The sequence below is a fragment of the Micromonospora xinjiangensis genome, from assembly GCF_056150165.1.
Genome location: NZ_JAXCFO010000012.1, coordinates 1 through 55390, shown reverse-complemented (window position 1 = coordinate 55390; position 55390 = coordinate 1). Strand labels below are relative to the sequence as shown.

The window sequence follows — 55390 nt, the reverse complement described above, 5'->3', positions numbered from 1 at the left end:
GTGTGGATCGCGATGACCCTCGCCCAGGACACCGAGGCGCTGCTGCTGGACGAGCCGACCACCTTCCTCGACCTGGCCCACCAGGTCGAGGTGCTGGACCTGCTGCACCGGCTGCGCGTCGAGCGCGGCCGGACCGTGGTGGCCGTGCTGCACGACCTCAACCAGGCCGCCCGGTACGCCGACCACCTGGTCGCCATGCGCTCCGGCGCCGTGGTCGCCGCCGGACCGCCGCGCGAGATCCTCACCGCCGACCTGGTGCGCGAGGTCTTCGGGCTCGACTGCGTCGTCGTGCCCTGCCCGGTGACCGGCGCGCCGCTCGTCGTGCCCGCGCTCACCAGCCCGACGCTGACCGCCGCGGCCCTCCGGGCCACCGACCCGGACGCTCCCGCCCCGGCCGCCGCTTCGTCCGGTGCCGGTTCCTCCGGCGCCACCTCGACCACCGGATCCTCCGGTTCCACCTCAGCCGCCGGCGCGAACGCTCTCGCCGGCTCCTCACCCTTGGAAGGAAACTGATGCGTCGTCTCGTCGCCGCCCTCGCCGCGGCCGTCGCCCTCGGCGTCGGACTCACCGCGTGCGGTGAGAGCGACCCGGTCGCCGGTACCACCGGCGGGGAGACCCGGGAGATCACCCACTCGATGGGCACCACGAAGGTGCCCGCGCACCCGCAGCGCGTCGTCGTGCTCGACACCGACAAGATCGACACCGCGCTCTCCCTCGGCGTCACCCCGGTCGGTGCCGTGACCGCGGGCGAGGCCCGGAGCTGGCCGACCTACTTCGGCGAGGACAAGCTCGCCGGCATCAAGGAGGTCGGGGTGATCAGCGAGCCCGACCTCGAAGCGATCACCGCGCTCAAGCCGGACCTGATCCTGGGCAGCAAGTTCCGCCAGGAGAAGTTCTACGACGAGCTCTCCGCCATCGCGCCGACGGTCTTCACCGAGAAGGTCGGCATCACCTGGAAGGAGAACTTCCTCCTCGACGGCAAGGCGCTCGGCAAGGAGCAGGAGGCCAAGGACCTGCTGGCCACGTACGAGACCCGGGCCAAGGACTTCGGCGCCAAGCTCGGCGACGCCGCGTCGCGGAAGATCTCCATCGTCCGGTTCCTCCCCGGGAACATCCGCGTCTACGGCCCCGACTCCTTCTCCGGCATCGTCCTCGGCGACACCGGGCTGGGCCGCCCGGAGCGGCAGCTGCTGGCGAACAAGGAGGACAAGCGCTTCGACCTGGTCAGCCCCGAGCGGATCAGCGAGGTCGACGGTGACGTCATCTTCGTGACCGCGTACGGCGAGAAGGCCGCCGCCGAGCAGGCCCAGGTCACCGCCGGCAACCTCTGGAAGAACCTGTCGGCGGTCAAGGCGAACAAGGCGTACGTGGTCTCCGACGAGGTCTGGATGACCGGCATCGGCGTCGGCGCGGCCAACAAGATCCTCGACGACCTGGAGAAGCACCTGGCCGCCTGACGCGCCCACCGGGCAGGCGTCGAGCATCCGCGCAAGATCGCGCTGAATCAGAGAAGTAGTGGCCTCCCCGCAGCGGGGAGGCCACTACTTCCGTGTTGTGGCGCGACTATCGGGTGGCGCCGGCAGGGCGGTGGGGTGACGACGCGGCCCGCACCTCCGCCACGAGACCGGCGAAGTCCTCCCGTAGCCGTCGCGCCATCAGATGCAGAACGGTCCACCCCGCGCCGAGTAGACGGTTGAGCCGGCGACGGTCGTGGTGGAGCCGCTCCGGGTCGGCGTGCCAGAGCCCGTCGTACTCGACCGCGACCTTGAACTCCGGCCGGGCCAGGTCCAGCCGGGCGACGAAGCTCCCCGCCTGGACGACGACGTACTGCGTCCGCGGCCGGGGCAGCCCGGCAAGTACCAGCCGGACGCGGGCCCGTGACTCCTGTGGCGACTCGGCACCCGGATCGGCCAGGTCGACAGCCCGCGGCAGCGACCGCCAGCCCCGCCGCCCGGCCCGGGCCAGCGCGTACTCGCGGAGCGCCGAGAGGTTCGTGAGACCGCGTGCGGCGAGGCCGTCGATGAGGACGACCGCCTCCACGAGCTCGAGCCAGCGCGCGATGTCCCAGCAGGTGCGCGACGGCGACGTGAGGGTGATCCCGTCCCGGACCACCACGTCCTCCGGGTCGACCTCACCGTGGTGCACCCTGCACGAGCAGGTCGATCGGTTGATCGAGCCGGAGCTCACCCACCCCGTACAGGGCCGCCGCGGAGCGGCCCGCGACCGGCGTGCCGGGTGGGGCCAACCATCGGCCGACCGCGCGGCACCGGGTGCGATGGGTGATCGTGAGCTGGGCGTCGGCGTAGACGTCCCGGAAGAGTGGTCGCCACGCGGAGGTGCGCAGGTCGTTGCGAGTGAGCAGCCCGCGAGCGGCGGCCGCGGAACCGCGAAAGATCCTTCCGCGCAGCTGCGGTGGGCGGCGAGGGGGCTTCGGCATGCCGTACAGGCTCGCGCACCGACGGCCCGGCGCGGCGCCCCTGTGGATAACCCGCGCCGGGATCGCGCTCGAAAACGGAAGTAGTGGCCTCCCGGCAACCGGGAGGCCACTACTTCCAGGATCGAGCACGATCTCGCTGGGATTGGGGGTGGGTCAGGCGGCGGTGGTCCAGAGGGCGCGGAAGGCGGCCGCCTCGCCGGCGAGCCACCGCTCGATCTGGTCGGGCTTGGCTCCCTCGGGCATGCGGTGCGCCTGGCCACGCCGGACGTCGACCAGGACCGGCTCGGCGTGCGGGAGGACGGCGTCCATGTGGCGGGCCATCAGGTGCAGCGTGGCGAGCACCGCCTCCTCGCTCGGCGGGGCCTCGTCGAAGTGCAGGCGGACCGCCTCGACGCGCCCGTCCGCGTGCCGTACGCCGAAGTGCGGGTTGATCTTGACGGGTAGGTCGCCGAGCATGGCGAGGGCGTCGCGGGTCTGGGCGAGGTCGATGGCGGCGGGCTCCCCGAGAGAGCGCAGCCAGGCGGTCGCGCCCGGCACCAGCGCCTGGTAGAGGGGGCGCCAGCGGGGCTTGACCTGGTCGGCGACCTGGTCGAGGTGGGTGCCGCCGGTGTGGAAGGCGATGTCGGCCTTGAGCGCCTTGACGAACTGGCCGTGCGGGTTGAAGCCGTGCCGGCTGGCCCGCTGCTTACGCAGGCCCCCGACGAAGGTGGCCTTCGTCGGGCCGGTGCGGTCGACGTAGCGGGTGAAGCCGAGGAGGGTCGCGTAGGGGGTGAGCGGGGCGGCGGAGGTGGGCGCGGTCACGAGCATCCTCCCAGGTCAGGAACTCGATTAGTACATACATTCTAATCGACTGGTCTGACATCGCCCAGCGCTGCGAGCACCCGACCCGGCACCGACCCGGCACCGACGCGGCGCCCGCTGGTTCGCCCGCGACCGCCGCGGACGGCCCCTCCTTCAACACGAGGGGCGCAGGTAGGTGCACCCAGGTTCGGCACCTGGCCGCACCGTGGCGAGGAGCCCGGACGGCATCGTCGGGGGCGTGAACGCGAACGATGTGACCACCACGGCGGCCCGCGACGCCCTGCCGGCACGCCCGACCATGTGACCCCGACCCGGCGGATTCCCCGGAGGGCCGCCGTGATCGGCCTGTTCTACGCGGTGACCATGGTCGGCGCGAGCCCGATCGGGATGGCGCGACCGCTGCTCCGGATCGATCCGGCCGTCATCGAGCTGGTGCAGTTCCCCCGGCGCGCTGGGTGTGCTCGCCGTGCCGCTGGTGTGGCGCCGTGGCTGGCGTCCGCCGTGGGCGGCAGGGCTGGCAGACCGCACCTGCGACGCCACGCACGGTGCCGGCCCGGGCCACCTTCCCTCCGGCAACCGTGCGGCCAACACGATCTGCCGGCCCCGAGCCACCACGCGGACACCGCGGACCCGGCGCCCGAACACCGGGCCCGCGGCCTGCCCACACACGACGAGCGACGACCCACCTCGATAGCAACCGCCTCGGCGGCGAACACGAAACAGCTGCTCACGGATTCGGGTCAGACCAGCACGCCGTCGGCGACGGGCGCGGTCACCGCCGTCAGATGAAGCGCCAGAGATGGTCGGTGGCGCCGTTGTCGTCCCAGAGCACGACCTGCGCTCCGGCGGCGGTGGAGGCGCCGGTGACGCCGAGGACGCGGCCGCCGACCGCGCACTGGATCCGGAAGTAGCCGTTGGCGCCGTAGCGAAGGAGCCAGCGGTGGTCCTCGGCGCCGTTGTCGGTCCACTGGACGACCCGCGCGCCGGTGCTGCCGGCGTCACCCTCGACGCCGAGGACCTTGCCACTGTTCGCGTTGCGCAGCCGCAGGTAGCCGCCGATGTCGACGACGGCGGTCCAGAGATGGTCGGCCGTGCCCGTGTCACCCCACTGGATGACCAGCCCGCCGTCCGCGGTCGACATGTCCTGTACGCCGAGCACGAGCCCGCTGGCCAGGTTCTGGATCCGGCGGGTCCCGTTGGGCACGAACCGCCACCTGTTGTCCGGGGTGCCGTTGTCCTGGTCCTGCACCGCCTGCGCACCCCAGGCGGTCGACCCGTCCAGGATGGCGAGCAGCTTGCCGGTGTGGACGTTGCGTACCTTGTGGGATCCGTCGCCGACGTCGATCACGCTCCACCGGTGGTCGGCGGTGCCCGTGTCGCCCCACTGCAGGATGCGGGCGTTGTCGGCGGTGGACATGTTCTCCACGCCGAGGACCTTGCCGCTGTTGACGTTGCGCAGCCGCAGCGCGTTGCCGTCGACGACGAGCTGCCAGTCGTGGTCGGCGGTTCCGGTGTCGCCCCACTGCAGTGCGAGCCCGCCGTCGGCCAGCGACATGTCGCGGATACCGAGGACGAGACCGGTGCCGGCGTTGACCAGGCGGAAGCTCGCGGGACTCTCGCCGCCGGGGCCGGTGCTCCAGTAGACGGTGTAGTTGTGCCCGTGCGCGTCGTAGAACGGCCCGAGGTCGACGGTGGTGCCGTTCGCGGTCGCGGTGAAGGCGAGCGCGCTGGAGCTGGTGCGCGTGATCGAGGTGGGGTCGAGGGACGGCAGGCCGCTCAGCGTGGCGTCGCCGTAGTTGCCGGAGAGGACGACCGGACCGTACGTGATGGCGGCGACATCGGGGTTGTCGTTAGCGGCCTCCAGCCTGACCTGCATCGGCAGGCGGACCGTGACGACGTCCCCCGGCGACCAGGACCGGGTGAGGCTGGCGTACGTCCCGGGCGTGGTGGCGACGTCCTGCACGGTGCCGTTGACCTGGATGCTGGCCTCGCTCGTCCAGGCCGGGATCCGGATGCGCATCGTCCAGGTGTCCCTGACGTTCCCGCGGACGGTGAGGGTGGTGGTGTCGCTGGCGGGAAACGAGGTGCTCTGTTGCACCACGATTCCGCGCTGGGACCAGACGAGCATCGACGGCAGGAACAGGTTCACCGTGAGGGTGCTGCCGTTGTGGAAGTAGATGGAGTCCATCAGCTTCGTGTTCGTCTCGATGCCCGTGCCCTGGCAGCACCAGAAGGAGTCGTAGTCGGTGCTCCAGGTGCCCCCACCCCACGCGGGCCCCACGCCACGGCGGCCGCCCGGGTTCAGCGGCGTGAAGTACGTGATGTGGCCGTGCTCGTCGGCCGGGTTCTGCTGGCCGATGAGGTGGTTGAGCAGTGCCCGCTCGTAGTAGTCGAAGTAGGCGGTCTGGTCCGGGTCCAGCAGCCAGAGTTCCCGCGTGAGCTTGAGCATGTTGTAGGTGTTGCACGCCTCGCAGGTGTCGCGTCGCAGGTATCCGGCGATGGCGTTCGGCGCCCGGAAGTGCTCGGCCTGGCTGTTGCCGCCGATCGCGTACGTGTGGCTGGTGACGGTGATGTTCCAGGCGTTGGTGGCGATGTCGCGGTAGCGGGTGGTGCCGGTGGCCTTGAACTCCCGGGCCGCGCCGATCCACTTTGGTACCTGGGTGTTGGCGTGCAGCCCGTTGAGCTGGTCCTGGTTGGCGGCGAGCGGGTTGAACACGGCGGCATGGTCGAAACGCTGGGCGGCGGTGAGCCAGCGCTCGTCGCCGGTCTGCTGGTAGAGGTCGGCCAGGACCGCGTTCATGCCGCCGAACTCGGTACCCAGCATGGCCTGCATCTGGGCGGTGGTGAGCCGGCTGGTGCGCCAGTCGACCCAGCCGGCGAGCGACAGAAGCACGTCGCGGGCCTGGGTGTTGCCGATGAGGAGCCAGACGTCGAGCAGACCCGCCAGGGTCTTGTGGATGCAGTAGTAGGGCACGTTGCCGTTGCGCAGCGTCCGCGCCTCCAGCGCGGTGAAGTCCGACTCGGGGAACCCGGAGAGATATCCCGGGTTGAAGCCGGCGTCGGCGTTGTTGGCCTGGCACTTCGCCAGTTCGGCCACCATGTGGTTGGCCTTGTCCCGGCAGGTGGTGTCGCCGAGCACCGCCCACGCCTGGGCCCAGGCGGTCAGGAAGTGCCCCTGCATGTGCGTACGGAAGGGGAACGTCGGGCTGTCCCAGCCGCCGGTCGGAGCGGCCGCGCCGGTGGGGAGGCCGTGGTTGGCACGGAAGTTGTACAGCAGCCGCTCCACGTCCACGAAGCGCAGGTAGTTCAGGGTGCGGGTCTGGTTGTCCAGCCAACGACTCGGAGTGAGACGGACCTGGCTGAGTTCGAACGGATATGCGGCAACCCCGATGTCCGGGCGGGCCGGCCGGACGGCGGCCCAGGCGGACGAGCCCCCGGCGAACGCGCCGGTGGCCGAGGCGGCGGCGGCGATACCGGCAGCCTGCAGCAGGCGGCGCCGACTGAGAGATCCGGATGACACGATGCCTCCTGGGTGGTCGTGGGCGGATGAAGGGTCCCGACGGGCCGGGGCCCCCGGGGGCCGACACCCGCTGCGACCGGATGGACGGCGCGCGGGAGTGGCCGATCGGGCGGAAGACGGTGGTCGATGTTAGCGATCACATATTCAGCTGTTCGCGTGCTCTCGCCGAACGCTCGCGCGGGAAGGGACAGCCTGGCAAAGCCGGGTGGCTGACGGCGGAGGCGAGTTTGTCACGGTCATGTTAGCGCTAACATTCACCGGTCAGATCATTGAAACACCATCGATACATCCATGTCAATCGAGGCTCCGGTGACCCCCGCCCGCCGGGCGCGACCGGTGCGGCGAACACCGCCCGCCGCGAGTCCCCGCCGTCCCCGTCGACCGGGGATCGGAAGATCCACTCTCCGTCCACTTCGGTGGCACACTGTCCGGATCGGACCGGTCACCCGGGACCACGAACAGAGGAGTGCCAGTTGACGATGTCCTCCACCCGCGGCCCAAGACGGACCGGTGCCTCCCGGCTGAACGCCCGATGGCCGAGAAGGGTGGGCGCGCTCGGCACGGCCGCCGTCCTGTCGGTCACGCTGGCCACCACCGCCACCGCCGCCCCCGATCCGGCGCCGCCGGCCGGCGACCGGACGGCCGGGCTGGCGATCGCGCGGGTCCACGTCGGCACCAACGCCGAACGCCAGAAGCTGATGGATCTCGGTCTGGACGTCATCGACTTCACCAGCACGCAGGCCGAGATACTGCTGCACGACGGAACCGACCGCGCGCGGCTCGCGTCGGGGGACTGGCAGGTGGCCGTCTCGGACGTGTCGGCGCAGCTCGCTGCGATGACGGCGGACCGGGCGGCCGAGGACCGGCGGGAGGACGCACGCCGGACGAATCCCGCGCTCGCCTCCAGCCTGCCGACCGGCCGGGTGTCGTACCGGACGCTGGACGAGGCCGAGAGCGAGATGCGGGAGCTCGCGCGCCGCTACCCGGACACGGTGAAGGTGTTCGAACTCTCCCGGAAGTCCCTGCTGGGGCGTCCGATCCTGGGCATGGAGATCACCAGCGACGTCCACACCTACTCCGGCAAGCCGGCCTTCCTGACGAGCGGCCTGCACCACGCCCGCGAGTGGCCCACGCTCGAGTTCACCATGGAGTTCGCGTGGGACGTCCTGCAGAGCTACGGCACGGACCCGCGGATCACCGAACTCGTCGACTCCTCCCGGCTGATCGTCGTACCGGCGGTGAACCCGGACGGCTACCAGATGTCCCGGGACCGCCTCCACGAGATGAAGCGCAAGAACTGCCGGGTCGCGGCCGGTGAGGTGCCGACCTGGGAGCAGTGCGCGGCCGCCGACGCCCGTCTGCTCGGCGTGGACCTGAACCGCAACTACGGGGCGTTCTGGGGCGGCCCGGGATCGAGCGCCTCGCCCACCGCCGAGAACCACCACGGCGCGGCGCCCTACTCCGAGCCGGAGATCGCCGCCATGACGGACCTGCTGAACAGCCACCAGGTCGTGGTCGCGGTGAACAACCACACGCCGGACGCGCGGCTGCTCCGTGCCCCGTCGTCACCGCTGGAGCCCGTACCGGCCGAGGTGGCCCTCTACGACGGCCTGGCGCGGCAACTCGGCGCGGCCCTCGGCGGCTGGCCGACGGGTCCCTGGCCGGACGTCTACTACGTCGCGAGCGGCGTGGCGGAGCAGCAGGGCCTGTACGCCAACGGGACCCTCGGCTTCACGCCGGAACTGACCCCGGGGCACAGCGGCCTCGAACGGTTCCACCCGCAGTACCCGTACGTCGTCGACCAGTACCGGGGGACCGGGTCCTACGCGGGGTCGAGCATCCGGGAGGCGCTCCTCATCGCGTGGGAGGCCGCCAACGACCGGCGTACGCACTCCGTCCTCACCGGGTCGGCGCCCCGTGGCATCGAACTGACCATCAGCAAGGAGGTCTCCGTGGACTCCTCGCCGGTGACGCGGGACGGCGAGACCGTGGTGCTTCCGTCCGACCTGCGGATCGAGAGCACCATGCGGGTGCCCGACAGCGGGCGGTTCGAGTGGCACGTCCTGCCGTCGGTGCGGCAGAGCCAGTCCAGTTCGACCCTGCTGCGGGAGAGCTGGGTGGTGTCGTGCCGGAACCCGGCCGGCAAGATCCACCATGCGGTGAGGGTCACGGTCGGCCGGGGCGAGACCAGGGCCGTCGACATGAGCAGGTGCCCGGCCGGGCCGAAGAAGCCGGTCGGCACTGGACGCTGACGCCGACGGCCGCGTCGACCGGCTGCCGCTGGCCGGGTGACGCCGGCGGCGGCACCGGGCCGCCGCGTGGCACGAACCACCGGGCCGGAGGTCAGAGCTGGCCGACCGCCGTGACGCGGACGACCGCCTCGCCCGCCTCGTCGGAGGCGGCCAGGTCGACCTCCGCGCTGATGCCCCAGTCGTGGTCGCCCTCCGGGTCGTCCAGGATCTGCCGTACCGTCCAGGTCGCGCGACCCTGCTCGATCATGAGCAGCGCCGGCCCCCGGGCGTCCGGTCCGACCCCGATCGAACCGTACGCCTCGAAGTACGGCTCCAGCGCGTCGGCCCAGGCGTCGGCGTCCCAGCCGCCGGCCGCGTCGAGCTCGCCGAGCAGGTCCCACCGGCGCAGCGCGGCCAGCTCCACCCGGCGGAACAGCGCGTTGCGTACCAGCACCCGGAACGCCCGCGTGTTGCGGGTGACCGCCGCCGGGCGGTCGTCCAGGGAGGCCGCCACCTCCTCGACGTCGGACGGGTTGCGCAGCCGCTCCCACTCGTCGATGAGGCTGGAGTCGACCTGGCGGACCAGCTCGCCGAGCCACTCGATGAGGTCGACCAGCTCCTCGGTCTTCGCGTCCTCGGGGACGGTCTGCCGCAGCGTCTTGTACGCGTCGGCGAGGTAGCGCAGCACCAGGCCCTCGGAGCGGGACAGCCCGTAGAACTGGACGTACTCGGGGAAGGTCATGGCCCGCTCGTACATGTCCCGCACCACGGACTTGGGGGAGAGCTGGTGGTCGGCCACCCAGGGGTGCCCCTGCCGGTACATCTCGTACGCCGACTCCAGCAGCTCCGCGAGGGGCTTGGGCCAGGTCACCTCGTCGAGCAGCTCCAGGCGGGCCTCGTACTCGATGCCCTCCGCCTTCATCGCGGCGACGGCCTCGCCGCGGGCCTTGAACTGCTGGGCGGAGAGCACCTGGCGCGGGTCGTCGAGGATCGACTCGACCACGGAGAGCACGTCGAGGGCGTACGAGGGGGACTCCCGGTCCAGCAGCTCGATGGTGGCCAGGGCCAGCGGGGACAGTGGCTGGTTGAGCGCGAAGTCGAGCTGGAGGTCGACGGTGAGCCGGACGCGGCGGCCGGTCTCGTCCGGCTCGGGCAGCTCCTCGACCACTCCGCCGGCCTTCAGCGCGCGGTAGATCGCGATCGCCCGCCGGATGTGCCGGCGCTGGGCGGCGCGGTCCTCGTGGTTGTCGGTGAGCAGGTGCCGCATGGCGGCGAAGGCGTCGCCGGGCCGGCCGATGACGTTGAGCAGCATGGAGTGGCTGACCTGGAAGCTGGAGGTCAGCGGCTCCGGCTCGGCCTCGACCAGCCGCTGGAACGTCGGCTCGCCCCAGCCGATCGACCCCTCCGGCGGCTTCTTCTTGACCACCTTGCGCCGCTTCTTCGGGTCGTCGCCGGCCTTCGCGAGGGCCTTCTCGTTCTCGATCACGTGCTCGGGCGCCTGCACCACGACCCGGCCCACGGTGTCGAACCCGGCCCGCCCGGCCCGCCCGGCGATCTGGTGGAACTCCCGGGCCTTGAGCAGGCGCGTACGCGTGCCGTCGTACTTCGACAGGCCGGTGAACAGCACGGTGCGGATCGGCACGTTGATGCCGACGCCGAGGGTGTCCGTGCCGCAGATGACCTTGAGCAGCCCGGCCTGGGCGAGGGTCTCCACGAGCCGGCGGTACTTGGGCAGCATGCCCGCGTGGTGCACGCCGATGCCGTGGCGCACGAGCCGGGACAGGGTCTTGCCGAAGCCGGAGGTGAACCGGAAGTTGCCGATCGCCTGCGCGATCATGTCCTTCTCGGCGCGGGTGCAGACGTTGACACTCATCAGCGCCTGCGCGCGCTCCAGGGCGGCGGCCTGGGTGAAGTGCACGACGTAGACCGGGGCCTGCTTGGTCTCCAGCAGCTCCTCGAGGGTCTCGTGCAGCGGCGTCATGGCGTACGAGAAGAGCAGGGGGACCGGCCGCTCGGCCGAGCGGACGACGGCGGTGGGCCGGCCGGTGCGCCGGGTCAGGTCGTCGACGAACCGGGTGGTGTCGCCGAGCGTGGCCGACATGAGCACGAACTGGGCCTGCGGCAGCTCGATGAGCGGCACCTGCCACGCCCAGCCCCGGTCCGGCTCGGCGTAGAAGTGGAACTCGTCCATGATCACCTGGCCGACGTCGGCGCGGGCGCCCTCGCGCAGCGCGAGGTTGGCCAGGATCTCGGCGGTGCAGCAGATGATCGGGGCGTCGGCGTTGACGCTGGCGTCACCGGTCAGCATGCCCACGTTCTCGGCGCCGAAGACCTCGCAGAGGGCGAAGAACTTCTCCGACACCAGGGCCTTGATCGGGGCCGTGTAGAACGTCGTCCGGTCGTCGGCCAGGGCCGCGAAGTGCGCCGCGATCGCGACCAGGCTCTTGCCCGAGCCGGTCGGGGTGTTCATGATCACGTTGGCGCCGGAGACGATCTCGATGACCGCCTCCTCCTGGTGCGGGTAGAGGTCGAGGCCGCGCTCCTTGGCCCAGCCGGCGAACGCGTCGTAGAGGGTGTCGAGGTCGGCGCTTGCGGGCAGCGCGGCGGTGAGCGTCATAGCCCGTCAATGGTGCCTGGATCATGGCGCGTCGCGCCAACCGGGGCGACGGAAGCCCATGATGAGGACAAAGGCCGTGCCGTCGGGGCGCAGCCCGGCCTCACCGACGGTGGTAGATCAGGTCGGCCACCGGTCGGCCGGCGAGCAGGGCCCGCCGCTCGAACTTGGTCACCGGACGGTGCGCCGGCCGGGGTGCGAAGCCGCCGTGCCGGTCAACCAGCTCCGGGTCCGCGTCGAGCGTCTCCCGCATCGCCTCGGCGTACTCGGCCCAGTCGGTGGCGCAGTGCAGCGTCCCGCCCGCCGCCAGCCGGCTGCGCAGCAGCGCGACGTGCGTGGGCTGGATGAGCCGCCGCTTGTGGTGCCGGGCCTTGGGCCACGGGTCCGGGAAGAAGACGTGCACCGCGTCGAGCGAGCCCTCCGGCAGCCGGCGGACCAGCTCCAGGGCGTCGCCCCGGGCCACCCGCACGTTGCGCAGGCCCTGCCGCTCCACGAGGTCGAGCAGGTTGGCGATGCCCGGCGTGTGCACCTCGACGGCCAGGTAGTTCCGCTCCGGGTCGGCGGCCGCCATCGCGGCGGTGGTGTCGCCCATGCCCGAGCCGATCTCCAGCACGGTCGGCGCCGCGCGGCCGAAGAGTTCGGCCGGGTCGACGGGCGCTCCCGGCCCGTCCGGAACGTCCAGGCCGTACGCCGTGAAGAGGCGGTCGAGCGCGTCGGTCTGGCGCCCGGTCATCCGCCCGCGCCGGGGATGGAAGGTGCGGACCGTCCGCGGGGCCGGACGCGGCGCGGCGGGGGAGGGGTCGTGGTCGGTGGAGGTCACAGCGACCCGAGCGTACGCGACGGTCGCGCCGAATCGGATGTGATGTACGACCGGCAATGAGAGGATCCATCTCGTACGGCAGGCCGGGCAGCCCCGCTGCCCGCCCGGCCCACGGCGTCGGGAGGAGGCAGCGCGCATGACCCGCGGTGAGTTCGTCCTGTCGGCCATGATCGCCGGTCTCCTGCTGGTCGTCGCCGCCGGCCGGGAGGCGGCCGTGGAGGGCCCGCCGGCGCAGGTCGCCCCGTCGCCCGCCGCGTTCGCGCAGGCGGCTCCCGAGCCGGCCGAGACGCCCGACTCCGATCCCGCCCCGGACCCGTCGGAGGTGATCGCGGCGCCCCAGCCGAGCGCGATCCTGCGGGTCTTCGTGGAGGTGAGCCCGAGCACCGTCCAGCCGGGCTACCTCGTCGGCATCAAGGCCAGTTGTCAGGACAATTCCGTCCCGGCCGTGGTGGCGTCGGACGCGTTCGGCCGGGTCCAGGTGCAGCCCCAGCGCGGGCTGCTCACGGCCGCGCCCATGGTGCGTGAGCGCACCCGGCCCGGCAACTACCGGGTCAAGCTGGAGTGCCCGGACGGCGAGACCGCCTCGACGATGCTCCAGGTGGTGAAGTCGGTGAAGCCCAGCCGCGGTCCCGCCACCGGCTTCGGCGGCACCGCCGGGGGCGGCTTCACGGGGAGCCTGCTGCTCCCCGGCGGGGTGGCGCTGACCGTCGTCGGCCTGATCCTCGCCCTGGTCGCGCTGCGGCGGCCCCGTACCGTCCGGCGGTGAGCAAGGTGACCACCACCCGCTCCACCCGATCCGCCCCCGCCGGGGGCGTCCGTCGGCCACCCGGTCGCAGCCCCTGGACGGTGCCGCTCGCCGTGGTGCTCGTGCTGGCGGGGGTCTTCGCCACCGGCGCGGGGCTGAGCCGGGCCGTGCCGCTGGACCTGGCCCCGAGCGCCGGGGAACGCGCGGCCCGCGACGAGCAGGGCGACGCCCTGCGGGCGAGCCGCCCGGTACGCCTCGAGCTGCCGACGATCAAGGTGTCCGCGCCCGTGGCGCCGGTGGGGCAGGCCCGCGACGGCTCCATCGACGTGCCGCCGTTGGAGCGGCACAACGAGACCGGCTGGTACGACCGCGGTCCCACCCCCGGCGAGCCGGGCCCGGCGGTGATCGTCGGGCACGTGGACACCAAGGAGGGTCCGTCGGTCTTCTACGACCTGGGCAAGTTGAAGCCGGGCGACGCCGTCGAGGTGACGCGCGCCGACCGGTCGGTGGTCGTGTTCCGGGTCGACTCGGTCGAGCGCTTTCCGAAGGACCGGCTGCCCGCCGAGCGGGTCTACGGCCACGAGGGCCCGCCCGGCCTGCGCCTGATCACGTGCGGCGGCGAGTTCGTCGGTGGTCGCACCGGCTACATCGACAACGTCATCGCGTTCGCCTCGTTCGTCACGGCCCGCCAACCCACCGCCTGACCCGCCGCGCCACCGGCGGGACGGGGTCAGGGGACCTGCTGGACCACCTCGAACTCCAGCAGGGTCGCACCGCTGGCGACCGGGCGCTGCTGCTGGCCGGCGTGCGCGGCCCGGGACGGGCCGGCGGCCCAAGCCTGGTAGGCCTCCTCGGACTCCCACTTCGTGTAGACGAAGTAGCGGCTCTCCCCGCCGACCGGGCGGAGCAGCTCGAAACCGAGGAAGCCGGGGGAGTTCTCCACGGCGCCGGCGCGGGCGGCGAAGCGCTTCTCCAGCTCCTCACCGGCGCCGGGCGGGACGTCGATAGCGTTGATCTTCACGACTGCCATGCCCCCACCCTAACCAGCTCAGAACGTCTCGACGGCGGGCACCAGATCCGCGTCGACGACGATCGGCGCGTGGTCGGACGGGCCCTTGCCCTTGCGGGCCTCCCGGTCCACGTAGGCCGAGCGGACGGCGCGGGCGAACGGAGCGGAGGCGTACACCAGGTCGATCCGCATCCCCTTGTTCTGGTGGAACATCCCCGCCCGGTAGTCCCAGTAGGTGAACGGGTGCGGCCCCTTCATGGGCGTGGGCACCACGTCGGTGAGCCCCAGGTCCCGCAGCGCGGCCAGCGCGGCCCGCTCGGCCGGGGTGACGTGGGTGGAGTGGGCGAACACCGCCGGGTCCCACACGTCGGCGTCGGTCGGGGCCACGTTGAAGTCCCCGCAGACGGCCAACGCCACCCCGCCGGTCAGCTCCACCTCCAGCGCGTCGCGCAGCGCGGCGAGCCACGCCAGCTTGTACGCGTAGTGCGGGTCGTCCGGCGTCCGCCCGTTCGGCACGTACACCGACCAGACCCGCAGCCCGCCGCAGGTGGCCGAGATGGCACGGGCCTCGGGCTCGGGGAAGCCCGGCTCGGCGGGGAAGCCGACGGTCACGTCCGTCAGGCCGACCCGGGAGAGCAGGGCCACGCCGTTCCACCGGCCGTCGCTGTGGCTGGCCACGGTGTAACCCAGCTCGCCCACCTCGGCGACCGGAAAGGCCCCGTCGGGGCACTTGGTCTCCTGGAGGCAGACCACGTCGGGCCCGGTGTCGGCGAGCCAGTCGAGCAGCCGGGGGAGCCGGGCCTTCACCGAGTTCACGTTCCAGGTCGCCAGGCGCATGCCCCCAGCCTGCCGTATCCGGGGCCCGCTCGCCGGGTCAGCTCCCCGGGGTGTCGTTCGGGCGGGTCTGCTCGGCCAGGAAGCGCTCCAGCTCGGCGGCGAGCTCCTCGGCCGTCGGCAGCGAACCCGTCTCCGGCGCGAGCAGGTTCTTCTCGCCCCGGCCCCGGGCGAACGCGTCGTACTGCTCCTCCAGCGCCTGCACCAGCGCCGCGGCATCCTCGGTCTGGGCGACCTGCCGGTCGATCTCGACCCGGACGACCTCCGCGGCCGAGCGCAGCCCGTCGTTGGGCAGCAGCAGCCCGGTCGCGCGCGACACCGAGGTGAGCAGCACCTCGGCGGCGGCCGGGTACTCGGTCTGCGCCACGTAGTGAGGGACGTGGGCGGCGAAGCCCACCGCGTCGCGGCCCATCTCGCCCAGGCGGTACTCCAGCAGGTGGCCGACGCTCCCCGGCACCTGCACCCGCTGCAGCCACGGCTCGTGGCCGGCGATCAGCTCGGGGCGGGTGGCGTGGGCGGTCACCCCGGTGGGCCGGGTGTGCGGCACGGCCATCGGGATCGAGTTGAGCCCCACGGTGAGCCGGACGTCGAGCCGGCCGGCGAGGCCGGCGACGGCGGCCACGAAACGCTCCCACTGCAGGTCCGGCTCCGGGCCGGTGAGCAGCAGGAACGGGGTCTCGTCGTCGTCGCGCAGGAGGTGCAGTTCGAGCTTCGGCGCGTCGTACGACTCCCAGTGGTCCTCGACGAAGGTCATCACGGGGCGCCGGGAGCGGTAGTCGAACAGCTGGTCCAGGTCGAAGGTCGCGATCGGGCGGGACTCCAGTGAGCTGAAGAGCTGCTCGCGGGCGAGTCGGCTGGCGTTGCCGGCGTCGACGAAGCCGGTGAGGGCCTGGATCAGGACCGGCTGACCGAGGTCGGGCAGATCGTCGGTGAGCTCGTAGAGCTCGTGTGGGTCGAGCACCGGTGCGGACCTCCCTGGTTGTGCCTACGAACGCCGCCGCGTGGCGCGGCGCCCGGTTTCGGCAACGTACCCGCCATCCTGCTGCATTCCTTCGCCGGGCGGTCCGTTCTCAAGAGGTGATCAGGATCGGGCGAACTGTCACATTCCGCCGGGTGGCGCCGACCGCGTCCCCGATCGGCGGGGGTTGCCGTGGGCCGGACGGACGAGTCTAGTGATCGGTGACCCCCTGCCCGTCCGCCGCCCGGCGGCGCCACGCCCGGGGGGAACGCCGCGCCGCGGGCACGGACGACCGAGGTCCTCGGTGCCACCCGTTCCCCGGGAGGTAGTCTCGCCGCCACAGTGGACGGTTGACGGCTGGGTCATCCCGGGTACATCGGTTGTCGGTTCCGGGTACACATGAGTGAGGGCTCACCGACAGGAGGACCGAGATGTCTCTGCTCCAGAGGATCAGCACGTTCCTACGCTCCCCGAAGGGCCAGCAGCTCGTCGCGCGCGGCCGGCGTGAACTCGCCAAGCCGGAGAACCAGCGGCGGCTCCGGGGGCTGGCGGCCAAGCTCAACAACCGTCGCTGACCCGCACCGGACCTCGCACCCCCGCCGCGCCGACCCCTCGGGAGACCCTGTGACCGATCCAGTGCCCGCCGACGGCCACCCGCCCGTCCCCGGGCCGCAGCCGCCCGCGCCCGGGCCGCAGCCGGCCGCCGCCGCGGCGGCGGCCGCCCAGGACGCTCCCGAGGCACCTCCGGCCACGCTCTGGGACCGGATGCGGGACGACCCGCAGTACGCCCCGGAGCACCTCGCGCTGGAGGCGGTGCGCCGGCTCGGCCCGGAGGCGGCGCAGTGGGCCGCCCGGGCCAGGGTCGAGCAGCCGGGCGCCTCCGCCGAGGTGCTGGCCGAGCAGGCGGTGCGCAGGTTCGTCAACCGGGCGCGGCTCTCCGGTGCGGTCTCCGGCGCGGCCGGGCTGCCCGGCGCGGTGATCGACGTCGGCGTGCTGGCCTGGACGCAGGCGCGGATGGTGCTGCACATCGCGGCCGCGTACGGCGTCGACCCGCTGCACACCGACCGGGCCACCGACCTGCTCGTCCTCCAGCGGGTCCACAAGGTGGCCGAGAGCGCCCGGCTGGCGCTGGGCGTGGCCGCCGGCCGGGAACGCGCGGGCGCGCTCTTCGGCACCGGTGGGCAGCGCCAGCTGGGCAAGGTGATGCTGCGGCTGGGGGTGCGGCTGGCCCAGATGGCCGGGGTCCGGGCCGCGAAGAGGGTCTTCGCCAAGCTCGTGCCCGGCGCCGCGATCATCCTCGGCACCTGGGCGAACTCCTCCGCGACCAAGGACCTCGCCGCGCGCTCGCAGGCGCTCTACCGCCAGCACGGCACCGCCGTCCCCACCCCGCGCCGCTCCTGACGCCACGGCGTCGGGCCCGGGCCGGGGCGCGGCACCGTCGTGACCGGCCGGGGGGCGGGCGGCGCGCGCCGCGCCGACGATCGCCGTGACGGCGGCGGACGCCGGTCGGGGGTGCGTGGTCAGTCGGCGAGGCCGGAGGCCCGCCAGGCCACCTCGGCCAGCCGCGCCTGGCCGGCCGCGTTCGGGTGGAACCAGTCCAGTGGGTTGACCAGGTCGAGGGTGAACCGCACCCGGTGCACCGCCCCGCCGTCGTAGCGGCAGCGGGACCCGTACGCCCGGCACGCCGCCGCGAGTTGGGCGTTGTAGGCGGTGATCCGGTCGCGGAAGGCCGCCCGCCGTGCGCGGTCGGCGGGAGCGGTCGAGGCCGCGTCGGCCAGCAGCGCCGGGCAGACCCCCCGGTTCCAGGCCCGGACCGCGCGGGCGTCGGTGTGCCCGACCTCCCAGAGCCGGTAGAGGTCGGGCACGCTCACCACGAGCACCCGTGCCCTCGGGCGGCCGGCGCGCAGGGTACGCAGCCCCCGGTCGACCTCCGCGCGGAACTGCCGCACGGGGGTCATCGCCTCGATCCCGCCCCGGCAGGCGTCGTTCGCGCCGACGAGCACCGTCACGTGGTCGACCCGGTCGCGTACCGCCGCGCGGGCCTGTTCCTCGAGAGCGGCCGCCCGCGCACCGGGCCGGGCGTGGTTGAAGGCCAGGCCGCGGATGTCCGGATCCTGGTCGAGCAGCCGGCGGTAGAGGCTGCGCACGCGCAGCCCGTCGCCGGTGGACCAGGAGTTGCGCTCGCAGGAGGTGAGCACCAGGCAGGAGCCGAAGCCGGTGCTGATCGAGTCGCCGAGTGCGGCGATGCCGCCCGACGCGCCGGGCTGCGGGGTGCCGCGGGTCGGGCGGGGGCCGGCCTCGCCTCCGCCCTCGCAGGCGAGCGCGACCAGGGCCAGGAGACAGGCGACGGTGGTGACCCAGCGTCGGGGCATGATCCTCCCCGTCCGACAGCACAGAGCGACAGCGCGGTCACTCTATGCGTGCGCGCTCGGGTCGGGTGGCTCCTGTCGGCTTTCCGGCAGACGCCTGCCGCCGTGGCCGCCCGTGTGCTAGCCGTCTGTGGGGGCCGGCGGGTCAGTCGGCCGGATGACGCGGCGCGAAGCCTTGACTTCGAGTGCGCCGGAAGTGGAACGCTCGGCCCGACACGTCGTACCGGCGAGGAAGGTGTGCTCGTGAGACTCGGCCTGCACTACTGGAGCTTCACCACCCCGTCGGAGCCGGAGCTGATCGCCCCCACGCTGGGCCGCACGGCGCGGATCGCCGAGGAGGCCGGCTTCGCCTCGTTCACCGTGATGGACCACTACTTCCAGATGGAAGCCGTCGCGCCGGCCGACGAGCCGATGCTGGAGGCCTACACGACGCTCGGCTTCGTCGCCGCCCAGACGCGGCGGATGACGCTCGGTGTGCTGGTCACCGGCGTGACGTACCGGTATCCAGGGCTGCTGGCGAAGATCGTCACCACCCTGGACGTGCTCTCCGGCGGTCGCGCCCGGCTCGGCATCGGCGCCTCGTGGTACGAGCGCGAGCAGCGCGGCCTGGGCGTGCCGGTGGTGCCCGTGGCCGAGCGGTTCGAGCGGCTCGAGGAGACCGTGCAGATCTGCCTGCAGATGTGGAGCCCGGACAACGGCCCCTACGAGGGCCGGCACTACCGGCTGGCCGAGACGCTCTGCGTGCCCGCCCCGATCAGCCGTCCCCGACCGCCCATCATGATCGGCGGCGGCGGTGAGAAGAAGACGCTCCGGCTGGCGGCCCGCTACGCCGACGCGTGCAACCTCTTCGGCACCAGCGTGGACGACGTGCGGCACAAGCTCGACGTGCTTCGGTCCCACTGCGCGGCGGAGGGGCGCGACTACGACGGCATCGAGAAGACCGTGGTGATGCGGCAGCACCCCCTCGTCGAGGAGGACGCGTTCGTCGCCGCCGTGCGGGAGTTCGCCGCGCTCGGGGTGACCGAGGTGCAGGTGACGCCGGACCGGCACCCGGTCGAGTTCGCCGAGCAGGTCGGCGAGCGCATCGTCCCGCAGCTCGCCGCGATCGGCTGAGCCGGTCCCCGCCTCGCGGAGCGGACGGCCCGCACGGCGAGCCCGGTTAACCGTGCCGATCCGGGGTAGGTCGGGGGAATGACGAGATCCCAGCCCCGGCGCGCCCGCGGCACGGTCGGGCACGCCTACAGCGCGCTGAACCTGCGGCTCGCGCTCGCGAGCTTCGGCTTGGTGATCATGGCGATCTTCGCGGTGCTGGCATTCCTGGCCGACATCGTGTGGCTGGGGGTGGTCTGTGCCGTTCTGGCGGTGGTCGCCGTGGTGGACCTGGTCATCATCCAGCGTCGCCGCGCCGCCCGCCGTCGTGAGGAGCCGGGCGTACGGCACTCACTGTTCGAGTGACAGGAGGACGAGATGTCCATCGCCACCACCAACCCCGCCACCGGACAGGTGCTCAAGACGTACGAGCCGATGTCGACCGAGCAGATCGACGCCGCCATCGAGCGGGCCGACCTGGCGTTCCGGCAGCTGCGCCGCACCACGGTCGAGCAGCGGGCCGGCTGGATGAACGCGGCCGCCGACGTGCTCGACGCCGAGCGCGACGAGATCGCCCGGATCATGACCACCGAGATGGGCAAGACGTACGCCTCCGCGAAGGCCGAGGTGACCAAGTGCGCCAAGGCCGCCCGCTTCTACGCCCTCCGCGCCGCCGAGTTCCTGGCCGACGAGCCGGCCGACGCGGCGGCGGTGAGCGCGTCGCGCGCCTTCGTCCGGTACCAGCCGATCGGCCCGGTCCTCGCCGTGATGCCGTGGAACTTCCCGCTGTGGCAGGTGATGCGCTTCGCCGCGCCGGCCCTGATGGCGGGCAACACCGGGCTGCTCAAGCACGCCTCGAACGTGCCGCAGACCGCCCTGCTGCTGGAGGACGTGTTCCGCCGGGCCGGCTTCCCCGAGGGCGCGTTCACCACCCTGCTGGTCGGCTCCGAGGCCGTCGACCACGTCCTGAGCGACCCCCGCGTCCGCGCCGCGACGCTCACCGGCAGCGAGGGCGCCGGCCGGTCGATCGCCCAGATCGCCGGCCGTGAGCTGAAGAAGACCGTGCTGGAGCTCGGCGGCAGCGACCCGTTCGTGGTGATGCCCTCCGCCGACCTGGACCGGGCCGCCGAGGTCGCCACCACGGCGCGCTGCCAGAACAACGGTCAGTCCTGCATCGCCGCGAAGCGGTTCATCGTGCACACCGACGTCTTCGACGCCTTCGCGGAGAGGTTCGCCGCGAACATGGCCGCGCTGCGGGTCGGCGACCCGATGGACGAGCAGACCGACGTCGGGCCGCTGGCCAGCGAACGCGGCCGCGACGAGGTGCACGAGCAGGTGCGGGACGCGGTCGACAACGGCGCGACGGTGCTCGTCGGCGGCGAACTGCCGGCCGGTGACGGCTGGTGGTACCCGCCCACCGTGGTCACCGGCCTCACCCCGGAGATGCGGATGTGGCGCGAGGAGGTGTTCGGCCCGGTCGCCGGCCTGTTCCGGGTGTCGTCGTACGACGAGGCGATCGAGGTGGCCAACGGCACCAGCTTCGGCCTCGGCTCGAACGCCTGGACCCGGGACCCGGACGAGCAGGCGCGCTTCGCCACCGACCTGGACGCCGGCAACGTCTTCATCAACGGGATGACCACGTCCTTCCCCGAGCTGCCGTTCGGCGGCGTGAAGAACTCCGGCTACGGCCGGGAGCTGTCCGCGATGGGCATGCGGGAGTTCTGCAACACCAAGACGGTCTGGGTCGGCGAGGGCGCCGGCTCGGTGGGCCCCGCCGGAGCCCACACCGAGTAGGAGGCGTGCATCAGCCGCCCCCGTCCTGGGTACGGAACGCGGCCATGACGGTGTTCGGCTTCCACGCGTCCCACGAGCAGATCCACCCCCGCGCCCTGCTGGACGCGGTGGTGCACGCCGAACGGGTCGGCTTCGACGCGGCCATGTGCTCGGACCACTTCTCGCCGTGGAGCGCCCGGCAGGGGCACTCCGGGTTCGCCTGGTCCTGGCTGGGCGCCGCGCTGCAGGCCACCACCCTGCCGTTCGGGGTGGTGAACGCCCCCGGCCAGCGCTACCACCCGGCGATCGTCGCCCAGGCCATCGGCACGCTCGCCGCCATGTACCCGGGCCGGTTCTGGGCCGCGCTCGGCACCGGCGAGGCCAGCAACGAGCACATCACCGGCGACGGCTGGCCGCGCAAGTCGGTACGAGCGGCGCGGCTGCGGGAGTGCGTGGACGTGATCCGGGCGCTCCTGGCCGGCGAGGAGGTCAGCCACGACGGTCTGGTACGGGTGGACCGGGCCCGGCTCTGGACCCGACCCGAGCAACCGCCCGCCCTCGTCGGGGCGGCGGTGAGCGTGCCCACCGCCCGCTGGTGCGCCGGGTGGGCGGACGGGCTGATCACCGTGAACGCGCCGGTGAAGCACCTGCGCCGGATGATCGACGCCTACCGCGGCGCCGGTGGCCGGGGGCCGCTGCACCTCCAGGTGCACGTGAGTTGGGCGCCCGACCAGGCGCAGGCGGAGGCGATCGCGTACGACCAGTGGCGCAGCAACGTCTTCGCCCCGCCGGTCTGCTGGGACCTGGAGACCGCGGAGCACTTCGACGCGGTCTCGGCCGACGTGCCGATGGAGCGGGTCACCCGGGTGGTCAACGTGTCGGCGGACCTGGGCCGGCACGTCGGCTGGCTGGAGGAGTACGTGGCGCTCGGCTTCGACCAGATCGCCCTGCACCACGTCGGGCAGGAGCAGCGGGCGTTCCTCGACACGTTCGGCGCCGAGGTGCTGCCGAAGCTGCGCGCCCAATGATCAGGCGCCCGCCGGTGGTTGCCTAGGCTCGTACCCCATGGAGGGACTCTTCGAGGTCGTCGTCTTCCTGGCGACCGCGACGCTCGGTGCGGCGCTGGCGCGCCGGCTCGGCCTGCTGGCCCCGATCGTGCTGGTGGTGGCGGGGCTCGTGCTCTCGTTCGTGCCCGGCTTCCCGCACGTGCACCTCGAACCGGAGCTGGTGCTGGTCGGGATCCTGCCGCCGCTGCTCTACGTCGCCGCGCTGGAGACCTCGGTGCCGGCGTTCCGGCACAACCTGCGCCCCATTCTGCTGCTCGCCGTGGGGCTCGTGCTCTTCACCGCCGTCGCGGTCGGGCTGGTCCTCTACCTGCTGCTGCCGATGGTGCCCTTCGCCGTGTGCCTCGCCCTCGGCGCGGTGCTGGCCCCGCCGGACGCGGTGGCCGCGACCGCGGTGGCGCGACGGATCGGCCTGCCCCGGCGGGTGGTCACCATCCTGGAGGGCGAGAGCCTGCTCAACGACGCCACCGCGCTGGTGCTGTTCCGCATCGCCACGCTGGCGGCCGTCGGCTCGGCGGTCGGGGTCGCCGAGGTGAGCCTCGAGGTGCTGCGCTCCGCCGGCGGCGGGGTGCTGGTGGGCGCGCTCGGTGCACTGCTCTTCGGCTTCCTGCACAAGCGGATCAGCGACCCGCTGCTGGACAACGCGCTCTCGTTGATCATTCCGTTCGCGGTGGTCTTCGTGGCCGAGGAGATCCACGCCTCCGGCGTGGTCGCGGTGGTGGTCACCGGGCTCGCGCTCGGCCACAAGCTGCCGCAGCTGATGTCGGCCGCGTCCCGCCTACAGGTGGCCGCGGTCTGGCGGCTGGTGCGGTTCCTCCTGGAGGGCCTGGTCTTCCTGCTCGTCGGGCTCCAGCTCCCGGACGTGCTGGAGGATCTCGACGAGCCGGTCGGCCGGGTCGTCGGGGTCACGGCGGCGGTGCTCGGCACCGTCTTCCTGGCCCGTTTCGTCTGGCTGTTCCCCGCCACGTACCTGACCCGGCTGGTGCCGCGGGTGCGCCGACGGGGCGGGGAGCGCAAGCCGGTGAAGTACCCGCTCGTCCTCGGCTGGGCGGGCATGCGGGGCGTGGTGACCCTGGCCGCCGCGCTCGCCCTGCCGCTCACCGTGGCCGACGGGGCAGAGTATCCCCGGGCGCTGTTCATCTGGTTGGCCTTCGCGGTGATCGTGTTCACCCTGATCGGTCAGGGCGCGACCCTGCCGATCGTGGCCCGGCGGCTGAAGCTGCCCCCGGACGACCCGGTCCAGGACGCGCTCTCCGCGGCGGGCGTCCAGCAGCGGGCCAGCCGGGCGGCGCGGGAACGTCTGGACGCGCTGGCCGACACCGCGCCCGCGCCGGTGGTGGAGCGGCTGCGCCGCGTGGTGGAGGAGCGCACCAACCTGGCCTGGGAACAGCTGGGCGGCACCGCGCGGGAGACCCCCTCGCAGGCGTACGGGCGGCTGCGGCAGGAGATGATCGACGCGGAGCGCGAGGTGTTCCGGGAGGCCCGGGACACCGGGCGGATCCCGGAGGAGGTGCTGGTGCGGGCCTATCGTGACCTGGACCTGGAGGAATCGTTGCTGCGGCGGGAGGGCGACGCGTGAGCTGCCAACACCTGACCGAGGCCGGCACGGCCGAGCCCCGGAACACGGACGAGTGCGAGTCCTGCGTGGCGATCGGCAACACCGACTGGGTGCACCTGCGCTCCTGCCTCACCTGCGGCCACGTGGGCTGCTGCGACTCCTCCCCGTACCGGCACGCCTCCGCCCACTTCGAGGAGACCGGGCACCCGGTGATGCGCTCGGTCCAGCCGGGTGAGGCCTGGCGCTGGTGCTACGTCGACGAGGAGATCGGCTGACCCGGGCCCCGGTCAGGTCAGGCGCCGGGCGAGGACCTGGCCGGGCCAGGGCCTGCGGCCCGGGCGCTCGACGACGAACGGGTCGGTGCGGGTGAAGCCCTGGCTCTCGTACCACCGCACCAGTGCGCCGTCGTCGCCCGCGTAGCAGTCGACCCGGAGCAGCCCGAGACCCCGCTCGCGGGCCAGCTCCGCGGCGTGCGCCAGCAGCCGCCCGCCGATCGCCCGCCCGGCGTACGCGCGGTCGCTGACGAGCAGGTTCACGAACAGCTCCGGCTCGGTGGCGGCCGGCACGTACGCGGTCGCGGCGCCGACCACCAGCGCACCCACCGGTCGGTCACCGAGCACCGCGAGCCAGAGCCCTCCACCGGTGGCCCAGGTCTCGGCCTGCGCGACCCGGCGGGGGTCGGTCGACGCCGGCTCGGTGCCCCACTGACCGGTGCGGCCGCGCGCCACGAGCCAGGCGGTCGCGTCGTCGAGCAGGCGCAGGATCGCGGGAACGTCGTCCGGCCCGCCGGGGCGGACGGTCAGGGGCTGCGAGTCGGTCACCACCGAGATGCTACGGCGACGGGCGCCGATGCCCGGCTCGGGTGCGCGGCAGGAGGCGTGCGCCGGCCGGTGCGCACAGGTGCGTCGACGGCGTCAGGGCACGCCGCCCGGTGCCACCCGCCCACCCCGGCGCGACCCGTGCCGCGCCGGGGCGGGGCGGCTCAGGACGACGCGCAGGGCAGGCCGTTCACGGTGACCAGGCCGGGCGGGGGGTTGGCGCCGCCGCCGGTGGTCGCCGTGAACCCGAAGGTCACCGTCGCGCCGGGGTTGATCCGCCGGTTGTGCGACTCGTTGCGCGCGGTCACCGTGGCGCCGGACTGGCTCACCTGCGCCAGCCACGCCTCCCGGACCGTCTGGTCCCCGGTGAACGCGAACCGCGCGGTCCAGCCGTTCAGCGGCGCGGCGCCGGTGTTGCGGATGGTCAGCTGGCTAGTGAAGCCACCCGGCCAGCTGCCGTGGACGGTGTACGTGGCGGCGCAGGCCGGTGCCGGCGTGGCGGCCGCGTCACCCTGGTCGGCCAGGAACGAGGCGACCCACGCCAGCGCCGAGTTCCAGTTGATCGCCACCTCGTTCGTCGAGTACGAGTTGATGTCGTCGACGTAGCAGAACATCGGTGCGCAGCCGGCGAGCAGCTGCGCCGCGAACGGGTCCTGGAGGGCGGCGTTGGGCCCGCCGGCCAGGGAGCCCGCGGGCGGGCGCGGCAGGGCCGGGTCGAGCTGGTGGCCGAAGATCCGGCTGTGCTGGTTCTGCGCCGCGTGCTCGCCCCAGCCGGTGACGTACGAGATGTTCAGCGCGTTGCGGCCGAGGAGGTAGTCCATCGACTGCACCGCGCCGTCCCGGTACCGGCCGTCGCCCGTCAGGTCGTACGCGGTGGCCAGCACCACCACGTTGTTGAGGACGTTGCTGTTGCCGCCCCAGAAGTAACTGGCCGCGTCGCCCGGCATCGGCAGCCCGTACGCCTGCCGCGCAAGCTCGGCCAGGTGCTCGTCGGCGGCCCCGGTGACCGAGGCGCGCACCCGGGCCAGTTCGGCGGAGGGCAGCGCGTTCGGCACGGTGGCGAGGTCGAGCCGGCCCAGCGCGGCGACGCTCTGCCAGCCGAAGCCGCGCGGCTCGAACACGTCGCCGTGGTGGTGCGGCGAGGCGGTCAGGTCGGCCAGGTAGGAGGACGCGCCGGTGGTCAGCCACAGCTCGACGGCCGCCCAGTAGAACTCGTCGGTGACGGACGTGTCGTCGTAGGCGCCGCCGCCGGTGCTGTCCGACGGGCTCGCGTAGCGGTCGGGGTGGGCCTTCGCCGCCGCGTACGCGGTGGTCGCCGCGGTGTGGCAGCGGGTGGCGAACGCCGCGTCATACGGGGCGTACAGCCGGGCGCACTGCGCCGCGACGGCGGCGAGGTTCAGGGTGGCGGCGGTGGACGGCGGGTGCAGCTCGCGGGGTTGCGGGTCGTCGTGGGGGGCGAGCGGCAACCCGGTCCAGTTCCGGTCGTGGATCTTGTGGTGGGCCATGCCGGCGAGCGGCCGACCGGCCGGCACCTGCATGCGCAGCAGGAACTCCAGTTCCCAGCGCGCCTCGTCGAGGATGTCCGGCACGCCGTTGCCGCGTTCGGGCAGCCGGAGCGTGCCGTCACCGAGCGCCGCGCCCCCGCCCGCGGTGGGGGCCGTCTTGGTGCGCTCGAACGCGTTCAGCAGCTGGTAGGTGGCGATGCCGCCGTTGACCACGTACTTGCCGTGGTCGCCCGCGTCGTACCAGCCGCCGCGCACGTCCAGCCGGTAGTCGCAGACTCCGTCCTGGCAGGGCACGTCGGTGTCCCCCTGGTTGGGCGCCACACCCAGGTGTCCGGCGGGGCGGGCGTACCCGGCGCCGAGCAGCTCGCCGTCGATGGCGATGCCGCTGCGCTGCGCGTAGAAGAACTGGAGCGAGTCGGCGCGCAGCCGGTCGTAGAGCGTGCCTGAGACGTCGAACGGGTGGCTGGTCTCTCCGTCGACGACCAGCCGCAGCCCGGTGCCAGGGGTGCGGTACGCGGTGAAGTCCAGGGTGTGCACGTGCTGCCCGGACGCCGGGTCCACGCCGCGCGCGGTGGTGTCGCCCTCGGCGAGCACAAGGCCGCCGGCGGAGCGCAGCTGCCAGGGCAGCGGCTCGGTGGCCTCGGTGACGAGGGTGGCCTTCTTCGGGCCGCCGGGCAGGTAGCCGACCTGGTTGACCCGGACCCGCGGCCCGGTGTCGGGCTCGTACGGCGCCGGCGGCTCGCCGCCGCGCAGCGAGACGTTGTCGAGGCAGACGGTCTGCGCGGCGGTAGCTCCACCGACCTGGAAGATCAGCTGGGCGGACGGGTTGTCGGCCGAGGCCGTGAAGGTCCGTTCGACCCGCTGGGCGGTGGCGCCGGCGGCGACGGTGACGCTCGCGTAACCGGTGTAGGGCGGGGCGCCGAGTTGCAGTACGGCCGTGACGGGGGTTCCGGGCGTGGCCGAGACGTCGAAGCCGAGCGTGTACTCGGCACCGGCGGTCAGGGGGACGCCGTCCTGGCCGATGCCGGCGTCCCAGGGGTTCGCCAGGCCGCCCGGCACGGTGGCGCAGAGCCGGCCGTCGGGTACGGAGAGCGGGCCGGTGCCGTAGGAGAACCAGGGGGAGACACCGGCGCTGAAGTCCCCGTTCCGGATCTGTTCGGGGGCGTCCGGCGGCGGGGCGGCGTGGGCGGGGACGGCACCCGCGCCGACGAGGGTGAGGGTGGTCGCCGCGGCGAGCAGCGCGCGACGGTGCGGGGATGGCGTCACGGGATGTCCTTCCGGGACGGTGGGGTGCGACGCGGAATTGGGAGCGCTCCCAACATTCGGGTTCGATGTTTCCAGTGCTCGCCGGGTGCTGTCAATCGATTCTGCTTGATGGAACGCGGGGTGCCTCGACAGTGAGATTCGCCGCGCCACGCGGCGTCGCGGTGGATCTCCTAGAGACAACAACGCCCTTCGCCTGGCAGGCTGCCTCCCATGACCCTGAAGCTGCGTTCCGTGGGAACGAGCGACCGTGGGCTGATCCGCAGCGGAAACCAGGACGCCCTGCACGCCGGCACGTGGCTGATCGCGGTGGCCGACGGCATGGGCGGCATGGCGGCCGGCGACCTCGCCAGCTCCATCGCCATCACGGCGATGGCGCCGCTGGACGTCGAGACGCCGGAGGACGCCCTCGTCGCCGCGTTGCAGAGTGGCATCGAGCGGGCCACGGTGGGGATCCGTCAGGCGGTCAGCGAGGATCCCGAGCGGCAGGGCATGGGTACCACCTTGACCGCCCTGCTCTTCGCCCGCACCGGTAGCTGCCTGGCGCTGGCCCACATCGGCGACTCCCGCGCCTACCTCTTCCGTGAGGGTGTGCTCAAGCAGATCACCCGGGACGACACGTTCGTCCAGATGCTGGTGGACCAGGGCGTGATCACCCCCGACCAGGCCAGCAGCCACCCGCGGCGGGCGGTGGTGACCCAGGCCTTGCAGGGCGACGAGGTCTCCCCGGCGTACGCGACGATGGTGCCCTGGGCCGGCGACCGGTGGCTGCTGTGCAGCGACGGCCTGTCCAACGTGGTCCGACCGGACACCCTGGCCGAGGTGCTGGCCGGCTACCCGGACCGGGCCGAGTGCGCCCGCAAGCTCATCGACCTGGCGTTGCGCGCCGGTGGGCCGGACAACGTCACCGTGGTCGTGGCCGACGTCGTCGAGGAGTGACCCGCCCGGGCGCCGCCGCGCCGGGGTGACCGGTCAGCGGCGACGCGGAGTGGTGTGCCGGGTCGGGGTGGCCGCGGTCGGGTCCTCCGGCCACGGGTGACGCGGGTAGCGGCCACGCAACTCGGCCCGCACCTGCGGGTAGCCCACCCGCCAGAAGGACGCGAGGTCGGCGGTGACCGCGACGGGGCGGCCGGCTGGCGAGAGCAGGTGCAGCAGCACCGGCACCCGGCCACCGGCGATCCGGGGCGCTTCCTGCCAGCCGAACGTCTCCTGCAGCTTGACGGGCAGCACGGGCGCCGCCGGGTCGGCGTAGTCGAGCCGGATCCGCGAGCCGCTCGGCACGGTGAGCCGCTCCGGCGCCAGCTCGTCCAGGCGGGCCGCGAGCGCCCAGGGCAGCAGCCGGCGCAGCGCCGCGGCGACGTCGACCCGGGCCAGGTCGGCCCGCCGCCGGGCCGTGGCCAGCTCCGGACCGAGCCAGACGGGAGCGGCCGCGAGCAGGGCGTCGTCGCCGACGTCCGGCCAGTCGTCGCCGAGCGCCCGCCGGCAGAACGCCAGCCGTTCGCGGAGCGCCCGGGCGGCCGGGGCCCACTCCAGCATGCCCAGCCCGGTGTGGCGCAGCCCGGTCAGCAGCGCCTCCGTCACCTCCCCCGGATCAGGGTGGGGGAGCGGGCGGTCGACCAGCTCCACGGCGCCGAGCCGCACCACCTCCCGGGCCACCACGTCACCGCCGGCCCAGCCGACCTCGCGGGCGGTGCGCAGCAGCGATCCCCCCGCCTCGCGTGCCGTCGCCTCGTCCAGCGCGGCCGCGAACCGGATCCGGGCGGTGGGCGCGCCGGGCGCCCGGTCCGCGACGGCCACCGCGAGCCACCGCGTGCCGGCCAGCGCCGACCCGGCCGCCAGCTCCGCGGCGGTGCCCCCGGTCATCAGGTACGACGATCCGCCCGGCCGGCGCACCCGGGCCAGCCGCTCGGGGTGGGCCAGCCCGACCAGGAGCCCGGCCGCGAGGTCGTCGGGGAGCGCGGCGGCACCCGTACGGCGGCCCGGCGCGTCCGTCGGCAGCAGGGCACGCAGGCGACGCGCCTCGGCACGCCACCGCGCGGTCGCGGCCGGGTCGGCGCCGGCGCGCAGCCGACGCCAGGCCGCGGTGAGGTCGTCGTGCCGGCCGGCGAGGGTGTCCTCGGCGAGCAGGGCCACCACCTCGGCCGCCCGGTCGGCCCCGACCCGGGCGGCGCCGTCGAGCAGTGCCCGGGCCAGTCGCGGATGGGCGCCCACCGCGCTGATCGCCCGCCCGCGCTCGGTGATCCGCCCGTCCGGGTCGAGCGCGCCGAGAGTGGTGAGCGTGTCGCGGGCGACCGTCATCGCGGCCGGCGGAGGTGGATCGGGCAGCGCCAGCCCGGCGGCGTCCGGCTGACCCCAGGCCGCCACGTCGAGGGCGAAACCGGTGAGGTCCGCCGTGGCGATCTCCGGCTCCGGCTGGGCGGGCAGCCGCTCGTGTGCCGCCTCCGACCAGCAGCGGTACACGTACCCGGGCGCCTCCCGGCCGGCTCGGCCGGCTCGCTGGGTGGCGGCGGCCCGGGACACCGGCACGGTCACCAGCGCGCCGAGACCACGCGACAGGTCCAACCGGGCCACCCGGCTCAGCCCGGCGTCCACCACCACCCGCACGCCGGGCACCGTGAGGCTGCTCTCCGCCACGGCGGTGGCCAGCACCACGCGGCGCGGCGCGCGGCCGTCGGTCCGCGCCGGTCGCGGGCGCAGCGCCGCGTCCTGGTCGGCGGCCCGCTGGCGGCCGTGCAGCGCGAGCACGGCGACGCTGTCCCGCAGGTCGGTCAGCCGCCCGGCGACCGCCGCGATCTCGCCGGCGCCGGGCAGGAAGACCAGCACGTCGCCGTCGTGTTCGCCCAGCGCCCGGCGGACGGTGGCGGCCACGTGGTCCAGCAGGGCGCGGTCGACCGGCCCGGCGCCCGGCGGGGGGACCGGTCGCGGTGGGGGCGCCCAGATCCGGCCGACCGGGTGCAGCGCGGCGTCCGCCCGGACGATCGGGGCGGGGTTGTCGGCGCCACCGAGGAGCGCGGCGAACCGGTCGGCCTCGGGTGTGGCCGACATCGCCAGCAGCCACAGGTCGGGGCGGAGGGCGTCGCGGGACTCGACCGCGAACGCGAGCGCGAGGTCGGCGTCCAGGTGACGTTCGTGGCACTCGTCGAGCAGCACCGCCCCGGTGCCGGGCAGGTCGGGGTCGCGCAGCAGGCGACGGACCAGCAGGCCGGTGGTGACGACCTCGACGCGGGTCTCCGGGCCGACCCGCCGGTCCCCGCGTACCGCGTATCCCACGCGCTCGCCGACCCGCTCGCCGAGCAGCTCCGCCATCCGCCGTGCGGCGGCCCGCGCGGCGACCCGGCGCGGCTGGGCGATCACCACCCGGCCGTCCACCTGGTCGGCGACCGCCAGCGGGGCGAGGGTGGTCTTGCCGGTGCCCGGCGGCGCCACGAGGACCCCGGTGCCGGCCGCGCGCAGCGCCGCGACCGTCGCCGGCAGCACCGCCCGTACCGGCAGGTCCAGGCGTACGTCGGAGAGCACGGCCCAGTCTCGCACCGGCGTCCGGAGCGGGCGGCGGTAGACCCCGGGGAGCCCCGGTCAGGGTGTCACGTGTGCGTGACGAGGTCGGGCGTGGACAAGCCGATGGCCGGGTCCGCGGGACCCGGCCATCGGCTCATCACCCCCTGGTGGATGTCCGTCGGCGCCCTCAGTAGGTGCCGTCGAGCTGCCCGCGCAGCTTCGTCAGTGCCCGCGCCAGCAGGCGGGAGACGTGCATCTGCGAGACGCCGATCTGCTCGGCGATCTGCGACTGGGTCAGGTTGCCGTAGAAGCGCAGAGTGAGGATCTTCTGCTCGCGCTCGTCGAGCGTGGCGAGCGCCGGGCCGAGGGCGACCCGCAGCTCGGCCAGCTCGAACTCGCCGTCCTCACCGCCGAGCATGTCGCCCAGCTCGGTGGCCCGGTCACCGTCGCCGGTCGGCGTGGAGAGCGAGACCGCGTTGTAGGCGCGGGCGCCCTCCAGGCCCTCGAGCACCTCCTCCTCAGTGATCTTGAGGTGGGCGGCGATGTCGGCGACCGTCGGCGACCGCCCCAGCGTCTGGAGCAGTGTGCTGTTGGCGTCGGAGATGGCGAGCCGCAGCTCCTGCAGCCGGCGCGGCACCCGGATGTCCCAGGTGCGGTCCCGGAAGTGGCGCTTCAGCTCGCCGATGATGGTGGGGATGGCGTAGCCGGCGAAGTCGACGCCGCGCGACGGGTCGAACTTGTCGATCGCCTTGATCAGGCCGACGGCGGCGGTCTGCGCCAGGTCGTCGGTCGGCTCGCCCCGGCCGCTGTAGCGGTGGGCGAGGTGGTTGGCGAGCGGCAGCCAGGCCTCGATCGCCTTGTCGCGCAGGGCGGGGCGCGACGGGTGGTCGGCGGGCAGCGCGGCCATCGCGTTGAGCAGGTCGGTGGCGCTGTCGGAGAGTGCCCGCGGGTCGAGCTTCACCGTGGTGGCGGGAATGGTGCTCGTCGTCTGTTCGCTGATCGCTGGCGCGGTCATGGGTGGTCCTCCCTGCACCTCGTCCGCGGATAAAAGACGTGACGCTTCGTCTAGCTTCGAATAGGCCGTTCGGGAGTCACACTAACCCGATAGTCCCGCGAAAATCTAGCCGAACGGCTGATGTACTTAAGTCGTGCATCGGAAGAAACCGGACGGGAGCGACCGAAAACCACCGGGGTGTGAGCCGACTAACCGCTCCGTCCGGCCCGCCTGGAGCCCCGGACATCCCGTCCATCCGGTCCACTCGGGCCGTCGACCCGGCCGACCGGTCAGGGGACGAAGCCCGACAGCGAGGCCATACGTCGCCATTCCGGCCTTGTCCCATGTACGGGACCGGTCGTACCGTCGAGTCGTCCGCCCACGGATGGAGGCGCCGTGCTCGACCCCGCTGCTCCCCAGCTCGTCGTGAACAGCCGAGCCCTCTACCTCAGCTGGGTCCCGGCGGATCCGGGCGCGGTCGCCGCGCTGGTGCCGGCCGGGCTCCGACCCCACACCGACCGGCAGGTCGTCCTCCACCAGTACGTGGTCGAGGACCAGACCCAGACCTCCGGGCTGGGCACACACGACCTGACCTCGCTCGCGGTGTCGCTCACCGGCGTGGACGCGCCCGGCGGCGCGCCGGGCGGCTGGTGCACGCACTTCGTGACGTCCACCGAGCGGGTGCTCGGCTACGCCGTGGCCCGGGGCGCCCCCGCGTTCCCCGGCCGGACGACCGTCGAGGTGGGTGGGGGCCGGCTCGTCGCCGAGACCGAGCTGGACGGGGTGCCCGTCATCCGGGCCCGGTGCCGGGTGGGGGAGACCGGCCACGAGGCCACCAGCGGTCACCACCGCTACCTCACGAGGCGGGACGGGAACCTGGTCAGCTCCGTCTACCCGTACGTGGCCGAGCCGGTGACGCCCTTCGAACTCGAGTCGGTCGAGTTCCTGGAGCCCGAGCACCCGATCTACGCGCTCCGCCCGGCCAATCCGCTTCTCCTCGTCCGGGGCTTCTACTCGCCCCGGGCGTCCTTCGCGTACCCCGGTGGAATGACCGTCCACCCGGCCGACGCCGGGCTGCCGGCCGAGCACGGCGCCCTCGCCGCCGCGCCCACGGCCCGCCGCTCGGCGACGCGCGTCGTGAGCCGGGCCGCACGCCGGTAGCGTCCCCCGCCCCCGGGGCACCCCGCCGGCGCGGCGCTCTCCCTGATCACGGCCGACGGTGGCTCGTCTCCGCCCGAACGTGAATCGACCGCCGCGGTCAGGTTTCCGGCGGCCCAGACGGGTAACCGTGACATCGGGTCGGCGCGTTCGGCCGCGGTGTGGAACCCGGCATCGCATCCCCTCGTCGCTGGTCCCGACCCCACGGCAGTACCCCCGTCGTGGGTCCGCAGGCCGCCCGGCACCCCGGTGCCGCGGGCCGGCTGTCCCGAGACCTCCAGGAGGCCACAGCATGCCCCGCGAGACGACGAACCCTGTGATGGAGCACCGCGAGCCGGCGGTGGAGGGCGAACGGGGGGCGCTGGTGGCGGTGTTGGTCATGGTCATCCTGGGAGTGGCCGGCATCTTCGCCGTCTCCTGACGCACCGCCGCCGTGGCGCCGGCCCGCGGGTGACGGGGGCCCGATCCCCCGCCACCCGCGAGCCGGGCGTCAGGGCCGCGGTCCCTGACCGCCGGTGTGCGGCAGCCGCGTGGCCGGAACGACACCGAGCCGGCCGGCCTGGAAGTCCTCGAACGCCTTGATCAGCTCGTCGCGGGTGTTCATGACGAACGGACCGTAGTGCGCGACCGGCTCCCGGATCGGCTGGCCACCCATGAGGTAGAGGTCCAGGGCCGGAGTGCGGGAGTCCTGGCGGGCGTCGGCGGTGAAGCGCAGCGCGTCACCCGCGCCGTGCACGGCGAGCTGCCCGGTGCGCAGCGGCCGCCGGTCGGTGCCCACGGTGCCTCGGCCGCCGAGCACGTACGCCAGGGCGTTGAACCCTGGCTTCCAGGGCAGGTCCACCTGCGCGCCCGGCTCGATCGTCACGTGGGCGATCGTGATCGGGGTGTGCGTGGAACCCGGCCCGTGGTGCCCCGCTACCTCGCCGGCGATGACCCGGATCAGGGCGCCACCGTCCGGTGTGGTCAGCAGGGCCGCCTCCTTACCGCGGATGTCCTGGTAGCGGGGCGGGCTCATCTTCAGCGCGCGGGGCAGGTTGACCCAGAGCTGCGTGCCGTGGAACAGCCCGCCGCTGACCACCAGGTGCTCCGGCGGGGCCTCGATGTGCAGCAGCCCGCTGCCGGCGGTCATCCACTGGGTGTCGCCGTTGGTGATGGTGCCGCCGCCGCCCTGCGAGTCCTGGTGGTCCATGATCCCGTCGATCATGTAGGTCACCGTCTCGAAGCCGCGGTGGGGATGCCAGGAGGTGCCCTTCGGCTCGCCCGGCGCGTAGTCCACCTCGCCCATCTGGTCGAGGTGGATGAACGGGTCCAGCTCGCTCATCGGCACCCCGGCGAACGCCCGCCGGACCGGGAAGCCCTCGCCCTCGTAGCCGCTGGGGGCGGTGGTCAGCCGCCGGACCGGGCGGAAGGTGGTGGACTCGTCCAGCCGGGGCAGGCGGGGCAGGACGAGCACGTCGTCGACGGTGATGGCGGGCATCGGTGGCTCCTAACTCGTGGCGGGGGTGCCCGACGCGTCGCGGGCCGCCCGGAGGCGGTGACCGAGGCGCTCGAAGACCCGGGTGAGGCAGGCGACCTCGTCGTCGTCGAGGTCGTCCATGAGGTGGGCCCGCACCGACGCCAGATGCTGGGGTGCGGCGTCCCGGAGGGCCAGCAGCCCGGCGGCCGTGAGGACCGCCTCGCTGCCGCGCCGGTCCTCCGGGCAGGCCTGCCGGGTGACCAGCCCGCGCCGCTGCATCGAGGAGATCTGGTACGTCAACCGGCTGGGGGAGAAGACCATGCGGCTGGCCAGCTCGCCCATGCGCAGCCGCTGACCCGGCACCTCGGAGAGCAGGACCAGCACGTGGTAGTCGGCCAGGCTGAGGCCGCTGTCGGCGCGCAGGTCGTCCTCCAGCTGGTTGATCAGCCGCTGGCTGGACTCGACGTACGCGCGCCAGGCGGCGAGTCGGGCGGTGTCCAGGCTCTCGGTCACGCCCCCACCGTAGCATCATTTCAAAATTCAAAGAATGTGCTGTCTCGGGTCTCACAGTCCCGGGATCTTCTCCGCCCAGACCGGTGGTGCAGAATTGAAGAACTGCCGGCCACGACCGCGGTGCCGGTCGGCGCGCCGCTCGCGGCGGACTAGGCTCGCCGGGTGGACGACCTCGACCTGCTCCACTGGCGGGAACGGATCGCGCGACTGCACCTCTCCGACCTCGACCTGGTCGGGTTCCGGGCGGAGCGCGACCGGCTCTTCGCCGAGCACCCGCAGAGCCCCATCCCGCCGCGCGACCGGCCCGCCTTCACCGGGCTGCGCTACCACCCGCCGAACCCGTCGGCCGTGGTCGAGGCGCCGCTGCGCCCCGCCGACGGCGAGCTCGCCATCGACACCGGCGGTCCCGACGGCGTGATCCGCTACCGCCGGGTCGCCGTCGCGGAGACCCCGTGGGGCCCGCTGACCCTCTGGTGGATCGCCGCCTACGGGGGCGGGCTCTTCGTGCCGGTGCGCGACGCCACCTGCGGACGGGAGAGCTACGGCGGCGGCCGCTACCTCACCGACACGGTGAAGGGCACCTTCGGGCGGGGACTGACCGTGCTCTCCCGCGACCGGGTCCGGCTCGACGCCAACTACCTGTACAACCCGTCCTGCGCGTACGACGACCGCTGGGCGTGCCCGCTCGCGCCGCCGGAGAACCGGGTGGAGGTGGCCCTGCGGGCCGGTGAGCTGGCGTACCACGGGACGGAGGCGCACCAGGGCTGACCGGTGCGCCGGGGCCGGCGGGCAGGCACCAGGCCGCCGCGGGGCCGGGCGGCCCGACGGGATCGGCCCCGGCGCCGCGGAGGGCGCCGGGGCCACGCGACGACGGGTCAGCGCACGTTCGGGCTGGGCGCGGAGACGTTCAGCCGGCCGAGCAGCTGCCGCGCCTGATCGGCGAGGCTCGCGTCGACGATGACGGCGTACTGACCGGCGCGCAGGGAGCTGGCCGAGGTGAAGTCCCGTTGGCCGCCGGTCATGGCGTGGGCGACCGCGCCGAAGACCGCGCCCCAGATCGCGCCGACCACGAGGCCGACGATGATCACGGCGAGCCAGTTGCCGACCGTGAAGATGCCGAACAGCAGGCCGATGAAGAGCCCGAACCAGGCCCCGGTGCCGGCGCCGACCAGGGCCGCGCGGGCGGTGGTCATCCGGCCGAGGACGGTCTCCACGAGAGTCAGGTTGGTGCCGACGATGGCGGTGTGTTCCACCGGGAACCGGTTGTCCGCAAGGTAGTCGACCACCCGCTGGGCGGACGGGTAGTCCGGATACGAGCCGATCGTCACGGTCGGCGGCCCGGCCTCCGGGCCGTGCCCGTCGCCGGGCGTGGTCGGTCGGCCCGCCGGACCGGCCGGAAGCAGATCACCGGCGGGGGTGCCCGCGCGCCAGCCGCCGGTGGGTCCCGTAGCACTGGTCATGAGTTCCTCCCTCGTCGGCTTTCCCATTCCCGCACCCGCCGCCCGGTAACGCCCGGTGCACCCGTACGGGCGGAACGGGACCGTCCGGCGCGTCGCGCGACCGCCCCGGTTTCACGGGAGAATGGGCGGATGCGCCTGGTCATCACCGCCGACACGCACGTGCCGAAGCGGGCGCGGGACCTTCCGGCGCCGCTCTGGGCGGCCGTCGAGGAGGCCGACGTGGTCCTGCACGCGGGGGACTGGGTGGACGAGGCGCTGCTGGACGCGATGGCGGCCCGGGCCCGCCGGCTGGTCGGCGTCTACGGCAACAACGACGGGCCGGCGCTGCGGGCCCGGCTGCCCGAGGTCGCCCGGGTGGAGCTCGACGGGCTGCGGGTCGCCGTGGTGCACGAAACCGGGCCGCGTACGCGCCGGGAGGAGCGCTGCGCCGCCCGCTTCCCCGACGCCGACCTGCTGGTCTTTGGGCACTCCCACATCCCCTGGGACACCGTGGCGCCGGGCGGGCTGCGCCTGCTCAACCCCGGCTCGCCGACCGACCGGCGGGCCCAGCCGTACGCCACCTACCTGACCGCCCGGGTGGCGGCGGGGCGGCTCGACCGGGTCGAGCTGCACCGCCTCCCGCCGCGCTGAGCGCCCCCGCCCCCTCCTGGTCGACAGGCGGGTCGCCTCACCGGCCGCGCCCGGTCTCCTCCTGGAGTTCGTCGATCCGCTTGGACGCCTCCGCCTTGGTCAGCCCCTCCGGCAGCTCGGCGTCGGCCTCCCGGGCCAGCGTCGCGAGGTACGACTCCTGCGCCGCGGTGGGCGGCTCCTCGCCGGTCACCCACTCGTCGGGGTCCTTGATCGCGGCCTGCGGGTTCGCCCGGTCGTTGGTGCGGTCCGTCATGATCTCCACCTTCCTTCGAACAGGCGTACCAATACCCCGCGGGTGATCGGTTCATGCGGAGCGTCGCCGGAGAAACCGCCTACGATCGGGCGGTGTCGGACGTGATCGTGGTCGGAGCCGGGATCGCCGGGGTGGCGTGCGCGCGCGAACTGGCCCGGGCCGGCGTGGGCGTACGCCTGCACGAGCGCTTCCCCGTGCCCGGCGGCCGGATGGCCAGCGAGCCGTTCGACGGCCGTCCCGCCGACACCGGCGCCGCCTACCTCACCGTGAGCGACCCGGACTTCGCCGAGGTGGTCGACGCCTGGCGGGCCGCCGGCCTGGCCCGGGAGTGGACCCACGTCCTCGTGGCGTACGGCGACGACGGCCGGCGGGAGGTGGCCGGGCCGACGCGGTGGGCGGCGCCTCGCGGGCTCCGGTCGCTGGTCGAGCACCTGGCGGTCGGCCTGCCGGTGTTCCTCGACCGGGCCGTGCGCCGCGTCGGGCCCGGCCCCACCGTGGACGGGGAGCCCTGCGCCGCCGTCGTCCTGGCCATGCCCGGGCCGCAGGCCGTGCCGCTGCTCGACCCCGCGCTCACCGCCGCCGTCCGGGCGGCCGGAGCGCAGCGCTGGTCGCCGTCGCTGGCGGCGGTGCTGCGGTTCCGCCGCCGTCGCTGGGCCGGTTTCCGGGGTGCGTTCGTCAACGACCATCCGGTCCTGACCACCGTCTGCGACGACGGCGACCGGCGCGGCGACGACGCTCCGGTGCTGGTCGCGCACACCACCGGCGAGTTCGCCGCGCGGCACCTGGCGCGGCCGGAGGCGGCCGCCCCGCAGATCGAGCGGGCCGTCCGGGAACTGCTGGCCGTGCCGGAGCCGGCGGAGCGGGCGTACGTGCGCGGCTGGGCGTACGCGAAGCCGAGTGGCGACGGCGAGGGGGCCTACCACCTGGACGCGGACGGCGTCGGGCTGGCCGGCGACGCGTACGGTCGCCCCCGGGTGCAGACCGCGTGGCGGTCCGGCCGCGACCTCGGGCGTGCCCTGGCGGCGCGGCTGGGCTGAGCCGCCCGGTCAGCGCGCCGCGCCGGTGGCGGCCGGTTCCCCGGCCCGTCCCGCGTCCGGCTCCCCGCTGCGCTCGCCGGCCCGGTCGAGCAGCTGCATCACCGGGGTCGCCGCGATGCCGTGCACCACCACCGAGACGATCACCACCAGCCCGACGGTGGCCCAGACCAGGTCGGCCTGCGGGAACTCGGCCTTCGTGGTCGCGTAGGCGAGGTAGTAGAACGAGCCGACGCCGCGGATGCCGAAGAACGAGATCACCCAGTGCTCGGCGGGTCGGCCGGGCGCGCCGCGCAGCGACAGCCAGCCGACCAACGGCCGCAGGACGAAGACCAGGGCCAGCCCCACGGCGGCGGCCGGCCAGGTGAGCGGGCCGAGCAGCCCGCCCACGACCGCGCCGCCGAAGAGCAGCAGCAACAGCACGGTGAGCAGCCGCTCGACCTGCTCCGCGAAGTCGTGCAGCACCGAGTGGAACTCGTGTGTCCGCTCGGCGGCCCGGATGGCGCGGGCGGCCACGAACACGGCCAGGAAGCCGTAGCCGCCGACCACCTCCACCAGCCCGTACGCGAGGAACGTGGCGGCCAGCGCGAGGAACCCCTCGGCGTGCCGGGCGAGCCGCAGGTGGCTGGGCGCCCGGAAGAAGAGCTTGCCGAGCAGCCAGCCGATCAGCAGGCCGCCGCCGACGCCGATGCCGACCTTCCACACCACGTCCACCGTGAACCAGTGGGCCAGCCAGTCCCGCGGGGCGAGGCTCGCGCCGGCGATGGCGATCGCCGCGTAGACGAACGGGAAGGCGAGGCCGTCGTTCAACCCGGCCTCGGAGGTGAGCGCGAACCGGACCTCGTCCTCCGAGTCCTCCACATCGGTCGGCTCACCGACCTGCACGTCCGAGGCCAGCACCGGGTCGGTGGGGGCGAGCGCGCTGCCGAGCAGCAGCGCGGTCGCCGGCACCAGCCCCGCCCACCACCAGCCGAGCAGGGCGACGGCGGCGATGCAGAGCGGCATCGCGATGGCGAGCAGGCGCCAGGTGGACGACCACCGTGACCAGCTCAACGGCCTGTCGATCTTGAGACCGGCGCCCATCAGGGCGACGATCACCCCGATCTCGGTGAGGTGCGTCGCCAACTCGGGGTGGGCCAGCGGGTCGGGCACCGGCAGCCCGGTCGGCAGCAGGAACACCACCATGCCGAGGCCGAGGAAGGCGATCGGCATGGAGAGGGGCCGGCGTTCCAGCACCCGGGGGAGGATGCCGGCGAGGAGCGCGCCGAGGCCCACGAGTGCGAACGCCACGTCAACCGGTTCCACCGCACCACCCTTCGGCCGCACCCGCGAGGCGCGGGGCAGGTGGTGACAGAGCTTGCCCCGACGGCGTACCGGCTATGCGTCCGATCGGCCGGTGGTCACCGGGGCCGCGCCAGCGGGGAGTCGGCGAGCGCCGCCAGGAGAGCGGCGGGGTCGTCGTAGACGGCCACGGCGCCGGCGCCGGCCAGTTCGCCCCGGCTGGTCCCGCCGCAGGTCAGGCCGACGCAGGGGATGTCGAGCTTGCCGGCGGCGGCCACGTCCCACACCGAGTCGCCCACGAAGACCACCCGTTCGGCGGGCAGCCCGGACTGGTCCAGCGCGGCCACCAGGATGTCCGGCGCGGGTTTGCTCTGCTCCGCGTCCGCCGAGGAGGTGACCGCGGCGATCACGTCGTCGGCATCCAGCGCCCGGCGCAGCGCGCTGACCTCGTGCTCCGCGGCGGAGGTGGCGAGCACCACCCGCATCCCCCGCTCGGCGCAGGCCCGTAGCAGATCCCTCGCGCCGGGCAGCGGCGTGAGCCGCTCCCAGTACTCGGCGTAGAGCGTGTCGTGCGCGTCGCGCAGCCGGCTGTCGGCGTCCCGGTCACGCTCGGGGCCGAGCAGGTGGTCGAGCAGCTTGTCCGAGCCCATCCCGATGGCGCGGTGCACCGTGGCCATGGGGACCGGCCGGTCGTTCTGGCGCAGCGCCTCCCACCAGCTGACGGTGTGCAGGTACGTGGTGTCGACGAGCGTGCCGTCCACGTCGAAGAGGACGCCGGCGGGGTTCTCGGTAGGCATGGCGGTCCTCCTACCCGCCCGGGACCGGGCTGACGCCCCGGGGTGGGTGATTCACTCGGCGGACGTGGGGAGGAGGATCTCGAACCACACCGTGGAGCCGCGGACCGTGGGGTCCGTGCCCCAGGCGTCGCTGAGCTCCTCGATCAGCCCCAGCCCCCGCCCCCGGCTGCTCAACGTGTCGGTCTGGGCGCGGGTCACCGTGCCACGGGTGCCCGAGTCGGCCACCGAGACCAGCAGCCGCTCCGCGCTGAGGTCGATCTCCACCCGGGCCGCGGTGCCGGCGTGCAGCAGCGCGTTGGTGGTCAGCTCGCTGGTGCACAGCACCGCCGCGCCGATCACCGACTCCGGCACCTGCCAGTCGCCGAGCTGCGCGGTCATCCAGTGCCGGACCCGGCTCGGCGCGGTCGGCTCGGCCGGCACCTCCATGCTCGCCGAGCGGCTCGGCTTCAACGCATGCTCCACGGCGAGCACCGCCACGTCGTCCTCCGTGGCGCCGGACACGGCGGCGCTCGCCACCGCGCAGAGCGCCCGGGGGTCGCCGCTGCCGGCCCCGGCCACCGCGCCCGCGAGCGCGGCCAGCCCCGCGCTGAGGCTCTGCCGCCGCCGCTCCACCACGCCGTCGCTGAACAGCAGCAGGGTGTCGCCGGGGGCGAAACGGACGGTGGTGACGGTCGGGCGGGCGCCGAGGCCGAGCGGCGCGCCGGCCGGCAGGTCGACGTACTCGGCGTACGGCCGGCCGTCCGGGTCGCAGCGGCGGACCAGCGGCGGGGGGTGCCCCGCGCTGGCCAGGCTGAGCTCCTGGCGCTCGACGTCGACGACCCCGAAGACCACCGTGACGAACAGCTCGTACGTCCCGGCCTCCGCGCCGAGGCTGGTGACCAGCCGGTCCAGCCCGGCGAGGACCGAGTCCGGGCGCGGGTCGCTCAGCGCGAGCGCGCGCAGCGCCGCGCGGACCTGCCCCATCCGGGCGGCGGCCTGCACGTCGTGCCCGGCCACGTCGCCGAGGACGACGCCCAACCGGCCCGTGGGCAGCAGGAACGCGTCGTAGAAGTCCCCGCCGGCGGCGTTGCCGTCGACACCCGGGTCGTACCGCGCGGCGATGCGCAGCCGGGGGAGGTCGGGCAGGTGCTCGGGGAGCATGCTGCGCTGCAGCAGCTGGGCGGTGCCGTGCTGGGTCTCGAACCGGCGCGCCCGCTCGGCGGCCTGCCCGATCAGCTCCGCGGAGGCGGCGAGCAGGGCGCGCTCCGCGGCGGACCACACGCGCGGGGCCTGGTGGCCGACGGAGAGCCCACCGCGTACGACCGAGGCGCGCAACGGCACCGCGGCCAGCGAGACGATCTTCTGGTCGTGCCGGTCGGCGGCGGCCTCCCGCAGCGGCTGCCCGGCGCCCGTGACGACCGGCGTGCCGGTGCGCGCCGCCTGGACCAGCGGATCCGGCCAGTCGGCGGCGGTGCGCCGCCACAACGGCGGGAGCCGTTCGTCGGCCTCGTCCATCAACTCGCCCCGGACCCGACGGACCATCCGCCAGCCGCCGCCGCCCTCGTCGACGGCGAAGGCCACCCGGTCGGCGTCGAACGTGGTGATCGCGTAGCGCAGGGCGACCCGGGCGACGTCGTCCAGGGTGAGCGTGCCGGCCAGCGCGGCGGCGACCTCACTGAGGCTCTGCAACTGCTGGGTCACGTGGGTGGTCTCGGCGGCCACGGTGAGCACGCCCACCGTCCTCCCGCTGCTGTCCCGCACCGGGGAGTAGCCACGGGTGAAGACGGCCTGCTCGGTGACGCCGGTGCGGCTGCGCACCAGCGGTAGCGTGGTCTCCTTCTCCAGGAAGGCGCCGCCGTCACGGTAGATGCGCTCGACGACGTCGCCGACGTCCGGCAGGTGCCACAGCTCCGGGAACACCTCGGCGGCCGGGCGGCCGACCGCGGCCGGGTGCTTGTCGCCGATCAGCTCGGCGTAGCCGTCGTTGTAGAGCAGGACCAGGTCGTCGCCGTGCGCGAGCGCCATCGGCACCGGAGAGGCGAGCATGAGATCGACGACGGCCCGTACCGCCGGATCCCACGCCTGGAGCGGGCCGAGCGACGTGCCGCTCCAGTCGTGGCCGAGGACGGTGGCCGCCGCGTCGGTCCCGGCGGGCACCCCGGAGACCGGCGCGGGTGGCGTGGGGATGCGCCCGACCGTTCCTGGCATGCCCGCAGCCTAGCCCGAGGGTCGGCACACTGTTTCCGATCATGCGCCGTGCGTCGCGGCGCGTCGCCCGGCCAGCCGTCGCACGCCCGCCACCCCGGCCGTGCGACGGTGCCCCGACGGTCGTTCCTCCCGCTCATCGGTCGTCCGCGGGACGTCTCGGGAAAACCGCCCGATCCTCGCGGCGTGCCGCTGCGGTGACCGGGTAACCCGCGAGCGCCGGACAGGTGACAGGGAGGGACATCATGCGGGGGACGCTCGCCGTGGGGCAGGTCGACATCGGGAACGCAGTGTCCGACGCGTGGCGGGAGGTGCTGCTCTTCGTTCCGAAGGCCGTGGCCTTCATCGTGATCCTCGTGGTCGGGTGGATCATCGCCCGGGCCGCGCTGAAGATCGTGGACGCGGTGTTGGAGCGGGTGGGTTTCGACCGGGCGGTCGAGCGGGGCGGCATCCAACGCGCCCTGGAACGCACCAGGTACGACGCCAGCGACATCCTGGCCAAGCTCGCGTACTACACCGTGCTGCTGTTCACCCTCCAGTTCGCCTTCGGCGTCTGGGGACCGAACGCGATCAGCGACCTGATCCGGGGCGTGGTCGCGTGGCTGCCGCGGGCGTTCGTGGCGATCGTCATCGTGGTGGTGGCCGCCGCCATCGCGAACGCCGTCCGCGACCTGGTCAGCGGTGCCCTGGGCGGGCTCTCCTACGGCCGCGTCCTGGCCGACCTGACCGCCGTCTTCGTCATCGCGCTGGGCATCATCGCGGCGCTGAACCAGGTGGGCATCGCGACCACCGTGACCATGCCCGTGCTGATCGCGTTCCTCGCCACGGTGGCCGGCATCCTCATCGTCGGGGTGGGCGGCGGCCTCGTGAAGCCGATGCAGTCGCGCTGGGAACGCTGGCTGGATCGCGCGGCGCAGGAGTCCAGGGCGGTGCAGGCGCACCGGCGGGCCACCTCGGCGGGGCGCGCCGACGTCGAGCGGCAGATGGCCGACCGCACGGGCGCGGAGCGCACCCGGGCCGCGCGGGAGGCCCGCGCCGCGACCGGTGGGCGGGGCGCCTACCAGCCCGGTTCCCTGGGCGACGAGACCGAGCAACCCCGCCCGTAGCCGGGGCGGACGACGGTGGGGGAGGGTCCGCGGTGCGGGACTGCCCTCCCCGCGCCGGGTCAGGCCTCGAGCGTACGAGCCAGTGCGTGCACGGCGAGCAGCCGGACCAGCAGCCAGTCCGGCTCCGATGCCCAGTCGACCGGTCCGGCCGGTGGGCGCCAGCCGTGCTCCAGCGCCGCCGCGTGGACGCCCTCCGCGTAGCCGGCGAGCGCGGGCAGGGTCAGCGGCCGCGCGCCCGCGTCGAGGCTGTCCCGTACGGCGGCGGCGTGCTGGTCGATCAGGGCGAGCAGGGCGGGACGAGCGGCCGCGGCGGCGAGCCCGTCCGCGCCGAGCGAGACCGCCAGGGCGGCGAGGGTGGACCGCGCCGAGTCGACGACGGTGCGGGGGGTGACCCGGTTGAACGGCACACGCATGGGGAACGAGGCTAGTGAGGGCCCGCTCCGGCCGGTTGCGGCCGCTGAGGCGGTGTGGGGTCGGCCACCGGCCGGCGACGCAGCGCGCCGGGGACGAGCACGGGTCCGGCGCGAGCACGGGAGGACGAGTGGGACAGCAGGACGGGCCGGACGAGCGGCACCGCCGGCCCGCCGGGGTCAGCGACGAGACCGTGGCGGCGCTCGGCAAGCTGAGCGAGGCGCTGGAGTGCGTGGAGCGGGTCCGCGGTCACCTCTACTCGCTGCACCAACTGGTCGGCCACGCCGACCTGATGCTCGACGACGCGGTCGAGATGTTCCGCGCGGCCGGCCACCCGGAGATCGCGGAGCGGATCTCCACGGAGCTGCTGGGCCGCAACGTCATCGCCGGCCGCTGGACGTTCCAGATCGTCGAGGACTTCGACGACGGCTACTACGCGCTCTTCCGCGAGCTGGACCGGCACGCCCGCGAGAAGCTGGTCGGCGGCCGGCGTCACCTCTACGAGGCGGAGATGAAGGAGCGGCGGCGCACGCGGGGACTGCCCGGGCACGAGGCGCGCCCGGGCGTCGAGCGTGGGGCCCGGTCCTGACGAACCGGCGGAGCGGGTGGTGGGTCAGTCGCCCGAGCGGGCGCCGGCCGGCCGCCGGCGGGCGGCGTCGTCGGCGATGATCACCGTGGCCACCATCAACGCGACGCAGAGGCTGAACAGCCAGGAGTCGTCGGAGGTGAGCCAGGCGGAGACGGGGGCCTGGAGCGCGGCCAGCAGGAAGCCGAGCCAGGCCAGACGCCGCTGGCGGGTGCTGAGGATGCCGGAGGAGCCCTGATGCATCCCGAAAGTCTTACGCGCGATGACCCGGTTGCCGTCACCCGTTCGGCCGATTCTGGATGAGCTGTCCGTTTTCTGAACCGTGCGGACACCACTTCTTGTCGTGACGGGGGACCCGGCCTCGTCGGCCGGATCCGCACGGCGGAGGATGCCTCCGTGTCGACCACCCCTGCCCGGCCCCGCGCCGCCCTGCTCCTGCTGGCCTACCTCGCGTTCGTCAGTCTCGGGCTGCCGGACGGCCTGATCGGCGTCGGTTGGCCGTCCATCCGCACCGACTTCGGCGTGCCCACCGAGGCGGTCGGCCTGGTCCTCGCGGCCGGCACGGCGGGTTACCTGACCTCCAGCGTCCTGGCCGGCTTCACACTGGCCCGGCTCGGTGTCGGCTGGCTACTGGCCGGGAGCACGCTGCTGGCCGGGCTGGCGTTGACCGGCTACACGGTGAGCCCCGGCCTGACCGTCGTGATCGGCTGCGCGGTCCTGCTCGGTCTCGGCTCCGGCGCGATCGACTCGGGGCTCAACGCGTACGCCGCCGGAGCGTTCGGCCCGCGGCACATGAACTGGATGCACGCGTTCTTCGGGCTCGGCGTGGCCATCGGCCCCCTGATCATGACCGGTGCCCTGGGCGCCGGGCTGAGCTGGCGCTGGGGCTACGGGATCGTGGCCACCGCGCAGCTCGCGCTGGCCGTCGCGTTCGCGCTCAGTGCCCGCGCCTGGCGGTCGCCGGCCCCCGCGGCCGAGCCGGAGGCCCCGGTCGCGGCCGTCGCCGACGCCGCGTCCGGGCCGGCGGGCTCGCTCGGCGTCGTCGCCGAGCCCGCCGCGCCGCCGACCGTGCGGCCGGTTCCGGTACGCGAGACGCTGCGGTTGCCCGCCGTCTGGCTCGGGGTGCTGGCGTTCGCGGTCTACGTGGCGATCGAGGTCGCCGCCGGGCTCTGGGCGTTCCTGCTGTTGACCGAGGGCCGTGGCATGGCCGACGCCGCGGCCGGTCTCTGCGTGTCGGCCTACTGGGGGAGCCTCTTCCTCGGCCGGGTGGTGCAGGGGGTGGTGGCCGAGCGGCTCGGGCCGCGACGGGTGCTGCACGCCAGCCTGCTCGGCATGGCGGCCGGGGCCGCGCTGATCGCCCTGCCCGCCCCGGCCTGGGTGGCGGTGGCGGGGCTCGTGGTGGTCGGCTTCGCGGCCGCGCCGGTCTTCCCGCTGCTCACGCTCACCACCGCCGAGCGGGTCGGCACCGCCCACGCCGACCGGACCATCGGGTTGCAGATCGGTACGTCCGCACTGGGCGCGTCGCTGGTGCCGGCCGGGCTCGGTGTGCTCATCTCGCACACCTCCGTGCAGGCGCTCGGGCCGGCGCTCCTCGTCCTCGCCGTGGCGCTGATCGCCCTGCACGCCGGGGCGTCGCGCCGACCCGCCGCGGTCGACGCCTGACAGCGGCCTCCCGCTGCCGGACTCACGAGGTTCGCGGCGATGTCGAACTCCTCGACCGCCGCGAACCCCGTGCCGGCGCTGGGTCGCCGCCGGCCCGCCCGTCAGAGGCTGTCCGGACCGGTGCGGCCGGTGGTGGAGGGGCGGTAGGCGCGCTCGGGGTCGGTCGGCTCGCGGCCCTTCCCGGCGGCCTGACCGCCGCGGTCGACGGCCTCCGGTCCGTGCCCGAACGCCGACTCCTCACCGGCGTCGTTGGCCGTCACGTCGTCGGCCTGCCCGTCGAGCGTGGAGCGCGCGACGGCCCGGTCCAGCTCCTCCAGGGGAGTCCGTTCCTCGTCCCGCCACACCCTGTTGTCATCCGTCATGCCTTCGCGGTACCCGGGCGCGGTGATCGCAAACGGCGCACCCCGCCGGGTACGGCGATGGCCGCCGGGGGATCCGGCGGCCATCGGAGAGCTCTTCTCGGGGGATGGGTGTCACGGCTGGGGGCGGGCGACGGTGCCTCGCCAGGCGCCGGTCTCCTGCCCGCGCCGCTCGATGAACTGCTTGAACCGCGCCAGGTCGCCCTTGGCGCGCCGGTCCACGATGCCCAGCTTGTCGCCCGCCTGCTCCACGACGCCCTGCGGCTCGAACTCCAGCTGGAGGGTGACCCGCGTGTGCTCCGGGTCCAGCCGGTGGAAGGTCACCACGCCGGCCTGCTGGGTGCCGCCGGTGGAACGCCAGGCGACCCGCTCGTCGGGGAGCTGCTCGGTGATCTCCGCGTCGAACTCGCGCTTCACGCCGGCGATCTCGACGGTCCAGTGGGTCATGGTGTCCGACAGCTGCCGGACCTCCTGCACCCCCTCCATGAAGTTCGGGAACTCCTCGAACTGGGTCCACTGGTCGTACGCGGTGCGCACCGGGACGGCGACGTCCACGTGTTCGGTAACGCCACTCATCAGGGCATCCTCCTCATCTTCGCCGGAGCCGCCGGGATCGTGTCCCGCGGCGGCTCACCAGCGAGTCGTCTCGTTCTTGTTGCCGAGCGCGGCCCAGACCTCGGAGACCGTCTGGTATCGCGTGCCGTCGGGCAGCGTCTGCAACGCGGCGATGATGTCGTCCGGGGCGTCGTTGTCCCGGGCGTTGGCGATCAGCGTCTCCCGGTCTCCCGGCAGCGCGCTCATCGTGATGAACCGCCCGAGCCGGCTGCGCCGCTCGACGTCCTCCGAGCTCATGCCCTTCGGAGCCCCGCTGCGCAGCTCACCGGCCGGCGCGGTGGTCGCCTCCGGCTGGTCCTCGCCCGCCGGCTCCGGCACCCGGGCCTCGTCGACCCGTGAGCCACCGGTCCCCGGCCCCTGTACGAGGCCCTTGACCTCCTGGCTCAACTGCTCGTCGAGCCGCGGTCCGTGCTTGCTGTTGCCACGCTCCATGCCTTCTGCGCTACCCGACGGCACCGCCGTCAAACCGGCAAGCGGTCACGAACCGGCCGGGGCCCGGGGCGCCAGCACCGGCTCCTCGGGCACCTCCTCGCCGGCCTGCAGGCGCCGGCCGCGCTGCAACTCGGCGTTGATCTGCACGCCGAGCATCAGCGCCGAATTGGACAGGTAGAGCCACACCAGGAAGGCGATGACCGCACCGAGACTGCCGTACGTGGCGTCGTACGAGCCGAAGTTCGCGACGTACAGGCCGAAACCGAAGGAGGCGACGACCCACGCGGCCAGGGCGACCGCGCCACCGGGCGTGAGCCAACGGAACCGGGGTTGGCGCACGTTCGGGGCGATCCAGAACAACAGCGACAGCAGCCCCATCATGATCAGCGCGAGCACGGGCCACCGGCAGACGCTCCACACCGTGCGCGCCAGCCCGCCCGCGCCGAGCAGGTCACCGACGGCGTCGGCGACCGGACCGCTGACGATCAGCCCGGTGGCCACCACGGCGAGCAGTACCAGCGACACCCCGGCGAGCCCGATCTGCAACGGCCGTAGCTTCCAGAACGGCCGGCCCTCGGCGACGCCGTAGATGGCGTTCGAGGCGCGGGTGAACGCGCCGATGAACCCGGACGCGGACCAGAGGGCGCCCAGCAGACCGAAGCTCAGCAGCAGCTTGGCCGAGCTCTCCTGCTCCACCACGTCCCGGACCGCGCCCACGAACCCCTCGTTCGCCATCACCGACCCGGCGCCCACCTGCCGCGCCAGTTCCAGCACCGTGTCGACGGTCCGCTCGCCGTCGGAGACCAGCCCGACCAGGGACACCACCACGATGGCGGACGGGAAGAGCGCCAGGACGCCGTAGTAGGTGAGGGCCGCGGCCCAGTCCGAGCAGTTGTCGCGGACGAAGTTGCGGGCGCTGCGCACCACGACCCCGCGCCACGTCCGCCAGCTCACCTGGCGCACCCGGCGGGGCAGGCGCAGCCCGCCCCGCCCGTCGAGCACGCCGCCGGGGTCCGTCGTCGTCATGTTCCGCTCCCTGTGCCCCGGCGCCGCGACGTCCGGTCCGTCCGGCCTCGCCTGGCGCCGCCGGTACCCCGGGCCGTCGCTCGCCAAACGGTCCCGTCCCGAAACGGCGGCCGGGCGGTTTGTGCCCCCGTCACGGGGGGAACGGTCAATGCGGAGGCAGCAGACCCATCGAGGCGGAGGAGGACGAGATGCCCGGGCGCGAGGTACTGCCCAGCACGCTGCGGCGCTCCCCGGCGAAGGCCCAGCGCACCTGGGAGAAGACGCACGACTCGGCGGTGGAGACGTACGGTGAGGGCCAGCGGGCCCACCGGACCGCCTTCGCCGCGGTCAAGCACGAGTTCGAGAAGGTCGGCGACCACTGGGAGCCGAAGGGCCGCAAGGGCCCGAGCGACCGGCAGGCGGCCGGTGGTGGCCCGGCGCGCCGGGCCCCGACCGCCGGCGGCGTGGACGCCAACGCGACCAAGGACCACCTCATGGAGGTCGCGCGCAGGCTGGACGTCCGTGGCCGGTCCCGGATGAACAAGCCGGAGCTGGTCAAGGCCATCCAGAAGGCCAACAACCGGCAGACCGCCAAGGCGCGCGGCGGTCGCTGACCCGGAGCCGTACGCCGACGGGGGTGGCCGTCCGCCGCGGACGGCCACCCTTCGCGTACGTCACCAGTGCCCGCCGCCCGGCGCCTCCACGTGCACGGCCTTGGTGGCGGTGAACTCGTCGAGCAGCTCCGGCCCGTACCCGAAGCCCTGGCCGCTGCCGCGGCGCGGGTGGGCGGCACCGCCCGGCGCGCCGCCGAAGACCGCGTTGACCTTCACGGTGCCGACCGGCAGCTCCCGCCAGGCGCGGTGCGCGTGGCTCATCGACCCGGTCAGCACCGTCGCGGCCAGCCCGTACGGCGAGTCCGCCGCGCAGCGCAACGCCTCGCTGAACGAGTCGACCACCACGACCGGGGCGACCGGGCCGAACGTCTCGTCCCGCACCAGCGGCATGTCGTGCCGGCAGTCGGTGACCACGGTGGCCGGGTAGAACGCCCCCGGGCCGTCCGGCAGGGTGCCGCCGGTGAGGATTCGTGCCCCCTGGGCCACCGCCGCGGTCACCTGACCGTGCACGTGGTCGCGGTGACGCCGGTCCACGAGCGGGCCCAGGTCCGTGTCCGGATCCCGCCCCGGCCCCATCCGCAACGCCCGCGCCCGTTCGACCAGGGCGGCCACGAAGTCCTCGGCCACGTCGCGGTGCGCGTAGATCCGCTCCACCGCCACGCAGATCTGGCCGGCGTTGGCGAAGGCGCCCAGCGCGGCCTCCCGGGCCGCCCAGATCGGGTCGACGTCGGCGTCCACGATCAGCGGGTCGCTGCCGCCGTTCTCCAGCAGCACCTTCGCCCCGGTGCGGGCGGCCGCCGCCGCGATCGACCGGCCGGTCGCGGTGGAGCCGACGTGCGCCACCACGTCCACCGGCTGCGCGGCGAGCGCGGCGCCGGTCTCCGCCCCACCCGTGATCAGCGAGAGCACCCCCGCCGGCAGGGCCTCGTCCAGCGCCTTCGCCAGCAGCCAGCCGCTGGCCGGCGTCCGCTCGCTGGGCTTGTACAGCACCACGTTCCCGGTGACCAGAGCCGCGCCGAGCAGACCGCAGGAGACCGCCACGGGATCGTTCCACGGGGTGATGGCGGCGACCACACCGCGCGGCTGCGGCACCATGAAGTCGAGTGCGTGCTGGCCACCGTGCAGTGTGCGCCCGCCACGCACCGGGGCCAGCTCCGCGTACTGTCGCAACGTGCCGATGCCCGCCTCCACACCGCCCCGCGCGTCCGCCAACGGCTTGCCCATCTCGGCGGTGACCGCCGCGGCCAGCTGGTCCGTGACCGCCTCGACCGCGTCCGCCGCCCGCCGCAGCGCCGCCGCCCGCTCCGCGGGTGCGGTGCCCGCCCACTCCGGCGCGGCCTCACGCGCCGCGTCCACCGCCTTGCCGACCACGTCGGCCGTCGCCACCGGGGCCGAGCTGACCGGGGAGCCGTCGGCCGGGTCGTGCACGACCAGCTCACCCTCCTCGCCGCCGGCGCCCCAGACCCCACCTATCAGCTGCGCAACCGTGTACATGCGGGGCTGGATGCCCCGGTCCCGGCGAGGCAAACGCGTTTCGCCCGGTTGCGCCTCGGGTAGGCGGGTCGGATGACTCCCACCGACCCGGAGAGCGCGGACGCCGTCGTCATCGGGGCCGGGCACAACGGCCTGGTGGCGGCCAACATGTTGGCCGACGCCGGCTGGGACGTGGTGGTGCTGGAGGCGACCGCGGCGCCGGGCGGGGCGGTCCGCTCGGCCGAGGTGACCGCCTCCGGCTACCTCAGCGACCTCTACAGCTCGTTCTACCCTCTCGGGTACGCCTCCCCGGTGCTGCGCCGGCTCGACCTCGGCCGGTACGGGCTCACCTGGCGGCACGCCCCGGACGTGCTGGCCCACCTGCTGCCCGACGGCCGGGCCGCGGTGCTCAACCGGGATCCCGACGTCACGGCCGCCTCGCTCGACGCGTTCGCGCCCGGCGACGGCGAGCGCTGGCTGCACGCCTACCGGGACTGGACCGACGTGGCCGAGCCGATGATGCAGGTCGTCACCACGCCGTTCCCGCCGGTACGCGGCGGCCTCACCCTGCTCCGCCGCATGCGGGTCTCCGGCGCGTTGCGGCTGGCCCGGCGGCTGGTGGTGCCGGTCCGCAAGCTCACCGACGAGCTGTTCGACGGTGAGGGCGGGCGGGCGCTGCTGGCGGGCTGCGCCCTGCACACCGACCTGTCGCCGGAGGAGGCCGGCTCCGGGGTGTACGGCTGGCTGCTCGCCATGCTCGGCCAGCAGGTGGGCTGGCCGGTGCCGGACGGCGGCTCGCAGAAGATCACCGACGCCCTGGTGGCCCGGCTCACGGAGCGGGGCGGGCGGATTCTCTACGGCGCGCGGGTGGACCGGGTGCTGACCGCGCGGGGACGGGCGATGGGCGTACGCACCGCCGGGGGCGGGCTCTGGCGCGCCCGACGGGCGGTCCTGGCCGACGTGCCCGCTCCGGCGCTCTACCTCGACCTGGTCGGCGCCGCCGCGCTACCGCCCCGGCTGGTCGAGGATCTGGCGCACTTCCGGTGGGACGGCTCGACGTTGAAGGTGGACTGGGCGCTGTCCGCGCCGGTCCCGTGGGCCAACCGGGCGGTGGCCACCGCCGGAACCGTGCACCTCGGGGCGGACCTGAACGGGCTGACCGGCTACGCCGCCGAGCTGGCCCGCGGTGAGCTGCCGCGGCGCCCGTTCCTGCTGGTCGGCCAGATGACCGTGGCCGACCCGAGCCACTCGCCGCCGGGCACCGAGTCGCTCTGGTCGTACACCCATCTGCCCTTCCGCCGCGACTGGCGGGCCGACGACATCTCCGCGCACGTCGACCGGATGGAGCAGATGCTGGAGGAGGCGGCGCCCGGCTTCCGCAGCCTCATCGTCGGCCGGCACGTGGCGGGCCCCGCCGACCTGGAGCGCGGCGACCCGAACCTGGTGGGCGGGGCGGTGGGCGGCGGCACCTCGGCCGCGTACCAGCAGCTCTTCCTGCGCCCGATCCCCGGCCTCGGCCGGGCGGACACCCCGGTGGACCGGCTGTTCCTGGCTAGCGCGTCCGCGCACCCCGGCGGCGGGGTGCACGGCGCTCCGGGCGCGAACGCCGCCCGGGCCGCGCTGGCCCGCGACCGCGCCCTGACCGGCGACCTCTACTCCGCCGTCATCGGCACGGCCCACCGCGCCGTATACGCCTGATCAGCCCCAGCGTTCCGGGGGAGGCCACTACCTCCGGGATGTAGTGGCCTTCTCGCTCCGGGAGGCTACTACATCCGTGTGGTAGCGCGATCTTCCAGCTCGGCGCGGCGCACCGAAGGCGGCCCCTACGTCAGCGCTCGATGTTGCGGTGCTTGCTGCGCAGCTTGAACGGCATCAGGGCGCTCTCGATCTTGGTGGCGGTGGTCATCTTCGAGGCGCCGTCGCGGCGCTCCTCGAAGCGGATCGGCACCTCCAGGATCGTGTGCCCGAGCTTGGTGGCGAGGTAGTGCATCTCCACCTGGAAGCTGTAGCCGTTCGACTGCACCCGGTCGAGCCCGATGTCACGCAGCGCGGCGGCCTGCCAGATCTTGAAGCCGGCCGTGAGGTCGCGGATCCGCACCCGCAGCAGGGTGTGCACGTAGAGGTTGGCCCAGCCGCTGAGCGCACGGCGGTACAGCGGCCAGTTCTCGTCCAGCTCGCCGCCCGGCACGTAGCGGGAGCCGATCACCACACCCGCCTGCGTCGACAGCAGCGCGCCGAGCATGCCGGGGAGCGCCTCCGGCGGGTGCGAGAGGTCGGCGTCCATCTGCGCCACGAAGTCCGCGCCGCCGTCGAGGGCCCGGCTCATCCCGTCCACGTACGCCCGCCCGAGGCCCTCCTTGCCCGGCCGGTGCACCACCTCGATCCGATCGGGGTGCTCGATGGCCAGCTTGTCCGCCACCTCGCCGGTGCCGTCGGGCGAGTTGTCGTCGGCCACGAGGACGCGCAGGCCCGGCAACGGCAGGGCGAGGAGCCGCTCGACCAGGACCGGGAGGTTTCCCGCCTCGTTGTAGGTGGGCACCACGACGGTCAGGCGCGCGTCCCGCCACGGAGCGGGCAGCTGCACGGGTTCGATCATGACGGACATCCTCGGCTTTGCGGACAGGGATTCCCTGAGAGGGTAGCCACTTGCGGTATCGCTGTCGTAAAGGCTCCCCCATCGGCGGGTGTCCCGACGGACTTCCGCCTCCCCTCCGGTCCGTGGACCGGTGGATCGATCCCCGTGGCGGGCGCGGGCGCGCCGGTCAGCGGCGCCGGCGCGCCACGCCCGCGAACGCGAGGGCCAGGCCGGCCAGGACGAAACCGGACACCGCCGGCTTGTGCGTGCCCACCCAGAGCGCCGCGGACCGGTGCCGTGCCTGGTCGGTGAAGACGCCCTCGGCGCCGTGGTCCCGATCGTCGTCGCCCGGCCGGTCGAGGTTGTCCCGCCAGCGTGCCCGGTCGACGGGTGCGCTGGTCTGCTGGCTGTCGTACCCGTCCCGGGCCAGCTTCCGGTCGAGCAGGCCCGGCAGGAAGATGTCACCGAGCCGGGCCCGCCAGGTCGGCCCGCCCACGTTCAGCTCCCGGACCCCCCGGTCGGCCGCCCACAGGACGGCCCGGGCCGCCACCTCCGGCGCGAAGATCGGTGGCACCGGCTGGGGGTGCCGGGGGAGCCGGGTGCGTACCCAGGAGAACTGGGGCGTGTTCACCGCCGGCAGCTGGACCATCGAGAGCCGCACCGTGGGGCAGTCGTGCAGCAGCTCCGCCCGGAGCGAGTCGTTGAAGCCCTGGATGGCGTGCTTGCTCGCGCAGTACGCCGACTGCAGGGGGATACCGCGGTACGCCAGCGCCGAACCGACCTGCACGATGGCGCCCCGACCGTGGGCCCGCATGTGCCGCAGCGCCGCGAGCGTGCCGTGCACCGTGCCCAGGTAGTTGACCTCGGTGACCCGGCGGAACTCCGGAGCCGTGATCTCCCACGCCGGGGCGAAGACCGAGACCATGGCGTTGTTGACCCAGACGTCGATCATGCCCCAGTGGTGCACCACGTCGTCGGCCGCCTGCTGCACCGCACCGGCGTCGGCCACGTCGACCCGGTAGGCGCGGACCTCGGCGGCGCCCCGCTCGCGGCAGTCCCGTTCGGCGGCGGCGAGACCGGCCTGGCCGCGGGCGATCAGCGCCACCCGGGCGCCCCGCGCCGCGTACGCCCGAGCCACCGCCCGGCCAATTCCCGCGCTCGCGCCGGTGATGACCACGGCCTGCGTCATCGCTGGTCCTTCTGCCGGGTGGCGATGTCGGAGAGGCGGTTGAGCGTCTCCCGGTTACGCAGGTGCAGCACCAGGTCGTTGACCTTGTTGCGGACCCAGCGCAGCGGACCGGCGGCGAAGTCCTCGCCGATGCGCACCCGGGTGGCGCCGTCGCCGACCGGGTCGAGGGTGAAGGTGACGATCGCCTCGCCGGCCGGCCAGAGACCGGCCCGCAGGACCAGTCGGTGCGGCGGCTCGCAGAGCAGCACCGTGGACGAGTCCTGCAACGAGAAGGGCCACGGCCCGGCCCGGTGGTGCAGCTGGGTGCCGACTCGCGGCCAGCCGTCGTCCACGTCGCGCACGTGGGCGGTGCCGACCACCCAGTCGCTGTACGTCCACCCGTCGGCGAGCACGTCGAAGACCTGCTGCGGGGGCGCGTCGATCACTTTCTCCACAATCGCCACTGGACCCCCATACCCGGACGCCGACCTGGGCTAACAGGTCCGGCGGGTTAGCTTCTCCGGGGCGACGGGTAAGGCCTGCGCGGGCGGCCGTGCGGAGCCGTGGCGTGCGCGGTGGTCCGGCCGCGTCGAGGCTGACGTTTACTCCTCGGGGCGCAGGGAACCCGCCGCCCGTGCGACAGGACCAGGTGGAGCCGGATCAGCGCAGGTCAGCCGGGCTTCGTGCCGGTGCCGACCGGGTCGCGTCCGGGCCGGTCCTG

The 55390-nt window shown here is 73.9% G+C and carries 55 protein-coding genes (1 of these 55 cut by a window edge); 24 read left to right on the top strand and 31 right to left on the bottom strand.

The window, feature by feature from the left end; translation table 11 throughout:
• Positions 1-513: the 3' portion of an ABC transporter ATP-binding protein gene (locus SM573_RS28745; protein ID WP_474614945.1), read on the top strand. 435 nt of this gene lie to the left of the window's left edge; 513 of the gene's 948 nt are visible here — the last part of the coding sequence; the start codon falls outside the window, past its left edge; its stop codon occupies positions 511-513.
• A complete protein-coding gene (locus SM573_RS28740; protein ID WP_474614946.1) occupies positions 513-1457 on the top strand; it encodes an ABC transporter substrate-binding protein in 945 nt (314 codons plus the stop codon). Before SM573_RS28745 ends, SM573_RS28740 begins: the two co-directional genes overlap by 1 nt.
• Before the next feature lie 106 nt (positions 1458-1563).
• On the opposite strand, the gene SM573_RS28735 is transcribed toward SM573_RS28740, so the two are convergent.
• From SM573_RS28735 to SM573_RS28720, 4 genes are all read right to left on the bottom strand, one after another.
• The gene (locus SM573_RS28735) at positions 1564-2145 is read right to left on the bottom strand and encodes an endonuclease domain-containing protein (RefSeq protein ID WP_474617476.1); all 582 of its coding nucleotides are present in this window, start codon (positions 2143-2145) and stop codon (positions 1564-1566) included.
• Positions 2132-2437: a hypothetical protein gene (locus SM573_RS28730; protein ID WP_474617475.1), complete on the bottom strand. Its 306-nt coding sequence runs from the start codon at positions 2435-2437 to the stop codon at positions 2132-2134. The genes SM573_RS28735 and SM573_RS28730 overlap by 14 nt, the downstream gene beginning before the upstream one ends.
• 153 nt (positions 2438-2590) lie before the next feature.
• Positions 2591-3238 carry a hypothetical protein gene (locus SM573_RS28725; protein ID WP_474614949.1) on the bottom strand — a complete coding sequence of 216 codons (648 nt, stop codon included), beginning with the start codon at positions 3236-3238 and terminating at the stop codon, positions 2591-2593.
• A gap of 781 nt (positions 3239-4019) precedes the next feature.
• Positions 4020-6758 (bottom strand): beta-L-arabinofuranosidase domain-containing protein, encoded by a 2739-nt coding sequence (locus tag SM573_RS28720; RefSeq protein ID WP_474614950.1) that lies wholly within the window; start codon positions 6756-6758, stop codon positions 4020-4022.
• A 545-nt stretch (positions 6759-7303) separates the two neighbouring features.
• Here SM573_RS28720 and SM573_RS28715 point away from each other — a divergent pair.
• On the top strand, positions 7304-9010 hold the full coding sequence (locus SM573_RS28715) for a M14 family zinc carboxypeptidase (RefSeq protein ID WP_474617474.1): 1707 nt from the start codon (positions 7304-7306) through the stop codon (positions 9008-9010).
• A gap of 91 nt (positions 9011-9101) precedes the next feature.
• Here the strand turns inward: SM573_RS28715 and SM573_RS28710 are convergent, their stop codons facing one another.
• Positions 9102-11606: a DEAD/DEAH box helicase gene (locus SM573_RS28710; RefSeq protein ID WP_474617473.1), complete on the bottom strand. Its 2505-nt coding sequence runs from the start codon at positions 11604-11606 to the stop codon at positions 9102-9104.
• 100 nt (positions 11607-11706) lie between these two features.
• On the bottom strand, positions 11707-12423 hold the full coding sequence (gene trmB / locus SM573_RS28705; RefSeq protein ID WP_474617472.1) for a tRNA (guanosine(46)-N7)-methyltransferase TrmB: 717 nt from the start codon (positions 12421-12423) through the stop codon (positions 11707-11709).
• A 136-nt stretch (positions 12424-12559) separates the two neighbouring features.
• Here trmB and SM573_RS28700 point away from each other — a divergent pair, with 136 nt between their 5' ends.
• Positions 12560-13189 (top strand): hypothetical protein, encoded by a 630-nt coding sequence (locus SM573_RS28700; protein ID WP_474614953.1) that lies wholly within the window; start codon positions 12560-12562, stop codon positions 13187-13189.
• A gap of 5 nt (positions 13190-13194) precedes the next feature.
• Positions 13195-13872: a class F sortase gene (locus tag SM573_RS28695; RefSeq protein ID WP_474617515.1), complete on the top strand. Its 678-nt coding sequence runs from the start codon at positions 13195-13197 to the stop codon at positions 13870-13872.
• Positions 13873-13898: 26 nt separating this feature from the next.
• Here the strand turns inward: SM573_RS28695 and SM573_RS28690 are convergent, their stop codons facing one another.
• Genes SM573_RS28690 through SM573_RS28680 form a run of 3 tightly spaced genes read right to left on the bottom strand, consistent with a single transcriptional unit; the run spans position 13899 to position 15972 of the window.
• A complete protein-coding gene (locus tag SM573_RS28690) occupies positions 13899-14198 on the bottom strand; it encodes an antibiotic biosynthesis monooxygenase family protein (RefSeq protein WP_474614954.1) in 300 nt (99 codons plus the stop codon).
• An 18-nt stretch (positions 14199-14216) separates the two neighbouring features.
• Complete coding sequence (locus SM573_RS28685; protein WP_474614955.1) at positions 14217-15014, bottom strand: exodeoxyribonuclease III; 798 nt, start codon at positions 15012-15014, stop codon at positions 14217-14219.
• A gap of 37 nt (positions 15015-15051) precedes the next feature.
• Positions 15052-15972, bottom strand: coding sequence for a proteasome assembly chaperone family protein (locus tag SM573_RS28680; protein WP_474614956.1), 921 nt, complete (start codon positions 15970-15972; stop codon positions 15052-15054).
• A gap of 428 nt (positions 15973-16400) precedes the next feature.
• Here SM573_RS28680 and SM573_RS28675 point away from each other — a divergent pair, with 428 nt between their 5' ends.
• Together SM573_RS28675 and SM573_RS28670 are read left to right on the top strand one after the other, a co-directional pair.
• Positions 16401-16544, top strand: a complete 144-nt coding sequence (locus tag SM573_RS28675) for a hypothetical protein (protein ID WP_474614957.1) — start codon at positions 16401-16403, stop codon at positions 16542-16544.
• Positions 16545-16593: 49 nt separating this feature from the next.
• A complete protein-coding gene (locus SM573_RS28670) occupies positions 16594-17370 on the top strand; it encodes an EcsC family protein (protein ID WP_474617471.1) in 777 nt (258 codons plus the stop codon).
• A 119-nt stretch (positions 17371-17489) separates the two neighbouring features.
• Here SM573_RS28670 and SM573_RS28665 read toward each other — a convergent pair whose 3' ends face one another.
• Positions 17490-18341: an SGNH/GDSL hydrolase family protein gene (locus tag SM573_RS28665; protein ID WP_474614959.1), complete on the bottom strand. Its 852-nt coding sequence runs from the start codon at positions 18339-18341 to the stop codon at positions 17490-17492.
• Between the two features lie 240 nt (positions 18342-18581).
• On the opposite strand from SM573_RS28665, the gene SM573_RS28660 reads away from it, so the two are divergent.
• The 6 genes from SM573_RS28660 to SM573_RS28635 all read left to right on the top strand — a co-directional run bounded on the left by SM573_RS28660 (position 18582) and on the right by SM573_RS28635 (position 24097).
• The gene (locus SM573_RS28660) at positions 18582-19451 is read left to right on the top strand and encodes an LLM class F420-dependent oxidoreductase (protein ID WP_474617470.1); all 870 of its coding nucleotides are present in this window, start codon (positions 18582-18584) and stop codon (positions 19449-19451) included.
• A 78-nt stretch (positions 19452-19529) separates the two neighbouring features.
• Positions 19530-19793, top strand: coding sequence for a DUF6343 family protein (locus SM573_RS28655; RefSeq protein ID WP_474614961.1), 264 nt, complete (start codon positions 19530-19532; stop codon positions 19791-19793).
• A 12-nt stretch (positions 19794-19805) separates the two neighbouring features.
• Positions 19806-21221 (top strand): NADP-dependent succinic semialdehyde dehydrogenase, encoded by a 1416-nt coding sequence (locus tag SM573_RS28650; protein WP_474617469.1) that lies wholly within the window; start codon positions 19806-19808, stop codon positions 21219-21221.
• Positions 21222-21265: 44 nt separating this feature from the next.
• Positions 21266-22228 carry a TIGR03885 family FMN-dependent LLM class oxidoreductase gene (locus SM573_RS28645; protein WP_474614998.1) on the top strand — a complete coding sequence of 321 codons (963 nt, stop codon included), beginning with the start codon at positions 21266-21268 and terminating at the stop codon, positions 22226-22228.
• A gap of 37 nt (positions 22229-22265) precedes the next feature.
• Positions 22266-23843, top strand: coding sequence for a Na+/H+ antiporter (locus tag SM573_RS28640; protein WP_474614963.1), 1578 nt, complete (start codon positions 22266-22268; stop codon positions 23841-23843).
• The gene (locus tag SM573_RS28635) at positions 23840-24097 is read left to right on the top strand and encodes a UBP-type zinc finger domain-containing protein (RefSeq protein WP_474614964.1); all 258 of its coding nucleotides are present in this window, start codon (positions 23840-23842) and stop codon (positions 24095-24097) included. The genes SM573_RS28640 and SM573_RS28635 overlap by 4 nt, the downstream gene beginning before the upstream one ends.
• A gap of 12 nt (positions 24098-24109) precedes the next feature.
• On the opposite strand, the gene SM573_RS28630 is transcribed toward SM573_RS28635, so the two are convergent.
• Positions 24110-24643 (bottom strand): N-acetyltransferase family protein, encoded by a 534-nt coding sequence (locus SM573_RS28630; RefSeq protein ID WP_474614965.1) that lies wholly within the window; start codon positions 24641-24643, stop codon positions 24110-24112.
• A 161-nt stretch (positions 24644-24804) separates the two neighbouring features.
• Complete coding sequence (locus SM573_RS28625; protein ID WP_474614966.1) at positions 24805-27411, bottom strand: glycoside hydrolase family 9 protein; 2607 nt, start codon at positions 27409-27411, stop codon at positions 24805-24807.
• Positions 27412-27621: 210 nt separating this feature from the next.
• Here SM573_RS28625 and SM573_RS28620 point away from each other — a divergent pair, with 210 nt between their 5' ends.
• A complete protein-coding gene (locus SM573_RS28620) occupies positions 27622-28347 on the top strand; it encodes a PP2C family protein-serine/threonine phosphatase (RefSeq protein WP_474614967.1) in 726 nt (241 codons plus the stop codon).
• A 33-nt stretch (positions 28348-28380) separates the two neighbouring features.
• Here SM573_RS28620 and hrpB read toward each other — a convergent pair whose 3' ends face one another.
• Together hrpB and SM573_RS28610 are read right to left on the bottom strand one after the other, a co-directional pair.
• Complete coding sequence (gene hrpB, locus SM573_RS28615) at positions 28381-30924, bottom strand: ATP-dependent helicase HrpB (RefSeq protein WP_474617514.1); 2544 nt, start codon at positions 30922-30924, stop codon at positions 28381-28383.
• Between the two features lie 166 nt (positions 30925-31090).
• On the bottom strand, positions 31091-31918 hold the full coding sequence (locus SM573_RS28610; protein WP_474614968.1) for a SigB/SigF/SigG family RNA polymerase sigma factor: 828 nt from the start codon (positions 31916-31918) through the stop codon (positions 31091-31093).
• 375 nt (positions 31919-32293) lie between these two features.
• Between SM573_RS28610 and SM573_RS28605 the strand changes: the two genes are divergently transcribed.
• Both SM573_RS28605 and SM573_RS28600 read left to right on the top strand, forming a co-directional pair.
• Complete coding sequence (locus SM573_RS28605) at positions 32294-33058, top strand: acetoacetate decarboxylase family protein (RefSeq protein WP_474617468.1); 765 nt, start codon at positions 32294-32296, stop codon at positions 33056-33058.
• A 289-nt stretch (positions 33059-33347) separates the two neighbouring features.
• Positions 33348-33476, top strand: a complete 129-nt coding sequence (locus SM573_RS28600; RefSeq protein WP_474614970.1) for a hypothetical protein — start codon at positions 33348-33350, stop codon at positions 33474-33476.
• A gap of 69 nt (positions 33477-33545) precedes the next feature.
• On the opposite strand, the gene SM573_RS28595 is transcribed toward SM573_RS28600, so the two are convergent.
• Entirely contained in the window at positions 33546-34532 is a 987-nt protein-coding gene (locus tag SM573_RS28595) for a pirin family protein (RefSeq protein ID WP_474614971.1), read from the bottom strand.
• A 9-nt stretch (positions 34533-34541) separates the two neighbouring features.
• Positions 34542-35024 carry a MarR family winged helix-turn-helix transcriptional regulator gene (locus SM573_RS28590; protein WP_474617467.1) on the bottom strand — a complete coding sequence of 161 codons (483 nt, stop codon included), beginning with the start codon at positions 35022-35024 and terminating at the stop codon, positions 34542-34544.
• Between the two features lie 162 nt (positions 35025-35186).
• On the opposite strand from SM573_RS28590, the gene SM573_RS28585 reads away from it, so the two are divergent.
• Positions 35187-35792 (top strand): DUF1684 domain-containing protein, encoded by a 606-nt coding sequence (locus SM573_RS28585; protein ID WP_474617466.1) that lies wholly within the window; start codon positions 35187-35189, stop codon positions 35790-35792.
• Between the two features lie 107 nt (positions 35793-35899).
• On the opposite strand, the gene SM573_RS28580 is transcribed toward SM573_RS28585, so the two are convergent.
• The gene (locus SM573_RS28580; protein WP_474614974.1) at positions 35900-36484 is read right to left on the bottom strand and encodes a general stress protein; all 585 of its coding nucleotides are present in this window, start codon (positions 36482-36484) and stop codon (positions 35900-35902) included.
• A gap of 129 nt (positions 36485-36613) precedes the next feature.
• Between SM573_RS28580 and SM573_RS28575 the strand changes: the two genes are divergently transcribed.
• Positions 36614-37114 (top strand): metallophosphoesterase family protein, encoded by a 501-nt coding sequence (locus SM573_RS28575; protein ID WP_474617465.1) that lies wholly within the window; start codon positions 36614-36616, stop codon positions 37112-37114.
• 37 nt (positions 37115-37151) lie between these two features.
• On the opposite strand, the gene SM573_RS28570 is transcribed toward SM573_RS28575, so the two are convergent.
• On the bottom strand, positions 37152-37367 hold the full coding sequence (locus SM573_RS28570) for a DUF3072 domain-containing protein (protein ID WP_474614976.1): 216 nt from the start codon (positions 37365-37367) through the stop codon (positions 37152-37154).
• A 101-nt stretch (positions 37368-37468) separates the two neighbouring features.
• Here SM573_RS28570 and SM573_RS28565 point away from each other — a divergent pair, with 101 nt between their 5' ends.
• Complete coding sequence (locus SM573_RS28565; RefSeq protein ID WP_474617513.1) at positions 37469-38404, top strand: NAD(P)/FAD-dependent oxidoreductase; 936 nt, start codon at positions 37469-37471, stop codon at positions 38402-38404.
• A gap of 9 nt (positions 38405-38413) precedes the next feature.
• Here the strand turns inward: SM573_RS28565 and SM573_RS28560 are convergent, their stop codons facing one another.
• The 3 genes from SM573_RS28560 to SM573_RS28550 all read right to left on the bottom strand — a co-directional run bounded on the left by SM573_RS28560 (position 38414) and on the right by SM573_RS28550 (position 42666).
• A complete protein-coding gene (locus tag SM573_RS28560; protein ID WP_474614977.1) occupies positions 38414-39706 on the bottom strand; it encodes a cation:proton antiporter in 1293 nt (430 codons plus the stop codon).
• 95 nt (positions 39707-39801) lie between these two features.
• Entirely contained in the window at positions 39802-40479 is a 678-nt protein-coding gene (locus SM573_RS28555; protein WP_474614978.1) for an HAD family hydrolase, read from the bottom strand.
• 51 nt (positions 40480-40530) lie between these two features.
• Complete coding sequence (locus tag SM573_RS28550) at positions 40531-42666, bottom strand: SpoIIE family protein phosphatase (RefSeq protein WP_474617464.1); 2136 nt, start codon at positions 42664-42666, stop codon at positions 40531-40533.
• Between the two features lie 242 nt (positions 42667-42908).
• Here SM573_RS28550 and SM573_RS28545 point away from each other — a divergent pair, with 242 nt between their 5' ends.
• On the top strand, positions 42909-43769 hold the full coding sequence (locus SM573_RS28545; protein WP_474614980.1) for a membrane protein: 861 nt from the start codon (positions 42909-42911) through the stop codon (positions 43767-43769).
• Between the two features lie 59 nt (positions 43770-43828).
• Here the strand turns inward: SM573_RS28545 and SM573_RS28540 are convergent, their stop codons facing one another.
• Positions 43829-44182 carry a DUF6401 family natural product biosynthesis protein gene (locus SM573_RS28540; protein WP_474614981.1) on the bottom strand — a complete coding sequence of 118 codons (354 nt, stop codon included), beginning with the start codon at positions 44180-44182 and terminating at the stop codon, positions 43829-43831.
• Between the two features lie 128 nt (positions 44183-44310).
• On the opposite strand from SM573_RS28540, the gene SM573_RS28535 reads away from it, so the two are divergent.
• Positions 44311-44769, top strand: a complete 459-nt coding sequence (locus tag SM573_RS28535; protein WP_474614982.1) for a hypothetical protein — start codon at positions 44311-44313, stop codon at positions 44767-44769.
• Between the two features lie 24 nt (positions 44770-44793).
• Here the strand turns inward: SM573_RS28535 and SM573_RS28530 are convergent, their stop codons facing one another.
• Positions 44794-45009, bottom strand: a complete 216-nt coding sequence (locus SM573_RS28530) for a hypothetical protein (protein WP_474614983.1) — start codon at positions 45007-45009, stop codon at positions 44794-44796.
• Positions 45010-45162: 153 nt separating this feature from the next.
• Between SM573_RS28530 and SM573_RS28525 the strand changes: the two genes are divergently transcribed.
• The gene (locus tag SM573_RS28525) at positions 45163-46428 is read left to right on the top strand and encodes an MFS transporter (protein WP_474617463.1); all 1266 of its coding nucleotides are present in this window, start codon (positions 45163-45165) and stop codon (positions 46426-46428) included.
• Positions 46429-46529: 101 nt separating this feature from the next.
• Here SM573_RS28525 and SM573_RS28520 read toward each other — a convergent pair whose 3' ends face one another.
• The 4 genes from SM573_RS28520 to SM573_RS28505 all read right to left on the bottom strand — a co-directional run bounded on the left by SM573_RS28520 (position 46530) and on the right by SM573_RS28505 (position 48860).
• Positions 46530-46790, bottom strand: a complete 261-nt coding sequence (locus tag SM573_RS28520) for a hypothetical protein (RefSeq protein WP_474614985.1) — start codon at positions 46788-46790, stop codon at positions 46530-46532.
• Between the two features lie 111 nt (positions 46791-46901).
• Positions 46902-47363: an SRPBCC family protein gene (locus SM573_RS28515; RefSeq protein ID WP_474614986.1), complete on the bottom strand. Its 462-nt coding sequence runs from the start codon at positions 47361-47363 to the stop codon at positions 46902-46904.
• Positions 47364-47417: 54 nt separating this feature from the next.
• Positions 47418-47834: a DUF2795 domain-containing protein gene (locus tag SM573_RS28510; RefSeq protein WP_474614987.1), complete on the bottom strand. Its 417-nt coding sequence runs from the start codon at positions 47832-47834 to the stop codon at positions 47418-47420.
• A gap of 45 nt (positions 47835-47879) precedes the next feature.
• Positions 47880-48860, bottom strand: a complete 981-nt coding sequence (locus SM573_RS28505) for a YihY/virulence factor BrkB family protein (RefSeq protein WP_474617462.1) — start codon at positions 48858-48860, stop codon at positions 47880-47882.
• A gap of 188 nt (positions 48861-49048) precedes the next feature.
• On the opposite strand from SM573_RS28505, the gene SM573_RS28500 reads away from it, so the two are divergent.
• Positions 49049-49453, top strand: a complete 405-nt coding sequence (locus tag SM573_RS28500; protein ID WP_474617461.1) for a ChaB family protein — start codon at positions 49049-49051, stop codon at positions 49451-49453.
• A gap of 60 nt (positions 49454-49513) precedes the next feature.
• Here the strand turns inward: SM573_RS28500 and SM573_RS28495 are convergent, their stop codons facing one another.
• Positions 49514-50947, bottom strand: a complete 1434-nt coding sequence (locus tag SM573_RS28495; protein WP_474617460.1) for an aldehyde dehydrogenase family protein — start codon at positions 50945-50947, stop codon at positions 49514-49516.
• 72 nt (positions 50948-51019) lie between these two features.
• Between SM573_RS28495 and SM573_RS28490 the strand changes: the two genes are divergently transcribed.
• On the top strand, positions 51020-52624 hold the full coding sequence (locus SM573_RS28490) for a phytoene desaturase family protein (protein ID WP_474614991.1): 1605 nt from the start codon (positions 51020-51022) through the stop codon (positions 52622-52624).
• 130 nt (positions 52625-52754) lie between these two features.
• Here the strand turns inward: SM573_RS28490 and SM573_RS28485 are convergent, their stop codons facing one another.
• The 3 genes from SM573_RS28485 to SM573_RS28475 all read right to left on the bottom strand — a co-directional run bounded on the left by SM573_RS28485 (position 52755) and on the right by SM573_RS28475 (position 55133).
• On the bottom strand, positions 52755-53522 hold the full coding sequence (locus tag SM573_RS28485) for a polyprenol monophosphomannose synthase (RefSeq protein ID WP_474614992.1): 768 nt from the start codon (positions 53520-53522) through the stop codon (positions 52755-52757).
• A gap of 166 nt (positions 53523-53688) precedes the next feature.
• Positions 53689-54690, bottom strand: a complete 1002-nt coding sequence (locus tag SM573_RS28480; protein WP_474617459.1) for an SDR family oxidoreductase — start codon at positions 54688-54690, stop codon at positions 53689-53691.
• Positions 54687-55133: an SRPBCC family protein gene (locus SM573_RS28475; protein ID WP_474614994.1), complete on the bottom strand. Its 447-nt coding sequence runs from the start codon at positions 55131-55133 to the stop codon at positions 54687-54689. The genes SM573_RS28480 and SM573_RS28475 overlap by 4 nt, the downstream gene beginning before the upstream one ends.
• Positions 55134-55390: the final 257 nt, after the last annotated feature.

Excerpts from the sequence above, each read along its gene's own strand:
- SM573_RS28740 (WP_474614946.1), top strand. The coding sequence starts at position 513 with ATGCGTCGTCTCGTCGCCGCCCTCGCCGCGGCCGTCGCCCTCGGCGTC.
- SM573_RS28730 (WP_474617475.1), bottom strand. The coding sequence starts at position 2,437 with ATGCCGAAGCCCCCTCGCCGCCCACCGCAGCTGCGCGGAAGGATCTTT.
- SM573_RS28710 (WP_474617473.1), bottom strand. The coding sequence starts at position 11,606 with ATGACGCTCACCGCCGCGCTGCCCGCAAGCGCCGACCTCGACACCCTC.
- SM573_RS28700 (WP_474614953.1), top strand. The coding sequence starts at position 12,560 with ATGACCCGCGGTGAGTTCGTCCTGTCGGCCATGATCGCCGGTCTCCTG.
- SM573_RS28690 (WP_474614954.1), bottom strand. The coding sequence starts at position 14,198 with ATGGCAGTCGTGAAGATCAACGCTATCGACGTCCCGCCCGGCGCCGGT.
- SM573_RS28685 (WP_474614955.1), bottom strand. The coding sequence starts at position 15,014 with ATGCGCCTGGCGACCTGGAACGTGAACTCGGTGAAGGCCCGGCTCCCC.
- SM573_RS28675 (WP_474614957.1), top strand. The coding sequence starts at position 16,401 with ATGTCTCTGCTCCAGAGGATCAGCACGTTCCTACGCTCCCCGAAGGGC.
- SM573_RS28665 (WP_474614959.1), bottom strand. The coding sequence starts at position 18,341 with ATGCCCCGACGCTGGGTCACCACCGTCGCCTGTCTCCTGGCCCTGGTC.
- SM573_RS28655 (WP_474614961.1), top strand. The coding sequence starts at position 19,530 with ATGACGAGATCCCAGCCCCGGCGCGCCCGCGGCACGGTCGGGCACGCC.
- SM573_RS28650 (WP_474617469.1), top strand. The coding sequence starts at position 19,806 with ATGTCCATCGCCACCACCAACCCCGCCACCGGACAGGTGCTCAAGACG.
- SM573_RS28645 (WP_474614998.1), top strand. The coding sequence starts at position 21,266 with ATGACGGTGTTCGGCTTCCACGCGTCCCACGAGCAGATCCACCCCCGC.
- SM573_RS28640 (WP_474614963.1), top strand. The coding sequence starts at position 22,266 with ATGGAGGGACTCTTCGAGGTCGTCGTCTTCCTGGCGACCGCGACGCTC.
- SM573_RS28620 (WP_474614967.1), top strand. The coding sequence starts at position 27,622 with ATGACCCTGAAGCTGCGTTCCGTGGGAACGAGCGACCGTGGGCTGATC.
- SM573_RS28610 (WP_474614968.1), bottom strand. The coding sequence starts at position 31,918 with ATGACCGCGCCAGCGATCAGCGAACAGACGACGAGCACCATTCCCGCC.
- SM573_RS28600 (WP_474614970.1), top strand. The coding sequence starts at position 33,348 with ATGCCCCGCGAGACGACGAACCCTGTGATGGAGCACCGCGAGCCGGCG.
- SM573_RS28595 (WP_474614971.1), bottom strand. The coding sequence starts at position 34,532 with ATGCCCGCCATCACCGTCGACGACGTGCTCGTCCTGCCCCGCCTGCCC.
- SM573_RS28580 (WP_474614974.1), bottom strand. The coding sequence starts at position 36,484 with ATGACCAGTGCTACGGGACCCACCGGCGGCTGGCGCGCGGGCACCCCC.
- SM573_RS28575 (WP_474617465.1), top strand. The coding sequence starts at position 36,614 with ATGCGCCTGGTCATCACCGCCGACACGCACGTGCCGAAGCGGGCGCGG.
- SM573_RS28570 (WP_474614976.1), bottom strand. The coding sequence starts at position 37,367 with ATGACGGACCGCACCAACGACCGGGCGAACCCGCAGGCCGCGATCAAG.
- SM573_RS28555 (WP_474614978.1), bottom strand. The coding sequence starts at position 40,479 with ATGCCTACCGAGAACCCCGCCGGCGTCCTCTTCGACGTGGACGGCACG.
- SM573_RS28550 (WP_474617464.1), bottom strand. The coding sequence starts at position 42,666 with ATGCCAGGAACGGTCGGGCGCATCCCCACGCCACCCGCGCCGGTCTCC.
- SM573_RS28545 (WP_474614980.1), top strand. The coding sequence starts at position 42,909 with ATGCGGGGGACGCTCGCCGTGGGGCAGGTCGACATCGGGAACGCAGTG.
- SM573_RS28540 (WP_474614981.1), bottom strand. The coding sequence starts at position 44,182 with ATGCGTGTGCCGTTCAACCGGGTCACCCCCCGCACCGTCGTCGACTCG.
- SM573_RS28530 (WP_474614983.1), bottom strand. The coding sequence starts at position 45,009 with ATGCATCAGGGCTCCTCCGGCATCCTCAGCACCCGCCAGCGGCGTCTG.
- SM573_RS28520 (WP_474614985.1), bottom strand. The coding sequence starts at position 46,790 with ATGACGGATGACAACAGGGTGTGGCGGGACGAGGAACGGACTCCCCTG.
- SM573_RS28515 (WP_474614986.1), bottom strand. The coding sequence starts at position 47,363 with ATGAGTGGCGTTACCGAACACGTGGACGTCGCCGTCCCGGTGCGCACC.
- SM573_RS28510 (WP_474614987.1), bottom strand. The coding sequence starts at position 47,834 with ATGGAGCGTGGCAACAGCAAGCACGGACCGCGGCTCGACGAGCAGTTG.
- SM573_RS28505 (WP_474617462.1), bottom strand. The coding sequence starts at position 48,860 with ATGACGACGACGGACCCCGGCGGCGTGCTCGACGGGCGGGGCGGGCTG.
- SM573_RS28500 (WP_474617461.1), top strand. The coding sequence starts at position 49,049 with ATGCCCGGGCGCGAGGTACTGCCCAGCACGCTGCGGCGCTCCCCGGCG.
- SM573_RS28495 (WP_474617460.1), bottom strand. The coding sequence starts at position 50,947 with ATGTACACGGTTGCGCAGCTGATAGGTGGGGTCTGGGGCGCCGGCGGC.
- SM573_RS28490 (WP_474614991.1), top strand. The coding sequence starts at position 51,020 with ATGACTCCCACCGACCCGGAGAGCGCGGACGCCGTCGTCATCGGGGCC.
- SM573_RS28485 (WP_474614992.1), bottom strand. The coding sequence starts at position 53,522 with ATGATCGAACCCGTGCAGCTGCCCGCTCCGTGGCGGGACGCGCGCCTG.
- SM573_RS28480 (WP_474617459.1), bottom strand. The coding sequence starts at position 54,690 with ATGACGCAGGCCGTGGTCATCACCGGCGCGAGCGCGGGAATTGGCCGG.